The organism is Rhizobium sp. 32-5/1, assembly GCF_029537235.1.
Lineage (GTDB): Bacteria > Pseudomonadota > Alphaproteobacteria > Rhizobiales > Rhizobiaceae > Pararhizobium.
Window position 1 is genome coordinate 4223876 of record NZ_CP120638.1, and the last position, 45539, is coordinate 4269414.

Annotated in this window: 29 protein-coding genes and 10 pseudogenes (1 of these 39 cut by a window edge); 24 read left to right on the top strand and 15 right to left on the bottom strand. The window is 60.4% G+C overall.

The window, feature by feature from the left end; all coding sequences use genetic code 11:
* Both P6U16_RS21180 and P6U16_RS21185 read left to right on the top strand, forming a co-directional pair.
* Positions 1-235: the final stretch of a UDP-2,3-diacylglucosamine diphosphatase gene (locus P6U16_RS21180; RefSeq protein WP_277702096.1), read on the top strand. Its footprint begins 605 nt before the window's first position; only the last 235 of its 840 coding nucleotides appear in the window; its start codon lies beyond the left edge, outside the window; it ends in the stop codon at positions 233-235.
* An 82-nt stretch (positions 236-317) separates the two neighbouring features.
* A complete protein-coding gene (locus tag P6U16_RS21185; RefSeq protein ID WP_277702097.1) occupies positions 318-1538 on the top strand; it encodes an MFS transporter in 1221 nt (406 codons plus the stop codon).
* On the opposite strand, the gene dgcA is transcribed toward P6U16_RS21185, so the two are convergent.
* Positions 1490-2473: an N-acetyl-D-Glu racemase DgcA gene (gene dgcA, locus P6U16_RS21190; RefSeq protein ID WP_277702098.1), complete on the bottom strand. Its 984-nt coding sequence runs from the start codon at positions 2471-2473 to the stop codon at positions 1490-1492. The two genes, P6U16_RS21185 and dgcA, sit on opposite strands and share 49 nt — an antisense overlap.
* A 138-nt stretch (positions 2474-2611) precedes the next feature.
* Here dgcA and P6U16_RS21195 point away from each other — a divergent pair, with 138 nt between their 5' ends.
* The 4 genes and pseudogenes from P6U16_RS21195 to P6U16_RS21210 all read left to right on the top strand — a co-directional run bounded on the left by P6U16_RS21195 (position 2612) and on the right by P6U16_RS21210 (position 6828).
* On the top strand, positions 2612-3769 hold the full coding sequence (locus P6U16_RS21195) for an ABC transporter permease (RefSeq protein ID WP_277702099.1): 1158 nt from the start codon (positions 2612-2614) through the stop codon (positions 3767-3769).
* Positions 3770-3786: 17 nt separating this feature from the next.
* Positions 3787-4616, top strand: a pseudogene (locus P6U16_RS21200) (ATP-binding cassette domain-containing protein).
* Positions 4617-4703: 87 nt separating this feature from the next.
* Positions 4704-6074 (top strand): MlaD family protein, encoded by a 1371-nt coding sequence (locus tag P6U16_RS21205; RefSeq protein ID WP_277702100.1) that lies wholly within the window; start codon positions 4704-4706, stop codon positions 6072-6074.
* 139 nt (positions 6075-6213) lie between these two features.
* Entirely contained in the window at positions 6214-6828 is a 615-nt protein-coding gene (locus P6U16_RS21210; protein WP_277702101.1) for an ABC-type transport auxiliary lipoprotein family protein, read from the top strand.
* A 26-nt stretch (positions 6829-6854) separates the two neighbouring features.
* Here P6U16_RS21210 and P6U16_RS21215 read toward each other — a convergent pair whose 3' ends face one another.
* Positions 6855-7127: a BON domain-containing protein gene (locus P6U16_RS21215; RefSeq protein ID WP_277702102.1), complete on the bottom strand. Its 273-nt coding sequence runs from the start codon at positions 7125-7127 to the stop codon at positions 6855-6857.
* A gap of 62 nt (positions 7128-7189) precedes the next feature.
* A pseudogene (gene hemF, locus P6U16_RS21220) lies at positions 7190-8102 on the bottom strand (oxygen-dependent coproporphyrinogen oxidase).
* A gap of 221 nt (positions 8103-8323) precedes the next feature.
* Between hemF and P6U16_RS21225 the strand changes: the two are divergent.
* Positions 8324-8584, top strand: coding sequence for a hypothetical protein (locus P6U16_RS21225; RefSeq protein ID WP_277702103.1), 261 nt, complete (start codon positions 8324-8326; stop codon positions 8582-8584).
* An 18-nt stretch (positions 8585-8602) separates the two neighbouring features.
* Here the strand turns inward: P6U16_RS21225 and soxR are convergent, their stop codons facing one another.
* Positions 8603-9067, bottom strand: a complete 465-nt coding sequence (gene soxR / locus P6U16_RS21230; RefSeq protein WP_277702104.1) for a redox-sensitive transcriptional activator SoxR — start codon at positions 9065-9067, stop codon at positions 8603-8605.
* A 75-nt stretch (positions 9068-9142) separates the two neighbouring features.
* Here soxR and P6U16_RS21235 point away from each other — a divergent pair, with 75 nt between their 5' ends.
* Positions 9143-9697, top strand: coding sequence for an NAD(P)H-dependent oxidoreductase (locus P6U16_RS21235; protein WP_277702105.1), 555 nt, complete (start codon positions 9143-9145; stop codon positions 9695-9697).
* Positions 9698-9700: 3 nt separating this feature from the next.
* Here the strand turns inward: P6U16_RS21235 and P6U16_RS21240 are convergent, their stop codons facing one another.
* Positions 9701-10159 carry a tRNA (cytidine(34)-2'-O)-methyltransferase gene (locus P6U16_RS21240; protein WP_277703937.1) on the bottom strand — a complete coding sequence of 153 codons (459 nt, stop codon included), beginning with the start codon at positions 10157-10159 and terminating at the stop codon, positions 9701-9703.
* A gap of 394 nt (positions 10160-10553) precedes the next feature.
* On the opposite strand from P6U16_RS21240, the pseudogene P6U16_RS21245 reads away from it, so the two are divergent.
* From P6U16_RS21245 to P6U16_RS21270, 6 genes and pseudogenes are all read left to right on the top strand, one after another.
* Positions 10554-12406, top strand: a pseudogene (locus P6U16_RS21245) (ABC transporter ATP-binding protein).
* Positions 12407-12558: 152 nt separating this feature from the next.
* Positions 12559-14426 (top strand): annotated as a pseudogene (locus P6U16_RS21250) (ABC transporter ATP-binding protein).
* Between the two features lie 366 nt (positions 14427-14792).
* Entirely contained in the window at positions 14793-15371 is a 579-nt protein-coding gene (gene petA / locus P6U16_RS21255; protein WP_277702106.1) for a ubiquinol-cytochrome c reductase iron-sulfur subunit, read from the top strand.
* 14 nt (positions 15372-15385) lie between these two features.
* Positions 15386-16643 (top strand): annotated as a pseudogene (locus tag P6U16_RS21260) (cytochrome b N-terminal domain-containing protein).
* 24 nt (positions 16644-16667) lie between these two features.
* Positions 16668-17549, top strand: coding sequence for a cytochrome c1 (locus P6U16_RS21265; RefSeq protein WP_277702107.1), 882 nt, complete (start codon positions 16668-16670; stop codon positions 17547-17549).
* 133 nt (positions 17550-17682) lie between these two features.
* On the top strand, positions 17683-18039 hold the full coding sequence (locus P6U16_RS21270) for a VOC family protein (RefSeq protein ID WP_277702108.1): 357 nt from the start codon (positions 17683-17685) through the stop codon (positions 18037-18039).
* A 244-nt stretch (positions 18040-18283) separates the two neighbouring features.
* On the opposite strand, the gene P6U16_RS21275 is transcribed toward P6U16_RS21270, so the two are convergent.
* On the bottom strand, positions 18284-24736 hold the full coding sequence (locus tag P6U16_RS21275) for a kinesin (RefSeq protein ID WP_277703938.1): 6453 nt from the start codon (positions 24734-24736) through the stop codon (positions 18284-18286).
* Positions 24737-25407: 671 nt separating this feature from the next.
* On the opposite strand from P6U16_RS21275, the gene P6U16_RS21280 reads away from it, so the two are divergent.
* Both P6U16_RS21280 and P6U16_RS21285 read left to right on the top strand, forming a co-directional pair.
* On the top strand, positions 25408-25776 hold the full coding sequence (locus P6U16_RS21280; RefSeq protein ID WP_277702109.1) for an Hpt domain-containing protein: 369 nt from the start codon (positions 25408-25410) through the stop codon (positions 25774-25776).
* Between the two features lie 199 nt (positions 25777-25975).
* Positions 25976-26296: a 2Fe-2S iron-sulfur cluster-binding protein gene (locus tag P6U16_RS21285; RefSeq protein ID WP_277702110.1), complete on the top strand. Its 321-nt coding sequence runs from the start codon at positions 25976-25978 to the stop codon at positions 26294-26296.
* Positions 26297-26866: 570 nt separating this feature from the next.
* Here the strand turns inward: P6U16_RS21285 and P6U16_RS21290 are convergent.
* On the bottom strand, positions 26867-27490 hold the full coding sequence (locus P6U16_RS21290; RefSeq protein WP_277703939.1) for a DUF922 domain-containing protein: 624 nt from the start codon (positions 27488-27490) through the stop codon (positions 26867-26869).
* Between the two features lie 104 nt (positions 27491-27594).
* Here P6U16_RS21290 and folP point away from each other — a divergent pair, with 104 nt between their 5' ends.
* The 3 genes from folP to folK are packed head-to-tail and all read left to right on the top strand — an operon-like array spanning position 27595 to position 29342.
* On the top strand, positions 27595-28455 hold the full coding sequence (gene folP / locus P6U16_RS21295) for a dihydropteroate synthase (protein ID WP_277702111.1): 861 nt from the start codon (positions 27595-27597) through the stop codon (positions 28453-28455).
* Between the two features lie 4 nt (positions 28456-28459).
* Positions 28460-28828 (top strand): dihydroneopterin aldolase, encoded by a 369-nt coding sequence (folB, locus tag P6U16_RS21300; RefSeq protein ID WP_277702112.1) that lies wholly within the window; start codon positions 28460-28462, stop codon positions 28826-28828.
* Position 28829: 1 nt separating this feature from the next.
* On the top strand, positions 28830-29342 hold the full coding sequence (folK, locus tag P6U16_RS21305; protein WP_277702113.1) for a 2-amino-4-hydroxy-6-hydroxymethyldihydropteridine diphosphokinase: 513 nt from the start codon (positions 28830-28832) through the stop codon (positions 29340-29342).
* A 60-nt stretch (positions 29343-29402) separates the two neighbouring features.
* On the opposite strand, the gene P6U16_RS21310 is transcribed toward folK, so the two are convergent.
* Positions 29403-29954 (bottom strand): hypothetical protein, encoded by a 552-nt coding sequence (locus tag P6U16_RS21310; protein WP_277702114.1) that lies wholly within the window; start codon positions 29952-29954, stop codon positions 29403-29405.
* A gap of 264 nt (positions 29955-30218) precedes the next feature.
* Between P6U16_RS21310 and P6U16_RS21315 the strand changes: the two genes are divergently transcribed.
* Together P6U16_RS21315 and P6U16_RS21320 are read left to right on the top strand one after the other, a co-directional pair.
* Positions 30219-31085: a cytochrome b/b6 domain-containing protein gene (locus tag P6U16_RS21315; protein ID WP_277702115.1), complete on the top strand. Its 867-nt coding sequence runs from the start codon at positions 30219-30221 to the stop codon at positions 31083-31085.
* On the top strand, positions 31082-31873 hold the full coding sequence (locus P6U16_RS21320) for a molybdopterin-binding protein (RefSeq protein ID WP_277702116.1): 792 nt from the start codon (positions 31082-31084) through the stop codon (positions 31871-31873). The genes P6U16_RS21315 and P6U16_RS21320 overlap by 4 nt, the downstream gene beginning before the upstream one ends.
* A gap of 4 nt (positions 31874-31877) precedes the next feature.
* On the opposite strand, the pseudogene P6U16_RS21325 reads toward P6U16_RS21320, so the two are convergent.
* The 4 genes and pseudogenes from P6U16_RS21325 to P6U16_RS21340 all read right to left on the bottom strand — a co-directional run bounded on the left by P6U16_RS21325 (position 31878) and on the right by P6U16_RS21340 (position 37802).
* Positions 31878-32958, bottom strand: a pseudogene (locus P6U16_RS21325) (TIGR01620 family protein).
* Positions 32955-34428, bottom strand: a pseudogene (locus P6U16_RS21330) (YcjX family protein). Before P6U16_RS21330 ends, P6U16_RS21325 begins: the two co-directional pseudogenes overlap by 4 nt.
* 138 nt (positions 34429-34566) lie before the next feature.
* Positions 34567-35078: pseudogene (locus P6U16_RS21335) on the bottom strand (histidine phosphatase family protein).
* A gap of 117 nt (positions 35079-35195) precedes the next feature.
* Positions 35196-37802: a response regulator gene (locus P6U16_RS21340; RefSeq protein ID WP_277702117.1), complete on the bottom strand. Its 2607-nt coding sequence runs from the start codon at positions 37800-37802 to the stop codon at positions 35196-35198.
* Between the two features lie 351 nt (positions 37803-38153).
* On the opposite strand from P6U16_RS21340, the gene P6U16_RS21345 reads away from it, so the two are divergent.
* Complete coding sequence (locus P6U16_RS21345) at positions 38154-39116, top strand: flagellar biosynthetic protein FliO (protein ID WP_277702118.1); 963 nt, start codon at positions 38154-38156, stop codon at positions 39114-39116.
* Between the two features lie 94 nt (positions 39117-39210).
* On the opposite strand, the gene dksA is transcribed toward P6U16_RS21345, so the two are convergent.
* Positions 39211-39630, bottom strand: coding sequence for an RNA polymerase-binding protein DksA (gene dksA / locus P6U16_RS21350; RefSeq protein WP_277702119.1), 420 nt, complete (start codon positions 39628-39630; stop codon positions 39211-39213).
* Between the two features lie 424 nt (positions 39631-40054).
* Between dksA and P6U16_RS21355 the strand changes: the two genes are divergently transcribed.
* Entirely contained in the window at positions 40055-42004 is a 1950-nt protein-coding gene (locus P6U16_RS21355; protein WP_277702120.1) for an EAL domain-containing protein, read from the top strand.
* A 74-nt stretch (positions 42005-42078) separates the two neighbouring features.
* On the opposite strand, the gene P6U16_RS21360 is transcribed toward P6U16_RS21355, so the two are convergent.
* Both P6U16_RS21360 and P6U16_RS21365 read right to left on the bottom strand, forming a co-directional pair.
* A complete protein-coding gene (locus tag P6U16_RS21360) occupies positions 42079-43002 on the bottom strand; it encodes a pseudouridine-5'-phosphate glycosidase (RefSeq protein ID WP_277702121.1) in 924 nt (307 codons plus the stop codon).
* A gap of 31 nt (positions 43003-43033) precedes the next feature.
* A pseudogene (locus P6U16_RS21365) lies at positions 43034-43980 on the bottom strand (carbohydrate kinase family protein).
* Positions 43981-44218: 238 nt separating this feature from the next.
* On the opposite strand from P6U16_RS21365, the pseudogene recA reads away from it, so the two are divergent.
* Positions 44219-45306, top strand: a pseudogene (gene recA / locus P6U16_RS21370) (recombinase RecA).
* The last annotated feature ends 233 nt before the right edge of the window (positions 45307-45539 follow it).

Consider the following 45539-nt stretch of genomic DNA (forward strand, 5'->3'; position numbering starts at 1 on the left):
TGCCGATGGCGTGATCTGCGGCCATATCCACCACGCCGTCATCGAGGAGATCGATGGCATCCGCTACATCAATACCGGCGACTGGGTGGAAAGCTGCACAGCCATTGCCGAGCATGAAGACGGCACCATGGAACTGCTTACCTGGCAGCAGGTGAGAAGCGTGCCCGCCGAGCGCGAGGATACATCCGAAGTCGAAATGCTGATGACCCGTGCACTTGCGCAACACGCAGCCTGAAAAACCGCTGTAGCGAATTCTGGCATCTGGCTGCAGGACGGGCGCTCGTGATAGGCCTTTTAGGTATTCATCAGGTCTTTTCATGATTCCGTCTTCCTCGGCTCCGTTTCGTCAGGATGCGCCTGCACATTTCGCCTTGCGCACCGCTCTTCTTTTCTGTGCCCCGCTGATCGTCAACGGGTTCGCCATGCCGTATTTTCCGGTTTGGCTGAGTACGCTGTCGCTCAATGATTTCGAGATCGGCATCATCCTCGCCGTGCCGCTGTTAGTCCGCGTCATCACGGCGCCATTGGTGGGCCTGCTTGCGGATCGTATCGGCGAGCGGGCGCGGGTTCTCGTCTGGTCGGGCATGCTGTCGCTGCTTACCGCGCTCGCCTTGTTCGTGTCGCACAGTTTCTGGTTCGTGCTGATCATCTACGCTGTGCAGGGCGCCGTCTATTCTCCCTATGTGCCGATCGTCGAGGCCATCGCGCTGACGGGCGTGCGCCGGTGGCATTTCGACTATGGCCAGATGCGGCTTTGGGGCTCGGTGGCCTTCATCGGCGCGACCATGCTCGGTGGCGTGCTGATCGGGATATACGGCGGAGACATGGTGCTGCCGGCGATGGCGGGTGGTTTTGTCCTGACGATCATCACTGCGCTCGCTGCACCGCGAGTCGGTCGCCCGCGCCAGCCATCAGTGGTGGCAACGCTAACCTCGCCGCCGCCGCGCGCCTTGCGTGCCCGCGATCTCCAACTGCTCCTGATCGGCGTGACGCTGGTCAATGCCAGCCACGCCATGCTGTTTGCCTTCTCGGCGATCTATTGGCAGCACATCGGTTTCACCGGCACCGAGATCGGCCTCCTCTGGAGTGCAGGGGTGCTTGCGGAAATTGTCATGTTCTTCTTCACCAAGGCGATCACGCGACGCTTCAGCATCTGGACGATGATTTTCTCGGGCTGTCTGCTGGCGGTGGTGCGCTGGATCATCTTTCCGATGCCGCTCGGCTTCTGGGGCTATTTCGTGCTCCAGTGTTTCCACGCCTTCACCTATGCGATCATGCACACAGGCATGCAGAACCGCCTTGTTCAGCGCGTGCCAGAAGCGCAGGAATCCTCGGCGCAGGGGCTGTATTTCTTCTACACGGGATTGTTCACGGCGATCCTGACCTTGATCTCGGGCTATCTCTACAGCTGGTACGGCGTCGATGGCTTCTACGCGATGTCGGTGGTGGCGCTCGCTGGCTTCGGCTTTGCAACAGCGTCGTTCTTGTCTCAGCCCCAGAGATCGGCCGTCGGCGGGAAGACCAGCGAGGCTTCGTAGCGCAGACCGGGCTCGCGGTCCCTCGCCAAGAGAAGAGGACCGTCAAGATCGACGAAATCGGCGCCCTGGGCCAAAAGGACAGCCGGCGCCATTGCAAGCGAGGTGCCGACCATGCAGCCGATCATCGTTTTCAGTCTGAGCGCCTTGGCTGTATCGCGCATCAACAGCGCTTCGGTCAGGCCACCCGCCTTGTCGAGCTTGATGTTGATCGCGTCGTAGCGGTTGCAAAGCGCGGCAAGATCCACCGTCTGGTGGACGCTTTCATCGGCGCAGACCGGCACCGGTCGAGCGATGGCGGCAAGTGCCTCGTCCTTGCCGGCCGGCAGCGGTTGTTCGATCAGCGAGACGCCGGCCGCCAGACAGACCGCGAAATGATGGGCCAGATTGTCCGGCGTCCAGCCTTCATTAGCGTCAAGGATGAGCCCGGTGCCCGGCGCGGCTTCGCGGACCGCGCGAATGCGCGATTCGTCATCGCCGGTACCGACTTTGACCTTGAGCAGCGCCCGGTGGGCATATCGCGCAGCCTGGGCCGCCATCACCTCCGGCTCACCCAGAGAAATCGTATAGGCCGTCGTCAGGGGCCTGGGTTGGTCCATGCCGGCGATCACGTAGGCCGGTTTGCCTGCGGCCTTGGCTTCGAGGTCCCAGAGCGCGCAATCAATGGCATTGCGGGCGGCGCCGGCTTTCATCGTTTCGCGTAAGCCGTGCCGGTCCATTCCGCGTTCGATCGACACACGCGCCGCTTCGATGTGGGCCATCACGCCTTCGATGGTCTCGCCATAACGCGCATAGGGCACGCATTCGCCGATGCCCTTTTTCCCGTTTGCCTCGATCGTGCAGGTGACGACCGAGGCGACGGTCTTGGAGCCGCGCGAAATCGTGAACTGCCCGGCAATCGGGAAGTGCTCGACGGCGCAATGAAGGGAAATCGTCATGGAACATCTCCGGATGCAGGGCGTTATCAGTCGCGTATAATCCGTCCGATGCTTTCCATCGGTGACAGAGGCGCGCCGAGCGGCTATGAGTCGCTGGTGTTTTATCAAATGTAGCCTTTGCTGGAAGACCTCATCGACGTGACGCGTTCCCATGCCCCGACCGATGCCAACGTTGAGATCGAAGATGGCCGCGACGATAGTGCGCGCGTCTATCGTTTCAGTGGCGACTGGCGTAACCGCTCGGTTCACGCCATGGCGGACAGGCTGGGCGGCCTGAAGGGTGACGCGGCGACAGGCTCTGTCGCCTTCGATTTAACCGATGTCACGGCAATGGATACCGCGGGCGCCTGGCTGATCCGCCGTTTCATGGGCGGTCTCGTCGAAGGCGGCGCCGACGTTCAATTGTCCGGCGACAAGCCACGCTTCATCGAACTCGTCAGCGCCTTGCCCGAATCGCTGCGCGAACCTTCCGGTGACGAAGCGAAAAAGCAGTCCCGGTTCGAGCGCTTCTTCAAACCCATCGGCAAGGTCGTGGTGGCGACCTGGAGCGACACCGTTGCCGCTATGTTCATTCTGGGATCCGCCGTGCGTGGAGCACAGTTGAAGCTTGGACGGCATAGCGGGCTTTCGCCGGCGGCGATTGTCAACCAGATCGACCGCATGGGCGTTCAGGCCGTGCCGATCATCACGCTGATGTCGTTTCTCATCGGCGCGATCATCGCGCAGCAGGGCGCCTTTCAGCTGCGGTATTTCGGCGCCGAACTGTTCGTCGTCGATCTCGTTGGCATTCTCCAGCTTCGCGAAATCGGCGTTCTGTTGACGGCGATCATGATCGCCGGCCGTTCGGGCAGCGCGATCACGGCCGAGATCGGCTCGATGAAGATGCGCGAGGAGATCGATGCACTGAAGGTCATGGGCTTGAGCCCCGTCGGCATTCTGGTGTTTCCGCGCCTCGTGGCGCTGACGATCATCCTGCCGCTTCTGACGATCATCGCGAACTTCTCGGCTCTGACCGGTGCGGCCGTCGTCACCTGGAGCTATTCAGGCATTACGTTCTCGACATTCCTCGCCCGACTTCAGGAGGCGGTCGATTTTTCCTCGGTGCTGGCCGGCATGATCAAGGCGCCGTTCATGGCGCTGATCATCGGCGTCGTGGCAGCGGTCGAGGGGCTCAAAGTGGGTGGCAGCGCCGAATCGCTCGGCCGGCAGGTAACGTCCTCGGTGGTCAAATCGATCTTCGTGGTCATCCTGGTCGACGGGCTGTTTGCCATGTTCTACGCCTCGATCGATTTCTGATGGAGGAGGAGGAGCCCATGAGTGCGGATGATATCGCTGAAGGCCAGCAGAGGGGCGAAGGCCGGCGAACGGATGCCGAGGCCGTTCTTTCGGTGCGCGACCTGACCGTCGGGTTCGGCTCCAACATCGTTCTCGAGAAGCTCAATCTCGATATCTATCGCGGCGAAATTTTAGGCTTCGTTGGTGCGTCAGGCACCGGCAAGTCAGTGCTGATGCGCACGGTGCTTCGGCTTTTGCCGCGTCGCGCCGGTTCGATCAAGATTCTCGGGGCGGAATATGATGCGGTTAGCGAAGAGGAACGCGTCGAACTCGACATGCGACTGGGCGTGCTTTTCCAGCATGGAGCGCTTTTTCCTCGCTGACGGTGATGGAAAACATCCAGGTGCCGATGCGCGAATATCTCGATATCCCGCAGGACTTGATGGACGAACTGGCGCGACTGAAAATAGAGCTGGTCGGTCTGGCTCCTGAGGCTGCCAACAAATTTCCGTCCGAACTCTCCGGCGGCATGATCAAGCGTGCGGCTTTGGCGCGTGCGCTGGCGCTGGATCCGGATCTGGTTTTTCTCGACGAACCGACATCCGGCCTCGACCCGATCGGTGCTGCGGAGTTCGACGACCTCATCGCCAAACTGCGCGACACACTGGGATTGACCGTGTATATGGTGACTCACGACCTCGACAGCCTGTTTTCGGTCTGCGACCGGATTGCGGTGCTCGGTCAGAAGCGCGTGCTGGTCGAAGGAACGATCGAGGACATGCTCGCGTTCGACGATGAGTGGGTTCAGGCCTATTTCCAGGGAAAACGCGCCCGGTCGATTGTTTCGCAGGACAAAAGACCGTCCTGATATTTCTGTGTTTGCCGGCGATCACGCCTGCATTATTTTTGTCGAAAGCAGGGACTGCAATTTTGCATTCCGAAGGTACCGGTCTCCATGGAAACTAAAGCCAATTATGCCATTGTCGGGTTTTTCACGATCATGGTCATCGCTGCAGCCTTCGGCTTCGTCTACTGGATGTCGCAGTATGGCCGAAGCGGTGAAATGGTCGAGCTCGTCATCAGCATCCCGGGATCTGCGAATGGCCTGAGTGTCGGATCGCCGGTGCGCTTCAACGGCATTCCGGTCGGTTCCGTTCGCAATCTTGCGATTAACTCCAACGATCCACGCTATTCGGTCGCGGTCACCGAGGTCTCCGTCGATGCGCCGGTTCTGAAGTCGACGACAGCAACGCTGGAAATCCAGGGTTTGACGGGGGCTGCCTATATCGAGCTCAGCGGCGGCAACAAGGGCGACGAAAACATCCTGCGCGCTGCCCTCGACAAGGGAACACCGGCACAGCTGACAGCCGATCAGTCGAGCGTTACCAGCCTTCTGGCGACGGCCGACAAGATTCTTGATCGTGCCAATACGGCCATCACCGATCTCCAGGGCTTCGTCAAGGATGTGCGGAAACCGCTGACTGACACGATCGGCAATGCCGAACGATTCTCGAAGTCGCTGGCCGATAACGCGGAGGGCATCGACAAATTCCTAGAGAGCGTCAGCGGCATGTCCGATTCGATCAACTCGGCGTCTGCAAAGCTGGATTCGACACTCGGTTCGGCCGAGGCCCTGGTGAAATCCGTCGATCCGAAAAAGGTCGAGACGATCGTCGCCAATGTCGAGAAGATGAGCAAGGATCTGAGTGCTGCTTCCTCGAGCGTGTCCGACACGATCGCGACCTTCAAGCGGACGGCGGAAACCTATGAGCAGTTCGGCAAGGATGCGACGGCAACGCTGAAGCGCGTCGATACGCTTATTGCTGCCGTCGATCCGCAGAAGGTCGGCCTCGTCGTCAACGACGTTTCCGCAGCCAGCGCTGATGCCCGCAAGGCGATTGCCTCGATCAACGAGTTTGCCCAGAAGATCACCCAGCGACAGCCGGAAATCGACGAGACCATTACCGACGTGACCGAGATGGCCAATACGCTGAATGCAGCCTCCAAGCGTGTCGATGGCATTCTCGTCAAGGTCGATGGGTTCCTTGGCGACGCCGATGCGCCATCGCTGTCGGCCGATGCCCGCGCGACGCTTGAATCCTTCCGCAAGGTCGCGGAAAACATCAACGCGCAGATCGGACCGATTGCCGAAAACCTCAAGCGCTTCTCCGGTTCCGGGCTGCGCGACATCGAGGCGCTGGTGAGCGATACGCGTCGGACCGTGCAGACGCTCGACAACACGCTTACGACATTCGACAAGGATCCGCAGCGTCTGCTCTTCGGCGGCGAGACGGTAAAACAGTATGACGGGCGCACGCGACGTTAAGTCTTGTGTCGAAATGCGTGGCAAGACTGCATAGGCGCCAGTCTTTCTGTGATCCTGGCATAGATATACGCGACTTTTGGCTTGTCTTGAACGCACGGCGCTTTAACTTGCCGTTGAATCGGCAAAGGGTATGGGCTGCATGAATTTCCGGGGTGTTTGGTACGGTCGCACGGCAGGCGTTATCCGTTTTGCCGCTGTGTGTTTGTTTGCTGCGACTTTGTCCGCCTGCGCCGGCAAGGCCAACAACGACACCTATAGCCTGTCGGCATCGCCGCAGGTCGAGGGGCCGAATTCCACCAGCAAACAGATTCTCGTGCCGGAACCGACCGCGCTGAAGGCGCTGGACAGCGAGCAGGTCGTCATCCGGCTTTCGCCCTCGGAAATCCAGTATCTTGCAGCTTCCCAATGGAGCGACCGCCTGCCGAAAATGGTTCAGGCGAAACTTGTCCAGGCGTTCGAGAACACTGGCAAGGTCGGCGGCGTCGGCAAGCCGGGCGAGGGGCTCGCCATCGACTATCAAGTCATCTCGGAGATCCGCGCCTTCGAAATTGCAACCGAAGGCGCCGACACGGCGATCGTCGAAATTTTTGCCAAAATCCTCAACGACAGAAACGGCACCGTTCGGGCGCAGAAGTCGTTCCGCGCCACCGTCCCGGTGCGGGGCAGCGGCAATGCGGCTTTCGTCGCGGCGTTGGACGCGGCCTTTGCGGATGTATCCGCCGAGATTGTCGCCTGGACGCTCAAGGCTATCTGAGGTCTCACGCCAAGGGCGCCAAATTCTCAAGCTCTTGAGGATGCGACAATTCTGTTGTCCACGGCATTGACCCCGTCAACAGACCGTGCCGCATCCTCGGCACGCGAGACCTCTTCCAGGCTCATGACAGTTCCGGACAGGACAATGGTGCCATTTTCTGCAACGACGGAAACGTCCGACGCATCCAACCCCTCAACCGTTGCCAGGCAATCGGCGACCCGTGTTTCGAGGTCTGCCGGGGATTGCGGCAGGACCGTTTCCGGGGCCTCGCCATAAAATGTGCGTTCCTTGAAAACCATGAGAGAAGCTCCCTGTTGTTGACTGACAGGGAAACGCACCGGCACGCGTTTTGTTCGCAGGCTCAGGGCCAGCGCACCACGGGCGGCATGGACGAGAGGATCGATTCTGACATTGCCGCCGGTTTTCAGGCCGAACAGCGTGCCACGGTCATAGAGTAGGTTGAACTCGACATAGCGGCCGCGGCGAACCAACTGTTCGTCGCGATCCTCTTCCGTCCACGGCTTGTTGAAATTGGCACGGACGATTTTCGGATAGACGAGATTGAAGGCCTTGCCGACATCCTGCGTGAAGGTGAAATCCGCGTCCCATCCGCCTTTTTCGTCCGCAGAGTGCAGCCAGTCGTAAAATATGCCGCCCGTGCCGCGCGCCTCGTTGCGGTGTTTCAGGAAGAAATACTCGTCGCACCATGCCTTGAAACGGGCATGATCGGCGACGGCATGGCGGTTGCAGGTAATTTCCATGCCGCGATGAAACAGAAGCGTGTCCGGATCGGTCATCACCCGACGGCGGTCGAGCACCGGCGTCAGGTCCGCACCGCCGCCGAACCAGTGGCTGGTGGTCACGACCATGCGGGTGTTCATGTGCACGGCCGGGACATTCGGATTGACCGGATGGGCGATCAGCGAGATGCCGGAGGCCCAGAAGGTCGGGTCTTCGGAAGCTCCCGGAATCTGGGCGCGGAAATCCGGGGAGAATTCGCCGTGGACCGTGGAGGTGTGCACGCCAACCTTTTCAAAGACGCGGCCTTCCATCATCGACATGCGGCCACCGCCGCCGGCTCCGTTTTCGCGGCTCCAGTCCTTGGCCACGAAGCGGCCCGGCTCACGATCAGAGAGCGGTCCTGACAACTCGTTCTCTATCGTCTCGAAGCTCGCGCAGATGGTATCGCGCAGGCTTTCGAACCAGGCGCGGGCACGGGCCTTCTTGTCCTCGATATCGTCAGGCAGCCCCTGCGGCAGATCCGGTCGTTCCATCGTCTTTTCCTGATTGGCAGGGCATTTACGCCTGCGGTCTGCCGATCTCGCATATGTTGCGCACACTTCACTTTTTTGCCATCTTTGGCAACGCCAGGACATGACCCTTGAAAATTTGACGCAGTCGGCGGCGGTTCCAGAGTCAGCGAAAACGGACTCGCAAAGTCGCGCCAATCGCCCTATCTTCGGAGACAGTTGTCCGGCTGGCAAAGGTGAAGTCGATGGCAAGAATACCGGCGGCTCCGCCGCTTGATGGCCTGAAACGTCAGATCGACCGGCACCGCCGGGAAAAGCCTCATGGCAGCGACAGCCTGTTCGTGCGCGAGACTTTTCGGCTGGAACGTACAGAGGCGCGGGAAAAGGCACGGCAATGGTTCGATGCCTGGCCAAAGGCCGCCTATTGGACCGAAGTCGAAAGCTGGCGCCAGCTGGACGGAGACCAGATCGAATTCACTATGCGCCGGCTGCCGACTGCGGATTGAAACCGGCCGTGTCTTGGCTCATGTCGGCTCAATCAGTTGCGGTCCTGATCCTCGCGCATTGAGCGTGTCCTCGGGGTTGCGCAGCGGGCAGTCCTCCATCGACAGGCAGCCGCAGCCGATGCAGGAGGTCAGCTGGTCGCGAAGGGCGGTGAGCTTGTCGATGCGCTCATTCAGGCTTTCGCGCCACCGTTTGGACAGGGCCGCCCAGTCGTGGACGGTGAGGGGGCGGTCATGGGGCAGGGCCGACAGGGCTGCCTGGATATCGGCAAGCGGAATGCCGGTGCGCTGCGCGACCTTGATCACCGCCACTCGCCGCAGCACGCCGCGCGGATAACGCCGCTGGTTGCCGCGGTTGCGCAGGCTGTGAATCAAGCCCTTGGTTTCATAGAAATGCAACGTCGAGACAGCGACGCCGCTGCGGGCGGCGACTTCGCCGACGCTCAGCTCGCGGCGAAATTTCCAATGTCCTTCTTTTTCCGTCATCGCGTATTGACCTCAACTATAGTTGAGGTTTTATAGCATTGGCTCTCTGAACGTCAAACACGGAGCTTTTCAAATATGTCCGATTCCATGACCATTGGCCTGATCTACGGCAGCATCCGGCAAGGTCGGTTCTGCGACACTGTTGTCAACTGGGTTCTGTCCGAACTCTGGGCCGAGAGCGGCGTTCGGGTGGTGCTTGTCGATCCGCGCGTTTTAAGAGAGCAGCCGGAGACGGCGGATGCGATCAAGCAGACGATCGAAGAGGCCGATGCCTTCATCGTCGTCACGCCGGAATATAATCACGCCTATCCGGGTGCCCTGAAGGAGCTGATCGACAGCTGCTACGAGCCCTGGCATGCGAAGCCGGTCGGCTTTGTTTCCTATGGCGGCATTTCCGGCGGGCTACGCGCGGTCGAGCAATTGCGTCTGGTCTTTGCAGAACTGCATGCAGTGACGATGCGTGACAGCGTCGCCTTTGCCAATGCCTGGGCGCTGTTCGATGCGCAGGGCAATCCTTTCAAGCTGGAACCGGCGCGAGCAAGCCTGTTCCTTATGCTCCGACGGTTGAAATGGTGGGCCGCTACGTTGAAGAAGGCCCGTGATGTGCGGCCCTATGAGCAGGCGGCATGACGATCAGGGTGCGATCTGGCGTATGGCCTCGCCGGCGATCATCGCAACCGACATGGCGACGTTCAGCGAACGCTGGCCCTCGACCATGGGCACGAGGATACGGTTGGGCGTTGCCGCATGGACATGATCGGGCACGCCGGCGCTTTCGCGTCCGAACAGAAGGATGTCGCCAGGCTGAAATGCAAAGCGCGTATAGGGCAGGGCGGCCTTGGTGGAGGCCAGTACCAGACGCCGGCCTTCCGCCTGCCGGAAGGTCTCGAAACGCTCCCAGTTGACGTGGCGGGTCAGCGCGACGGAGGCGATATAGTCCATGCCGGCGCGTTTCAGGTTGCGATCGGAAATGTCGAAACCGGCGGGCTCGATGATATCGACGGACAGACCGAGGCAGGCCGCGAGCCGCAGGATCGTGCCGGTATTGCCCGGAATGTCGGGCTGGAAAAGGGCGATGTGGAGATCGTGTATGGACATATCACCAGGACTGATGGGGTTGATGACAGGCGATAATCAATCTGTGCCCGATTGGCAACAGCCCTGCGAGGAGCGACGACAATCTCGGAAATTCTGCCTGCGACAATCTGGCATCCGTCGAAGAAACGTTTTACGGATTGTCTATCTGCAACGCGAACGGATGGAGGCACGCATGGATTTCCCAATGACCACCGGCCTTCGACGCCTGTCACCCGTGACTCTGGGCTGACCGCCACCGCGTTTTTTCCCGTATAGCATGTCAGGACGCACGTCGTCGTTTTGGAGAGCCGCGATTTTCGCGTGAGTTATCTCCTCGTTCTTCGTCTTGAGTTCTGATTGCATCCGAAGCGGATCAGCCGCTTCCCACGCCTATTTTATGGAGCTTGCCATGTTCGGCTGGTTTGAATCCCGCCTCAATCCCTATCCCTCCGAGGAACCCAAGGTTCCGCCGCAGGGTCTTTTCGCCTTTTGCTGGCATTATACCAGGCCGGCCGCACCCTGGCTTTTGACCATGTCGATCTGCACCATGCTGATCGCTATTGGCGAAGTCGCGCTGTTCCAGTTTCTCGGCAATGTCGTCGACTGGCTGTCTTCCGCCCGGCAGGAGACGTTCCTTGAGTCGGAGGGCACCAAGCTTTTCTGGATGGGGGCCTTGATCCTGATCGGCCTGCCGAGCGTCGTGGCGCTCGATTCGATCATCATGCACCAGGTCCTGCTCGGCAATTACCCGATGATCGCCCGCTGGCAGATGCACCGTTATCTCCTGCGCCAGGGAATGACGTTCTTTGCCAATGAGTTTGCCGGTCGTGTCGCCACCAAGGTGATGCAGACCTCGCTTGCCGTGCGCGAAACGGTGATGAAGATTCTCGACGTCTTCGTCTACGTCGTCAGCTATTTCATCTCGATGCTGGTGGTCGTTGCCGCCGCCGACTGGCGGCTGCTGGCGCCGCTCATCCTTTGGATCGTGGTCTATATCGGCATTGTCAGCTATTTCGTGCCGCGCCTGCGCAAGATCTCCAAGGAGCAGGCCGATACGCGCTCGATGATGACGGGGCGGATCGTCGACAGCTATACGAATATTGCCACGGTGAAGCTGTTTTCGCATGCCGGAAGGGAAGAGGTCTATGCTAGGGAAAGCATGGATCAATTCCTGCAGACCGTGCACAAGCAGATGCGCAAGGTCACGCTGTTCCATGTTCTTGTCTACACTAACAACTGCATCGCACTGTTCTCGATCGCCAGCCTCGGCATCTATCTGTGGTTGAACGGCGGCATTTCCGTCGGCTCGATCGCGATCGCGGTATCGCTGGCCATGCGGATCAACGGCATGTCGCAATGGGTGATGTGGGAAGTCTCAGCCCTGTTCGAAAACATCGGCACGGTCTATGACGGCATGGGCATGATGACCAAGGCGCACGACATCGTCGACAATGACGACGCCAAGGCGCTGAAGGCTGAGCACGGCGCAATCGCCTTTGAAAACATCCGCTTCCACTACGGCAAGAACAAGGGCGTGATCGACAACCTGTCGCTTGCGATCCAGCCGGGCGAGAAGATCGGTCTCGTCGGGCGCTCCGGCGCCGGCAAGACGACGCTGATGAACGTGCTTTTGCGCTTTACGACCTGGAATCGGGCCGGATCCTGATCGACGGGCAGGACATTGCCGGGGTGACGCAGGCCAGCCTGCGGTCGCAGATCGGCGTGGTGACGCAGGACACCTCCCTGCTGCACCGCTCGATCCGCGACAATATCGCCTATGGTCATCCGGGGGCAAGCGATGATGAAATTATGGCGGCGGCCAAGCGCGCCAACGCCTGGGAGTTCATCGAACTGCTGGAGGACAACCAGGGGCGCAAGGGGCTGGATGCGCAGGTCGGCGAGCGGGGCGTCAAGCTGTCCGGCGGCCAGCGCCAGCGGATCGCGATTGCCCGCGTCTTCCTTAAGGACGCGCCGATCCTGATCCTTGATGAGGCGACGTCGGCGCTCGATTCGGAGGTGGAAGCAGCGATCCAGGAAAACCTGTTTGCGCTGATGGACGGCAAGACGGTGATCGCCATCGCCCACCGCCTGTCGACCCTGACGGAGATGGACCGCTTGGTTATCCTCGAGGGTGGCCGGGTGGTTGAAACCGGGACCCATGCCGCGCTGGTCGAAACGGGTGGGCTCTACGCCGACCTTTGGTCACGGCAATCCGGCGGCTTCATCGCCGACGATACGGAAAAGGAAGAAGCGGCGGAATAAAGCCGAGCAGACAATCCTCTCCCTGCGTTTCAGGGGAGGGTCGACGGGGCCATGGGCAACCGGTTTGCCTCATTGCCTATTTGTAATCCGGCACCGGCCTCTGCGCGGTCATTTCCTGTTGCCGCAACGCAAAAACCGCCTATATCGGTTTGATGCTCCTCAACGCTCTCTTTTCCTATTTCGAGAACTGGATCCGGCCTTTTGAGCCACGGGCGGACCTGCGTCCGCCGGAGCGGCTGGTGCCGTTCGTGTGGTTCTACATCCGGCAGGCGAAAGCGCCATTTGTCGCCATGCTTGTGCTTGGCGGCATCACGGCTGCCATCGAGGCGGCATTGTTCTGGTTCGTCGGGCGCATCGTCGATATTCTGGGAACCGTCAATCCGGCCGAGGGCTGGAGCGGCATTTTGGAGGCCCATGGCGCCGAGCTTTTTGGCATGCTGGTCCTGATCGGTGTCGTGCGCTTTGTCGTCTCGCTGATCATGTCGCTGGTCGATCAGCAGATCATCACGCCCGGTTTCTACAATCTCGTCCGCTGGCAATCCTACCTGCATGTGGCGCGGCAATCGGTGTCCTTTTTCCAGAACGACTTTTCAGGCCGGATCGTTACCAAGGTCTGGTCCGGCGGGCAGGCGACGGGCGACCTTGTGACATCGCTGATGGAAAGCGTCTGGTTCGTCGGCATCTATGCTGTCTCGACGCTGGTGCTGGTCGGACAGCTCGACCTTTGGCTGGCCGTTGTTGTTCTGGCCTGGCTCATCGCGTTTTCCTTTCTGGCGCGCTTTTTCGTACCGCGCATCCGCCACCATTCCCGCGCGACGGCGGAAGCCTCCTCGATGCTGAATGGCCGCATGGTTGATGCCTATAGCAACATGCAGACGCTCAAGCTGTTCGGTCGCGACGACCAGAACGACCGCTACATGCGGCAGGGTTTCGACATCTTCCAGAAGACCATCCTGAGCTTCACGCGCTTCATCACCGGGGTCAGGGCCTCGATGGCGCTTTTGTCTGGGATCATGATCGTCACCATGGCGGCGATCAGCGTCGATCTGTGGCTGCGCGGGATGATCAGCGCTGGCGCCGTCGCCTTTACGCTGGCACTGGTTCTGCGGCTGAACTTCCTGCTGAGCCGCATGATGGTGCAGTTCAACGGGATCATGCGCAATATCGGCCCCATCCAGAACGCTGCCGAAATGATCTCGCAGCCGATCGGGCTGACCGATCGCCCTGGCGCGCTGGATCTTGAAATCCGCTCCCCGAAATCCGCTTCAAGCATGTCCGCTTCCACTACGGCAAGACGGCGGGACTGATGGACGACCTGTCGCTCACCATCCGCCCCGGCGAAAAGGTCGGCATCGTCGGCCGTTCGGGCGCCGGCAAGTCGACGCTCGTCAACCTGCTGCTGCGCTTCTACGATCTCGAAGGCGGGCGTATCCTTATCGACGGTCAGGACATTGCCGGCGTGCGGCAGGAATCACTGCGATCGCAGATCGGCATGGTCAGCCAGGATACGTCGCTGCTGCACCGTTCGATCCGAGACAACATTTTATTCGGGCGGCCGGACGCGGACGAGGCCAAGCTGATCGAGGCGGCACGCCGCGCCGAGGCATTTGATTTCATCGACAGGCTGGAAGACCAGCGCGGCCGCAAGGGGTTCGACGCCCATGTCGGCGAGCGTGGTGTCAAGCTCTCGGGCGGCCAGCGCCAGCGCATCGCCATTGCGCGCGTGATGCTGAAGGATGCGCCGATCCTGGTGCTGGACGAGGCGACCTCGGCGCTCGATTCGGAGGTTGAAGCCGCCATCCAGTCGAATCTCGACCGGCTGATGCACGGCAAGACCGTATTGGCCATCGCCCACCGCCTCTCCACGATCGCAGCGCTTGACCGTCTCCTCGTCATGGATCGCGGACGGATTATCGAGGACGGGACGCATGCCGAATTGCTGACACGGGGAGGGCTCTATTCCGAGCTCTGGTCGCGCCAGTCGGGCGGATTTCTCGGCCAGGAAGAGGCGGCGGAATAGGAGGCATAAGTCCCTGTCACGATTGGCTTTGCAGCGCTTTGAGGCTTTCCCTGCGCGGCCTTTCGACACGGCTCCCAGCAGGGGCCGGGTTTTCCGCGACATTGTGCCCACCCACGGCCTTGAAGGCTGGACATAATTCCCGATCAAGCATAGAACGCGCCGAATTGCTGGGGAATCTGTGGCCGGACTGTGTCCTGCAAACACCGGATTTTGATCGTCGGCTCCGGAAGTTGAAAAACTTCTAAGGATTCGGCATCGGCTTATTGATTTGGCGCGGTTCTTTCGCTCAAGTGTGACACGGAGCGAAAACGTGCCGGGGACAGATGCGGTTTCCGCGAAACATTGCGTGAAGAGGATGGTTTAGCCGTGAGCGAACACGAAACATCAAGCGAAACCCAGGGCGAGCCGACACGCCGCGATTTCCTTTATCTGACGACGGGAATGGCAGGGGCCGTTGGGGTTGCCGCTGTCGCGTGGCCCTTCATCGACCAGATGCGGCCCGATGCATCGACGCTGGCGCTCGCATCGATCGAGGTTGATGTTGCGAGCCTCCAGCCGGGTATGTCGCTGACCGTCAAGTGGCGCGGCAAGCCGGTTTTCATCCGCAATCGGACGGACAAGGAAGTGCAAGAGGCAAATGCCGTCGCGCTTTCCGATCTCAAGGATCCGGTTGCCCGCAACAGCAACCTTCCGGCCGACGCGACGGCGAGCGATGTCGATCGCTCCGCCGGCAAGGATAAAGAAAACTGGATCGTGATGATCGGCTCCTGCACCCATCTGGGCTGCGTTCCACTCGGCCAGGCTGGCGATTTCGGCGGGTGGTTCTGTCCCTGCCACGGCTCGCACTACGATACGGCGGGCCGTATTCGCAAAGGTCCGGCGCCAACGAACCTTCCAGTGCCGACATTTGCATTCACGTCCGACACAGTTATCAAGATCGGTTGAGGGGAATACTGACTATGAGTGGGGATCATTCAACCTACACACCGACGACCGGTATCGAGAAATGGATCGATTCACGCCTGCCGCTGCCGCGGATGGTGCATGACAGCTTCATTTCCTACCCCGTTCCACGCAACCTGAACTATGCCTATACCTTTGGCGCCATGCTCTCGGTGATGCTGATCATCCAGATCCTGACCGGCGTGGTTCTGGCCATGCACTATGCGGCCGATATTTCGGTTGCCTTCGTTTCCGTCGAGAAGATCACGCGCGACGTCAATCACGGTTGGCTGCTGCGCTACATGCATGCCAACGGCGCATCGTTCTTCTTCATTGCTGTCTATCTGCACATCGCCCGCGGCCTCTACTACGGCTCGTACAAGGCGCCGCGCGAAATCCTCTGGATCCTCGGCGTTGTCATCTATCTCCTGATGATGGCGACCGGCTTCATGGGCTACGTTCTGCCCTGGGGGCAGATGTCGTTCTGGGGAGCAACGGTTATCACCGGCTTCTTCTCCGCTTTCCCGCTGGTCGGCGAGTGGCTGCAGCAGTTCCTGCTGGGTGGTTTTGCCGTCGATCAACCGACGCTCAACCGCTTCTTCTCGCTGCATTACCTGTTGCCCTTCATGATCGCCGGCGTCGTCGTGCTGCACGTCTGGGCCCTGCACGTGACCGGCCAGACCAATCCGACCGGCGTCGAAGTGAAGACGAAGACCGATACGGTTCCCTTCACACCCTATGCGACCCTCAAGGACGCGCTCGGTGTGTCGGTTTTCCTCATCGCTTATGCCTGGTTCGTCTTCTACATGCCGAACTATCTCGGCCATCCCGACAACTACATCATGGCCAACGCGCTGAAGACGCCGGCCCACATCGTTCCGGAATGGTACTACCTGCCGTTCTACGCGATGCTCCGTGCCATCACCTTCAACATCGGCCCGATCGATTCTGAAGCTCGGTGGTGTTCTGGTGATGTTCGGTTCGATCATCATCCTGTTCTTCCTGCCCTGGCTCGACACGTCGAAGGTTCGCTCGGCCGTCTACCGCCCCTGGTACAAGCTTTTCTACTGGATCTTCGTGGTCAACGCGATTCTGCTCGGATGGCTTGGCTCGCGCGCTGCGACCGATCTCTACACCCTGCTGGCCCAGATTGGCACGCTCTACTACTTCGCCTTCTTCCTCGTCATCATGCCGGTTCTCGGCCTGATCGAGACCCCGAAGCGCATTCCGAATTCGATCACGGAAGCGGTTCTGGCAAAGAAGAACAAGAACTGAGCGCGGCTGAGAGGAACTGAACCGATGAAAAAGCTTGTTACAAGCATCCTGTCGCTCGCACTTGCAGCCGGTCTCCTGGGCGGCGCTGCCTATGCAGCTGGCGAGGGGCACGATCTGAAGGAAGCGACGGAGCACGCCGCTGCGACCGCGCACTATCCGATCCTGAAGCCGGAAGAAATGGACTGGAGTTTCTCCGGCCCCTTCGGTCACTATGACAAGGGGCAGCTTCAGCGCGGTCTCAAGGTCTATACGGAAGTCTGTTCCGCCTGCCATTCGATGAAACTGGTATCCTTCCGCACGCTGGAAGATCTCGGCTATTCGGAAGCCCAGGTGAAGACCTTCGCTGCCAATTACGAGGTCCAGGACGGACCAAATGCGGACGGCGAGATGTACACCCGCAAGGCTGTTGCATCCGACCACTTCCCGTCGCCGTATCCGAACGACGAGGCTGCCGCCGCCGCCAACAATGGTGCAGCACCGCCGGACTTCTCGCTGATCGCCAAGGCGCGCGGCGTCGAACGCGGCTTCCCGCTGTTCATCTTCGATATCTTCACCCAGTATCAGGAAGGCGGGCCGGACTATATCCACTCGCTCCTGACAGGCTATCAGGAGCCGCCGGAAGGCGTCACAGTTCCGGAAGGCACGCACTTCAATCCGCATTTCAATGCAGCCATGTCTCTCGCCATGGCCAAGCCGATCTCCGACGACCAGGTCACCTATGATGATGGTTCGCCGCAGACGGTCGAGCAGTATTCGCAGGACATTTCGGCCTTCCTGATGTGGGCAGCAGAGCCGCACCTGGAAGAGCGCAAGCGGACGGGCTTCATGGTTCTGATCTTCCTTTTGATCTTCACCGGCCTGATCTACCTGACGAAGAAGTCGGTCTACGCCAACAAGGAACATTGAGTTCCAAGGTGCTTCGGTTTAAAAAAGGCGATCTTCGGATCGCCTTTTTTGTTGTGCGGGCATCGTTCACGTGAACTGTTCCGACAGACAAGGCTGCTTGTTGTGTTCATGCTTCAGACCGGGAGTGCGTTGTTTGCTGACCAGGATCGTGCTCTACACCCGCGACGTCGACGCGACCGCGCGCTTCTATGAACAGCATTTCAGCTTTATCCAAATGGATGATCCCGGCGACCGGATTACCGAGCTGCGACACCCGGAGGGTGGTGCGATCCTGATGCTACATAAGGCTGGCAAGGCGCAGAGGATGGGGCAGGTGCTCGTCAAGCTGGTCTTTGATGTCGAGGATGTGGCGGCATACATTGCGGCGCGTGCAAGCGATGGGTTGGCGTTCGGTCCGATCCATCATGCCGATGGCTACACCTATGCCAACGCCAAGGATCCTGATGGCAACAGCATATCGGTCTCCAGTCGCGCGTTCCGCAGGTCGTGAGCGCTTCGGCTATTTCGATCCTGGGGGATTTGCCCACAGGCGGCTTGCGTTTAGTGCTGATCTTCCCGGCGTCGTCGTAGCAAAACCGCAAATGCTGTTGGCCGGCGGATAGAGCTTCACCGGACCGTGCCTGTTGGATCCCATGGCGGAGCCGCCGTTTGAGCTTCTGAAATGATACCGCCTGAATCGAAAACGGCCCCGCTGCGAAGCGAGGCCGTGTGTTCTGTTCATTCCAGCGGCGGGTTTAGCTGAACCGTCCGGCGGCGTGGGCCAGCATGGTATAAACCTTGCCGGTATCCGAGGTCAGGTAGGTCTGGGTCATCATCTTGTCGCGGTCGTTGCGGGCAACGTCGGCGAGCAGTTTTTCGAAGTCGGCGATGTAGCGGTCGACTGCGGTGCGGAACTCCGGTTCGCGATCATACTTGCGCTTGATCTCGTCGAAGGTCTGCTGGCCCTTCAGCGTATAGAGGCGGCGTGTGAACACGTCGCGCTCGCCGCGCTGGTAGCGGCGCCACAGATCGACAGAAGCATCATGATCGATGGCGCGGGCGATATCGACCGAGAGCGAATTCAGCGACTCCATCACATGGCGCGGGTTGCGGCTGTCGCCGGTACGGGCGGCAGGCTGGGTCTCGGTCGCCCGCTGAATTGGGGTCTGCTGGACCGGCTGAGCTTCTTCGCGCGAAGCGCCGCGCAACAGGTCACGCATCCAGCCGCTGCCTTCCTCCACGCGTCCGCGCGTATCCTCGAGCGGCTGTTCCGGCTGACGCGCCGGCTGCTGGGCAATCGGCTGAGGCTGGAGGCCGAGGCTGCCACGAAGCGCCGGTTCCGGCGCCGGGCGGCGCTGCTCGGGTGTCGGCTGCTGCTGGATGACGCGGGCAGGGGCCGGGGTGACGATCGCCTGTGCGACCGGCTGCGACACTTGCTGAGCAACGGGCTGTTGCTGCTGGACCACCTGCTGTCGGACGACCGGCTGGGCGACTTCCATCTGCCCGGAGGACTTGCCGATGATCTCGGACAGTTCCTGCAGCGCCTTGATCTGCTCGGCGACGGCGCGGCGCATGACGGAGGCGTTTTCCTTGGCTTCTTCCGGAAGATCGAAGGCACCGCGCTTCAGTTCCTCGCGGGTCATGTCGAGTTCCTTGCGGATCTCGTTGGCCGAGCGGCGGATATCTTCGGTCGCGCCGCTGAACTTGCCGATGGCATCCTCGACGGCCTGGCGCAAGGCTTCGCGCATCTGCTGGGCCGCACCATCGGATTTCTTCCCGGTTTCGGCCAGCATGCGTTCGATATCGGAAAGCGAGGCGCCGACGCTGCCCCGCAGACGCGAGGCGACTTCCTTGGAGCGTTCCTCGGCACGGATGAAGGCATTTTCGACCGACATTCCGGCTTCCTCGCCGGCCTTGGTGACGGCCGCGCGCATCGTCTCGGAGGCGCTGGCCGCGCGCTGCTCGGCGTCATCAAGCGTCTTGCTGACCTGGTTGAAGGAAGCCTGGACGCCGGCGCGCAGATTGCCGGCGATCTGGCTGGATTTTTCCTCTGCCCGAACAAACACGGCTTCAACCGACATGCTGGCTTCGTCGCCGGCCTGAACCAGCGCGGTGCGCATGGCGTCGGCTGCGGCCGCTGCCCGCTTTTCGGCGTCGGTCAGCAAGCGGCCGACATCGGCAAAGGAAGACTGAATACCGCTGCGCAGATTGCCCGCAACCTGGGTCGAGCGTTCCTCGGCCCGCTCAAAGGCGCCATCGACGAAGCCTTCCAGCGCATGCATGGTTTTTTCGATCTCTTCCGAGCGGCGAACAAGACCCACGGACAGGGTGCGCAAGGCCTCCTGACGCTCCTCGAGCGTGCTGACGAGATTGGACTGGGCTGCACCGAGCAGATCCGAGGCCTGGCTGAGCACGCGTGAGTGGTCCTCGAAACGACCGACGATGCCGCCGATCTGGGACAGGGTCGAGCCGGAGATTTCCGAGAGTTTGTCAACCTTGCCTTCGAGAAGGCGGGTTGACGTCGAGAGCATGTCGGAGGCGCGGGTGGCCGATTCGGAGAAGCGCGCCGTGGTCGATTCCAGCTGCTCGTCCATGGCGCCAAGATTGGCGCCCGCCTGTTCGATGACCGAGGCGATCGCCGAATTGCTGGCGGCCAGCTGGTCGATCAATCCCGTTGCCGTCGATTGCAGGCGGTTCTCGACCATCTTCATGGCCTTGGCGGTTTCCTCGGCGCGGCCGGCGATGGCATTCAGCGTTTCGCCGGTGCGGGCGGTCAGGCTGTTGATCAGCGAGGCACTTTCGGCGCGCAGGCGATCGGCGCTTTCCTGAGTCACGGCGGTGATGCGCTCGGCGGTCTCCTTGCCGGTCGCGGCATACTGCTCGACCAGCGGACGGGCTTCCTCGTCGATCAGACGGGAGAGCTCCGCAGAACGGCCCGACAGCATCGAATTCAATTCGCGTGTCTTGTCGTCCAGCGTCGAGCGAATGGCGTTGCCGCGGGCTTCAAGCGCCTTTTCGACATCGGACAGATTCTGGTGCAGCGCCGACGCCTGCTCGGCGACACGACCCTGCGTTTCGGAGATGCGGGCGCTGGCGGTATCGGAGGCTTCGCCGACGGAGCGCGCGAGTTCGGCACTGCGCATGGCGACCTGGGCCGCCGTCTGTTCGATCGACGTCGCAAATTCGGACTGGCGGGCGGCCATGGCGCGGGAGAACTCGTCACCGGCCCGGGCAAGCAGATCGGCCGAACGGACCGCTTCCGCGTCGATGCCCTGGGCAGCGTCGCCAACGGCGCCGCGCAGACTTGTGACGAGGCCGGCGGCCTTGCCTTCGATCGTGCGGCTGACATTGTCGAGACCGATGGTGAGCGCCCGGTCCATGGTGCCGAGACGCTCTTCGATCCGGTTCGTGCCGCCTTCGATGCTGGCGGAAATCCGATTGGCGGCAGCTTCGCTGGCGCGGTCCAGCTCGGATGTATGGCTCGACAGCGTTTCGGAAATCCGTGTCGCAGCCACATCGCTGACGCGGCTCAGTTCGTCGGCGCGGCCGGCAAGCGTGTCGGATATGCGAGCTGCGGCAATGCTGCTCACCTGGTCGAGTTCGGACACCCGTGCCGAAAGCGTATCGCCGATTTTCTGACCGGCGCTATCGACGAAGTCGTGGACTGTATCGACGCTGTCACGGATACGGCCTTCAAGAATGCCGAGGCTGCTTTCTATCCGGTTGCTGGTATATTCGAGGCTTGTGTTGATGCCGGACGCGGCGACATCCATGCGGTTTGTTAGCGTGTCGGCGGCGCGGCTGATCTGGTCGGCCGTCTCGCTCAAGCGGCTGGCGACCAGGCCCGTGCTGTCGCGCATGCGCTGGTCGAGTATGTCGGCGCTGCGGTCGATGGCCGAGCCGAGTTCGCTCTGGCGCTCCTCCAGCGTCATTTCCAGCATGCTGGCGCTGGTTGCCAGCGTCGTGGCGATCGAGATCGTCTGCTCACCGAGCACGTCTGCAAGCTGGTTGCTGCCTTCGCTGACGGCGATGTTGATGGCATTGATCCGGTCGTCGAGCGTCGCGCGGATGCGGTCGTGGGTCGTGGCCAGCGATCCGGTCAGTTCCTCGGCGCGACCCGACAGGGTCTGCTCGATTTCGGACGCCTTGCTGGCCATGGTGGCAGCGAGTTCCGACGCATGGCCGGAGAGGGCACCGGCAATATCCGCCGAGGTGCGGGTCATCGTCCCGGCGATCTCGCTGACGCGGCCGCTCAGATTGTCGGCAATGTCCGAGACGCGGCCGGACAGTTGCTTCTCGATGTCGCTGACACGATCCGACATGGTTTCGGCAATCGCGGTGGCGCGGAAGGAAAGGTTGTCGGCAATTTCCTCGGTCCGGCTCGTCAGCGTGTCCGCCATATCTGCAGCACTCGCGGACATGGTGCCGGCGATGTCGGCATTGCGCTGCGCCAGCATGCCGTCAAGCGTTGCCGTGCGTGTGGAAAGGTCTTCCGTCAACGCCTGCGCTCGGTCGGTCAGGACGCTGCCGACCCGCTCGACGGTCCCGCTGATGGCCGTTTCGATTGCAGTCGTGCTTGAGGAAAGAACGCCGGAAAGGGCGGCCGTCCGCTCCGAAAGAATGCCTTCGATCCGCTCGGTGGTTCCACCAAGGGAAATATCGACAGCGGCTGCACCCATGGCCAGCGCCTCTGTCAGGCCTTCTCTTCCGGAGGCAAGCGTTGCGGACAGGCCGGCCGCGCGCTCGGACAGGATGGAATTGAGCTGCTCGGTTGAGCCGCCCAAGGCGCTTTCGATTGCCGACGTGTTGGACACCAGGACCTCGGTGAGGGCTGCTGTGCGCTGCGAAAGAATGCCGTCGATCCGCTCGGTAGTGCCTCCCAGGGCGCTCTGGATTGCGGACGTGTTGGACGCCAGGATGCCAGTGAGGGCAGCCGTCCGCTCGGAAAGAATACCGTCGATCTGCTCGGCGGTTCCACCGAGCGAGATTTCAACCGCCGCGGTTCCCATGGCCATGGTTTCCGCAATGCCTTCGGTTCCGGAGGCCAGTGTCGCAGACAGGCTTGCGGTCCGCTCCGACAGGATGGAGCCAAGCTGGTCGACCGTGCCGCCAAGCGCGGTCTCGATGGCCGCCGTGCTGGATGTCAGAATGCCGGTCAGGGCTGCGGTGCGCTCGGAGAGCGTATTGTCGAGCCGGAACTGGCTGGCCGCGATGGCGCTGGTGATTTCGTCCGCGCGGCTTGCAAGCGTCTCCTCGATGCGGCTGTGGGCGGATTGGAGACCATCAACGAGGTTGCCGGTGCGCGCATCGAGCGACGCGGCAAGGCGCATTTCGCTGCCTGCTAGATTGGTTTCAAGGGCGTCGGCACGCTGTCCGAAACCGGATTCGATCCGGTCCTGTGCCTGGGTCAGAGCGCTCATCAGCGCACCGGAGCGTTCCGACAGCACACTGTCGATGCGGGTGTGGGCGTTGCCGATCGCTTCGCCGAGTTCGGCCGTCTTGCCGCTGATCGTTTCCTCGATGAAATCCTGTGTCGTGCCAAGGGTCGTTGCCAGCGTCAGCGACTGGTCCGAAAGGGCGTTTTCGAATTTTTCGATGCTGCTGTCGAGCATGCCGCCGATCGCTTCGGATCCGCCCGAAACGGTCTGGTTGATGCGCGCAAGGCTTTCCATCAGCTTGGAATCGAGCATGCCGGCGCGTTTGTCGAAGGCATTGGCGAATTCATGGAAGCGCGAATCGAAGGCCGTTGCCAGCGTGCCGACCGTCGCCTGGAGTTTTTCCTCGAAGAAGCCGGAGCGCAGGTCCAGATCCATGATGGTATCGTCGGCCGTCGATTTCAGGCTCTGGCGGAAGCTTGCACCGCGCTCGTCGAGCGTTGCGTTCAGCGAGTTCAGAATGTCATCCAGTCCGCCGGTAATGGCCTGCTGACCGACGTTCAGGCTCTCGTTCAGATCGCGGGTGCGGGCAATCAGCGTCTCGTTCAACTGGCGTGCCCGCTCGTTGAGAGCGGCATTCAGCTTTTCGGTGTTGGCGTCGAGCGAGGACGCGCGGGTCTCGAACTGGCCCAAGAGCTGCTGGCCGCGCTTTGCAAGCGTCTGGCTGAGGTTTTCCAGCCGGTTGTCGAATTCGTTGCTCAGCGAAACACCGGCCGTCGTCAGGCCGGAAAGCAGGGCATCCGTGCGCGTCGAGAGCATGGTGCTGATCGTCTGCGTCGCATTGTTGGATTTCTCCATCAGCGCGGCGGCGCGCGTCTCGATCATCGAGGCGAAGGCTTCGCCTGATGTGCCGATGCGTGTCGTGATATCTTCGCCGGCGACAGCCAGTTCGTCCTTCAGCTGCGCATGGGCGCCCGAGATCGAGGAGCGGATTCGCTCGGCATGACCGACGATCGCCTCGCGCTCGAGCCCAAGCTCCTGCACCAGCGTGCGGACGCGCAATTCGTTGTCGCTGTAGCTACGTTCCAGCGCATTCACTTCAGAGTGTACGAGGGTTTCGAGTTCCGTCGCGCGGGCGATTGTCCGCTCGATGCCTTCGTTCATGGCGGAAACTTCGCGGCGAACGGCTTGACCGACGGTCATGATGCGCTCGGAGGCGGCGGTTTCCGGCTCGGCAAGCCGCAGGGCGACTTCCGCCATCGAGCGGGCGGCGCTGCGCAGTTCGTGGGCGCGGGAAATCATGATGGCGAAGGCGAAGAACAGCATCACCGGCAGGATGATGAAGATGGCAACGCCGACGGCACCTGGCATGGCTGCCAGATCGGCCATCGAGCGGATTTGCCAGATTTCCGGGCCATAGAGGAGATTGGCGACGCCGAGGCCACCGACGACCCAAAGCAGAGAGCCGACCGCGGCGATGCGCATCGTCGTGCGGCTGGAGCGGATTTCGAGAGACCGGAGAATTGCTGCGGGTGTCTTGCGACCGTCGTCGTTGGCGGGGGCAAAAGAAGGGGCTCGCGGCGCCTGTTCCGGCGTCAAGTTTCTGGCCGTATCCTGGGGCCTTGCGGACTTTACCGCTGGCTCGCCGGTCGGCTTTGCACTTCTCTGCTGGTCAGCCGCCGAAGCCTTGTTGCTGGGTTCTGACACTTTTTCCTCCGGCTCATCCAAGGAAGTCTTGTCGTTCAGGGCCGACTTAAGCTCGTCAAAGTCGATCTTCAGCGCATTTTCCAATGCCTGGAAAGCCTTGTCGTCGATCGATTCTGTTGCTTTTATTTGTCGCCATTACGGATACGCCTCGTTACCAAACTGCCCGCTTACGACCATTCTCCTCAAGGACCACCTGTCCATTGTGGAACATCTCCGCATAAGGGCGGTGACGGCAAGATACACGCATCACATTCACGCAATACCCTGACAGATCACCCAATTCATTCACACCGGTGGATAGTGGCATCGGGGCCATGATGATAGCCACGCATGCTCTTATCCACCGGGACCGTGGCGGCAAGCCGGCACAAACTGTCCCTAACCGTACCGTAGTGACACATTCACCTGTTTCTGACAATTAACGCCCTTCTCCAATAGTTAAAATGCTAACAATTTCTTAATCCCCAAAGGGCTTTAGAATCTGAAAAGCCAAGGAATTCAGGTAGTTTAACTGTCGTTAACCATGCTGCGCGATTCTTGCCTTCATTGCGCCGGGATTTAATCTGATAGCAGCGCCGCTTCGGCTTAATGAGGGGCAGGACAGACGGGAAACGACAGGCCGGTTTCTGCTTTGGGGCAGTGCCTGCACAGTCTACAGTCGCTGGAGTGCTTCGACAGGTCGTCGATTTGAATAATCGGCACGGCCCGCTCGTTGAGGATTTGGATGCGTGTTGACGATGCGGGCGGCTGGCCGGACCCCATCGTTGTTTAAAAAAGAAAACAAGGAAATTGGTACAATGGCGGCACTCAAGATCGCTTTCGAAGCTCCCGATAATTTCGGCGGTGCATGTCCCTCCAAATCGCGCCCCATCGATCTGGTTCATCTTGCTACACAGACCATGGGTGACAAGCTGCTCGAGATCGAAGTCCTTCAGATGTTCGCGCGACAGACGCGCCAGCTGATGAAGGAATTGTCGTCGGACAACATCGATCACCGGCTAGCAACAGCCCATCGCCTGAAAGGTGCAGCCCTTGCCGTTGGCGCCTTCACCGTTGCCCAGATCGCGCAAAGCGTCGAGGATCAGCCGAACGATGCGGCCCATCTCGCAGCGCTTGGGGCGTCTGTTCTCGAAGCGGAACTGTTCATCCTCAAGCTCTGCCGCTGACGGTCAATCCGCTACGCCGCCAATGTGGCTTCAGCGCCGTTTGCGACAGGCCTTTCGCCGCAGTCCTGGCGAGTTGACTGCCAGGCTGAATTGTTGGAAGAAATCAGGTGAATTTGCCGTGTAGCGCGCCGCCTTCTCAAAAGGGCGGCGCAACTGTTGATACGGCACGCCGAAACAACGCCAGCATCCGGAACAGACCATGACAAAATTGACCATTGTCGCCTTTGACGGCACGCGCCACGATCTCGATGTCCAGAACGGATCGACCGTCATGGAAAATGCGGTGCGCAATTCCGTCCCCGGCATCGAAGCCGAATGCGGCGGCGCCTGTGCCTGTGCCACCTGTCATGTCTATGTCGACGATGCCTGGTCGGCCGCCGTCGGCGCGCCGGAGGCCATGGAAGAGGACATGCTCGATTTTGCCTATGAGGTGAAACCGACCTCGCGCCTGTCCTGCCAGATCAAGATGTCCGACGCCTTCGACGGGCTGGTCGTACATGTGCCCGAACGCCAGGCCTGATTATTCGTTCTCTCCCTGCTGAAAGACAAAAAAGCCCCGCTTGCCGAATAGGCAAGCGGGGCTAGGAGGGCGCATCGCTTACAGATGAGGGAGGGAACATCTGCAGCAATAGGATACGCCAGGAGAACGACGGTGCACGGCTGTCCGGCGATCAAACGAAATGATCAAGCCAGGCAAAACTACATACGAAACCGTTACTCTGGAAACACTCAGCTCATCATGAGCTTACTCGGGCACGCCCTGAATTTCTGTGAAGAGGCCTGTCTGCCTGTCTTTCACTCTATGATTTAAATATAGCGGAACTTTACGCTTTGTTCTATCGCTAGAAATCACCAATGAAATACTATTGACGCATAAGGTTCACGCAAGGTGAGCGGGGCGTGCCGGTGGAAACCTTTGCTGGGGTTGTTCGGGAGCATGGCGTTTGCCATGACGATCTTGTAGCGCACAGGCCGCATCAAAGGCTTATATGCCGGTCGCCATCTGTTTGATCGGATTCGAATTTTCGGAAAAATTCAGACTGCGAAACATCGGTCCGCAGGCAGCAAATCCTGATGACCGGCGGTGCTGCTATTTCTTGCGGATGGCATCAAGTCGGTATTGCAGGAGGCGAATCATGCGGCGATCGAAATTGACGGCCTCCGTTCTGTCGAAGCGGGCCTGATCGCGATCATGGTCTGATATCGCCGTTTCGCTGACGCGGGCGACGCTGGCCTGCATGCGTTCGCAGTCGGCTTCGGGCCGCAAGGTGAGAAAACTGCTCTCCAGTTTGCGCGCATGTGTGCGGGCGATTTCGGCGTGGCGTTCCTCGTGGCGCTTGATGTCACTCGACAGCGTGTCCCAGACGAGGGCCAGATCCCGGCCGGCACGCTTGCGGTTGGTCCAGCGCGGCAGGATGATTTTCGTGTTGAGGGTGACCTTGGCGCTGCCTACCGCGCATTTTCCGCCGCGGCTGACATAGGTCACCGTGCCGCCGAATTTGATTTTCGTGGCGCCCGGATGCCGCGCACCTGTGGATTTCATCAGCGGGCCTTGCGCTGACAGGCCCTTGTCCAGATCTTCGGCGGTGCGTCCGCCGATGGGAAAGTATGAAAAGCTCTTGCTGAAGACTGTTTCGGCGGTGGCATTGCCGGCTTGACCAAGCGCGAGCGCGAAAAACAGCAGCGCTGTGGAGGAAATACGGCCTGAAGGCATCGGCATGGCAGTCTCTGTAGTTGAAGTTCCCCAAAGCTTGGGGCATAGCCAGCGCCAGCGCAACACAAATTCGCAGGCAGCCGCTCACAACAGCGGCGAAAGTCATGATGCACGATCCTTTCCAATCCTTCGACTGGCATCTGGGCCACGGGCGCCGGCTGGCGCTTGGACCGGCCGGCGTGCTGATGGCGATCATCAACGTTACGCCGGATTCCTTTTCCGACGGTGGACTGGACAGGGATTCAGCCGGCGCGATCGAGCGCGCGCTGCGGGCTGTGGAGGCGGGTGCCGGCATTCTCGACATCGGCGGCGAATCGACGCGACCCGGCGCCGATCCGGTTTCCGCGGCGCAGGAGCAGGACCGAATTCTGCCGGTGATCGCCGCATTGTCTGCGCGCACGGATGCAATTATCTCGGTTGACACATACCGGGCCGAGACCGCCCGGCTTGCGGTTGCCGCCGGCGCCCACATCATCAACGACGTGCACGGCCTGCAGCGCGAACCGGATCTGGCAAAGGTGGCGGCAGACACGGGGGCAGGGCTGTGCATCATGCACACGGGCCGCGACCGCGAGAAACTGGCCGACGTGATTGCCGACCAGTTCCACTTTCTAAAACGATCTCTGGAGATCGCAACGGCGGCCGGCGTCGCCACGGACCAGATCGTGCTCGATCCCGGCTTCGGATTTGCCAAGGATACGGAAGAGAACCTTGCCCTGATGGCGCGGTTTGGCGAGCTTCACGGGTTGAAGGCGCCGCTTCTTGCCGGCACCTCGCGCAAACGGTTCATCGGTGCGGTGACGGGACGCGAGGCTGCGGAGCGCGATGTCGCGACGGCTGCGACGACCGTGCTGCTTCGAATGGCGGGCGCCGCTGTTTTCCGGGTACATGATGTCGCAATCAACAGGGATGCGTTGCTGATGGCAGATGCTATGCTAGTGGCGAGGAACAAAGGGCAGGATTGAGATCATGACGGCGACCTACACGATCACGCTCAAGAACTGCGCCTTCTTCGCACGCCACGGCGTTCACGACGAGGAAGAGTTTCTCGGCCAGCGATTCTTCGTCGACGCAATCCTCGACGTCGAGCAAGGGACGGCCCTCGTGGATGATTCCATTGAGGATACGGTGCATTACGGCATCGCCTTTACCGAGATCGAAAAGATCATCACCGGTCGCCGCCGCTATCTGATCGAGGCTTTGGCTCTCGAGGTGGCGCAGACGCTGTGCAAGCGCTTCCCGCAGATCCGCCGGGCCGAGGTTTCTATCCGCAAGCCGAATGCGCCGGTTCCCGGTGTTCTCGACTATGTCGAGGTTACCGTCGAGTATTTCGCCTGAGATGATTTTTACGACGGCAACACTTGGCCTGGGCGGCAATATCGGCGATCCGGCAGCGTCCATGGCGCGGGCGCTGGCGACCCTGGATGCCCGAACCGACTGTTCGGTCACCGCCGTTTCGCGGCTTTACCGGACGCCGCCTTGGGGCAAGACCGACCAGGCCTGGTTCTTCAATGCCTGCGCGCAGGTCGAGACTTCGCTTTTGCCGGATGACCTGCTCGACACCTGTCTTTCCATCGAGCGCGAGATGAAGCGCGAGCGTCTGGAGCGCTGGGGGCCGAGAACCATCGATATCGATGTCCTGACCTATGGTGGCAGGGTGCTGAAAACCGAAAAGCTGGAGATCCCGCATCCGCGCATGACCGTTCGCGGCTTCGTGCTGATGCCGCTTGCCGATTTTGCACCGCAGATGACGGTTGGCGGCAAGACGGTGGCAGAATGGCTGGAAGACGCTGATATCTCCGGTATCGAGGCCGCATCTCTCGATACCAACTGGTGGAAAAACAGCGGCTGAAACGGAAAAGGAGCCCGCCGGTCAGCGTGCTCCTTCTTTGAAACAAAGCAGGTGGAAGATCTATTCGATCGAACCGACGGCCATGGTATCGACCTGGCGCGAGAGGCTGACGCCGATCACCGGAACCATGGTGTCCTCGACCTTGACCGAGATGGTGATGTTCATCGTCGATGAATCCTGCAGGCGGGCGATCATCGCGCCGTTCAGCTTCTTGCGGTTGATGCCGACGACGACCTTGTCCTTCGATACATTGCCGGAGATGATATCGAGGCCCTTGCCGTTGGCGCCATCCAGGAACTTGCCCTTGTAGCTGTTGCCGGCCTGAGTGATGACAGCCGACATAGGCTGCTTGAAGACGCCGACGCGGCAGAAGCCGTCGAGCTTGATACCCGCGGTCTTGCCGCCGGCGACATCACCGGTCAGGTCGCAGGTGAATTTCGTGCCTTTGTATTTGCCGGCAACGATTTCGCCCGGGCCTTTCCACTGGCCCGAAACCTGCTCGAAGAACGCCTTGTCGCGGCTGCCGGAAAGGGCCGGGGTTGCCGTTGCGAAGAGGGCGGAAAATGTGGCTGCGGCGAAGCTGCAGGCGATCAAAGAAGGGCGCGAAAACATAAACGATCCTTGAAGGGTCAACGTCCGGAATGTGAGGCTACATTTGCGCTTAAATGGTTAATGGACTGTTTCTTCGGGCTTTGGCGCGATAAGAATTGGCCTCACGATATGTTTCAATCCCGGCTATCGGATCACCCGCCAAGTGTCCGTCTCGTGACTGCTTTCCGGCGCCTTCACTCTTCTGTGTGCGTCGGTGAGGCGACGTGCTTTTGAAACCCTCTCAAGGTTTGGTACGTAGATTTTGTGTAACAGGAGGCCGGAGAAATGACGGTAGTGGATGAGATCGGAGAGGCTCCCTTAGAGCCGCCGGAATCGGGACGAGTGATTCGCCGGCATGGGCTTGCCACACGCCTGACGCACTGGACCTGGGCGATCGCGCTGTTCTTTCTGTTGCTGAGCGGCCTGCAGATTTTCAACGCGCACCCCTCGCTCTACATCGGGCAGCAGTCGGGCTTCGAATTCGACAATGCGATCCTCAAGATCGGTGCTATCAGGGGCGATGACGGAGTGCCGAAGGGCGTCACCACCATCCTTGGCAGGAGCTTCACGACGACCGGTGTGCTCGGCATGAGCGGTGCGACTGAAAATCCTTCGTTTCGCGGATTCCCTACCTGGGCGACGCTGCCGTCCTACCAGGATCTGTCGACCGGCCGGGTCATCCACTTCTTCTTCGCCTGGTTTTTCGTGGCGGCCTTTCTCGTCTGGCTGGCTTCCAGCTTGATCAACGGTCATCTCCGTCGCGACATCCTGCCGTCGCTAGCGGATGTAAAGGCCTTGCCGAAAAGCATCGCCGATCATCTGCGCTTCCGTTTCCACCATGACGGCAAATATAACGGCTTGCAGAAATTCGCCTATGCCGGCGTGCTGCTGGTCATCTTTCCGGGGATCATTCTCACGGGGTTGACCATGTCGCCGGGCATGAATGCCGCCTGGCCCTGGCTGCTTGATGTTTTCGGTGGGCGGCAGACGGCGCGGACTTTGCATTTCGTCTGCATGACGCTGCTGGTCGGGTTCTTTGTCATCCACATCGTCATGGTGCTGGCCGCCGGACCGCTGAACGAGATGCGCTCGATCATCACGGGCCGATATCGCATCAATCCGCAGACGTCGGAAAAGGAGGAACACCGATGAGCCGTTTTCTCGTCAATCGCCGCCGGTTCCTCACTGTTGCCGGTGTCGCCGCCGCCGCTGTGCCTCTTTCCGGATGCGATGGCCTCGACGGTTATCTATCGGGGCAGAGTCCGGTTCGCGGTTTCATGGCATCGGCCAATACGCTCACATACCGCGTCCAGCGCGTGCTGATCGGTGCTGACCAGCTTGCGCCCGAATTTGCGGCAAGCGAGGTGCGGCAAGGGCAACGTCCGAACGGGTCGACCGACCCGACCGATGCGGACTATCTAACGCTGCAGGGCCGGGCGTTTTCGGACTATCGTCTGCAGGTGACGGGCCTTGTCGAAAAGCCTGTCAGTTTCAGCCTCAACGAATTGCGCAACATGCCGGCCCGCACCCAGATCACCCGGCATGACTGCGTCGAAGGCTGGAGCTGCATTGCCAAATGGTCCGGTGTGCCGCTTGCTCGCGTGCTGGACGAGGCCAAGGTCAAGCCTGAAGCGCGTTTCGTCGTCTTCCACTGTTTCGACAGCATGAATCTCGGTCTGTCGGGTGCGGTTCCCTATTACGAATCGATCGACCTGATCGATGCCCGGCATCCGCAGACCATTGTCGCCTATGGCTGCAACGACCAGCCGCTGCCGGTCGCCAATGGCGCTCCGCTGCGCGTCCGCATCGAGCGGCAACTCGGCTACAAGATGGCGAAATACATCAAGTCGATCGAGGTCGTCTCGACGCTTGAGCCGTTCGGTCGCGGCAAGGGCGGCTTCTGGGAAGACCTCGGCTATGAATGGTACGCTGGAATTTAGCCAACTAAGCCACGTCGTCGCCGGGGCCGCTTTTCCCCGACATGCCGGGTGTCAGATCGCCTATGAAATCGCCGATACCCGGGCGTTTCAGTGCGCGGAACGGCATGGGCCGGCAGAGGTCCATGGCCGCAATGCCGATGCGAGCGGTCATCAGGCCGTTGATCACGCCCTCTCCAAGCCGAGCAGACAGCTTGGACGCCAAACCGTGCCCCAAGACCTGCTGGATCAGGCTGTCGCCTACGGCGATCGAGCCGGTGACGGCGAGATGGGCGATGACGTCGCGCATCAGCCGCATCATGCCGAAAGTGCCAGGCCGGCCGCCGTAAAGTTCGGCCATGGCACGGATCATCCGGGCCGATTCTGTAGATAACATAGCCGAGATCGACCAGAGCCCGCGGGCTGACGGCGGTGACGATCGAGACGCGTTTGGAAGCATTGAGGATGATGGCCCGGGCCTCGCGATCGAGCGGCATCAGAAGCTCGCGCTCCGTGAGTTCCAGGAGGTACGGGCCATCGATGATCTCGCCCTCGGTCTCCTTCAGTCGCGTCCGCCCGCGTGCCGTCTGGGGCTTGTCGGCCAGAAGGCCGACGAGATGGTCCGTGACCTTGCGGGCCGGCTTGGCCGAGGATGAAAGGCCAGCCGCGACCGCTTCCTCCTTCAACGCCTGAACGGCGTTCAGCTGCATGATGCCGGCAAGCTCTCGTGCGACGACGACGAGAAAGGCGAGAATGCCGATCGCCGCAAGCGCGATGGCGAGATATCCAAGCCAGTCGGCCCGGGTGAAGAGATCACGGATCAGGCTGTCGACCCAAAGTCCGACAGCGAGCGAGACGAGAAGCCCGAAGGCACCGGCGGCGACCCGCGCGAAGGAAAACCGGCGTCTGCGCGGCACGGCTTCAGGCACCGGAACCGACGACAAGGCTGCCGTGGTTTCGATGAACGGATCCTGCGCATCTGATGTCATGACGATGTTGTCGTCGAAACTGCCGGGCGCCCGGCGGTTCTTCTCGGGCTGTGCGGCCGGGGTGCTGTCGAGGGTAAAGGAGGCGGGCTTCCGCCGCGGGATGTTGGGTGTGTCGGTCATGCCAGCCGGTCTCCAAACAGGAATTGCATCGCCCGGTCGAGCCGGATGTGCGGCACCGACAGTTTCAATCCACCGCCGGTCTCCTCGATATGGGGTGGCCGGAACCGAACAAAGCTGAGTTCGGGGACGAGGCTCTCCTCTGGTTTTGAATCAAGGTCTTCAAAAAGTGAGTCCGGATTCTCCGGCAAGTCACCGGGAAATATGGCTGTTTTCCTGTTGCCGTCGAAGGTCTCGCCGTTGATTTTCTCGCCTCCGATGGGCGTGCCGACGATGACCGGAAGCGCGTGACCATCGTGATTGACGGTCGCCTCGCGCGTCGCCCGGACGGAAGCAAGAGCCATGACCTCGATGCCGGCGCCGCTCATGCCGATCCGCTCGATCGCACGGGAGACAAGGCGGTGGGTGATCCTTTCCAGGCGGTCGTGGCTTTCGTGGTGCAGGTGGTCGGCTTTGGTGGCGGCAATCAGCACCTTGTCGATTCGCCGCGTCAGGAAGGAGGACAGGAAGGAATTGGTTCCCGACTGGAAACAGGCGAGCACGTCGGCCAGCGCCCCCTCCAGATCGAGCAGCGATTCCGGCCCGCGATTGATCGCCTGCAGGGCATCGACCAGCACGATCTGCCGGTCCAGCCGGGCAAAATGCTCGCGGAAGAACGGTTTGACCACATGGGTTTTGTAGGCCTCGTAGCGCCGCTCCATCATTGCCCAAAGCGAGCCTTTTGCGCCCGGCCTTGCGGAAGGTCAACGAGCGGCGAGAAGGTGAGGGCTGGCGATCCCTCGAGATCGCCGGGCATCAGGAAGCGCCCGGGGGCAGGGTGGAGAGCGAGCGCTCGTCGGACTTGCAGGCCTTCAGATAGGCCGTGAAGGCCTCCGCCAGGCGGCGCGCATCGCCTTCGTCAGCAGGCCCTTCGATCTTCACCGCTTGGGCCAGCACCATCCATTCGGATGCGAGTTCCGCGCGTACGCCGCGCCGCGCCCGCTCGGCGGTGTTATTGCTGAAGGTGCGGAAATCTTGGGCGAGCAAAGGCAGGTCGAGCAGCCATTCGCCGGGATAATCGACGATATCGATCGACAGCCGTCCCGGCGAAAACAGCCTGTTCCAGCCGCTGGCGCTTTCATAATCGAGCGTGATGCGCAGCTGCGAAATGGCCCGCGTGGAATCCGGCCAGATGCGGTCTCGGACCAGTGCGGTCACATGATCCTCATACTGGAAGCGCGGCACGGCATCGTCCGGCTGCGGCTCCAGCCGGATTTTCGAGACGCGGCCCGACCGGACCGATTCAAAGACCGGCAGGCGACCGCCATTAAGCAGATTGTGCACCAGCGAGGAGATGAAGACCGTCTTGCCGGCGCGCGAAAGACCAGTGACGCCCAGCCTCAGCGTCGGATTGACGAAGCCGGAGGCCCGGTCTGACAGGTTGTCGAAGGCGATGCGGGCGTCGTCTGTAAGGCTGGTGAGGATTGGCGGCAACGGGCACTGTTCCCAGATGAGAGGTCTTCTTAGGGCGGATGTCGGCGTCCGATTGTCCTACGGCGCGCTCACCTGCGATATAGGACGGCAAGGCGACCGAAAAAGAAGTCGGCAGAGGATTGGCGAGCCTCGCTGCCGTTATGGGGTAAGGAAGGTGACCAGCCGTCCGGGCACTGACGCCCGCGCCGAAGGGCTGCGGTCGATGTCGATCACGGCGAGACCGGCGCAAGGGTAGCCCGTCGGAATTGCGGCAGCGGTACCGCTTTCGCCGAGCAAAGCCCGCACCAGTTCCTCGATCATCGGATTGTGCCCCACAAGCATCAGGGCCTGCGGTTCCTGCCAGGCTTCGACGACATCCGTGTAGACCGACGACGGACCGGCATAAAGCGCGTCGCTGAACTCGATATCGAGTTCTTCCCCATGGCGCGGCGGAGCGCTTCTGTCGTTTCCCGGCATCGTTCTGCCGTCGAGCAGAGAACCTTGTCCGGCCTGTAGCCGCAATCGGCGGCCATATCGGCGATGATTTCCGCCTGCGCATAGCCAGTATCATCCAGCGTGCGATCGAAATCCTTCTGGCCCGGCAGCGCCCAGCCGGCCTGTGCGTGCCGCATGAGATAGAGGCGGAATGTCGGGGAGGCAGCAAGTGGCATGGCGTCATTTCCGAAACAGCGGGGTAGTGGCGCCGAGCGCGGCGATCACCAATCGTTTGTCATCCGCGGACTGCGAAAGATCAAGCCGCTTACCGATGCAAAGTCCTTGATATGCGCTCAGGAATCCAGCATTTCGCGAACGGCGACGGCCAGTTGCTTGAGAGAGAACGGTTTTGGCAGAAAACCGAACTTCGCATCGGCCGGAAGATTCTTTGCAAAGGCATCCTCGGCATAGCCCGAAACGAAGATGAACTTCATGTCGGGATGAATCTTGCGCAGTTCGCGCAGCAGCGTCGGTCCGTCCATCTCCGGCATGACGACATCGGAGACGACGATGTCGATCGTGTCGCCAAATTCCTCGATGATCTCCAGCGCCTCGACGCCAGATCCGGCTTCGTGCACGGTATAACCACGCGTTTCCAGCATGCGCTTGCCGCCGCGGCGGACGGCCTCCTCGTCCTCGACAAGCAGAACGACGGCGGAATCGCCGGTGAGATCGGTTGGTTCTTCTAGTTTTGCGGGCTTTGCCGTTCCCAGCACAGGCGCTGCCTCCGTGATGACGTTACCGGAGGCATCCATCACGACTTCTTCGACATAGCGCGGCAGAAGGATGCGGAATGTCGTTCCCTTGCCCATCTCGGATTCGGGATAGATGTAACCGCCCGACTGCTTGATGATGCCGTAGACCATGGACAGGCCGAGACCGGTGCCCTTGCCGACTTCCTTGGTCGTGAAGAAAGGCTCGAAAATCTTGTCTATGATCTCAGCCGGAATTCCTGTGCCCTGGTCGGACACCTCGATCATCACATAATCATCTTCCGGCAGGTCGCGACGGTTAAGAGCGGCAGCTTCGATCGCCGGAAGATTGCGTGTGCGCAAGGTAATGACACCGCCATCCGGCATGGCGTCGCGGGCATTGACGGCGAGGTTGAGGACAACCTGCTCAAACTGTCCGAGATCGGTGCGCACCGGCCAGAGGTCGCGGCCATAATCCACTTCGAGCTTGACGTTGGTGCCGGTCATCCGGTCGACGAGCATGCGCAGGTCGCCGACGACGTCGGTCATGTTGAGCACGGTCGGGCGCATCGTCTGCTTGCGCGAGAAGGCGAGCAATTGCCGCACCAGCACGGCGGCACGGTTGGCATTGCGTTTGATCTCCATCAGATCCGCAAAGCTGGCGTCCGAAGGGCGCGCTGAAAGCAGAAGATGGTCTGACGACAGGAGGATGGCGGTCAGAACGTTGTTGAAGTCGTGGGCGATGCCACCGGCAAGCGTCCCGACCGCGTTCATCTTCTGCGTCTGCGCCATCTGCGTTTCGAGCGCCTTCTGCTCGGTGATTTCCACCGCATAGACGATGGCTGCCTCTTCCGGCGCCTGGTCACTCTGGTCGATGACCGCATTCACATAGAAGCGGAAATGCCGCGTCTCGTCCTTCGGATGCAGAGAATCAATCGGTGCGATGTCGCTCTGCCGGTCTTTCGCCGCGTCGAGCGCGTCCCGCAGGCGGGCCCGGTCGGGTTCATGCACGACGGTCTCGAGAAAAGCCCCATGCTCCATGTCGTCGCGCGAGACGACGGCGGAGAACAGTTTGAGGAAGGGCGCGTTGGTTCGCAGGATCCGGCCGGCTCCATCGACGGATGCGATGGCCATCGGCGTGTTGTTGAAGAAGCGGGTAAAGCGCATGGCGGCGATCGAGGCGGACTGGTCGCTTTCGTCGTCGCCTGCGCGCGACAGGACAATGGTACGGCTTTCACCAGGCGCACCGTCGCGATTGGACGAGACGCGATGCACCAGCCGGACCGCGAGGCTCTGGCCGTTCGCCTTGCGCAGGTCGAGATCGAGAACCTTGGTCTTCTTCAGCCCCGGTTCGGCCTGCACGGACTGCACCAGTGCCAAGCCTTCACCGGCCACCAGATCGGCAATGCTCATCGAGCCCGGCTGGAATTTGGTGAGGTCAAGCCCGAGCCAGTCGGCCAGCGTGGCGTTGATATAAAAGATCTCGCCCTTCTTTCCGGCCGAGAAGAAGCCGGCCGGCGCGTGATCAAGATAGTCGATGGCGTTCTGCAGTTCCTTGAAGAACCGCTCCTGATCGTCGCGCTCGGACGTGATGTCGGAGATTTGCCAGATATAGAGCGGGTTGCGCTGGCCATCTTCCAGCGGCAGCACGCGGGCCTTGAGGCGAAACCAGTGTGCGCCGGAACCGGCAGAGCCACCGACCGGGCTGAGCGGCTTTAGGAGGCGGAACTCCTCATGTCCGGCTTTGCCTTCGTGCAGGCCGTTGGTCAAGCGGTAGATCGCTTCCGTCGCTTCGCGATTGCGTGACAGCATGGTTTCAAGCGATTGGATTTCGGTGGCTTTGGTCGCACCTGTCAGCGCCCCGTATGCAGCATTGGCATAGATGATCCGGCCTTTGCGGTCGGTGACCAGCGTGCCGTCCTCGTGGGCATCAAGGAATGCGCGGGCCAGTTCATCGGGGCGCGACTGCGGCATGACCTCGATGAAGCCGATGATCGACGAGACAAGAAAGAAAATGCCGACCATGGCAAGAACGCCAAGAATGCCGAGCACGATCTCGTTTTCCAGCTCATTCTTGAATACGACGAAGGCCGCGGCCGAAACGATCAGGACGATGGCGAGAAGAATAATTCGCAGCACCGTGCCGGGACGTGTGCCCCGGTCCACGATCGGCATATGATAGTCCCCGGACTGCCGCAATTTCGTCATACACGCCTCGTTGATCGCCGGTAGGGCCGTTCCGGAATGGCCGGGCGCCTAGTCGACAAACCTGATCCGCTGACGGGTGTTTCCACCTGTCCCGGCTTCGTAAGGGTAGGCCCCGCCGAACATCAGGCAAGAATCATCTTTAACAGCGCATGGCAAAAGCAAAAAGCACTTGCTTGGACGCAGACAGGATCAATTCACAAGGAATGTTCGTTTCCCGCGATATCGTCTTAATCAGCTGATTAAAAACCGCATCAATGATTCTGTCTTGGACAATGCCCAGGGTCAGGGTTGAACAGGCCCGAAAAAGCCGTCAAATAGCGGTATGCTTGGAATTGAAACGGAGTACGCACGATGATCGAAGAGATGCTAGGAACGAACGGCGCGAAGTTTATCGTCGCATCGCTCGTCGTGGCGTTGGCGCTTTTGTGCCTCGTCGGCGTCTTCTGGTTTATCCGAAACCGGCCGTCGTCTCCCTTCATCCGTGGTGGCAAGAACCGCCAGCCCCGTCTTGCTGTTCTCGATGCCGCGGCCGTCGATACCCGCCGCCGGCTGGTTCTGGTGCGACGCGACGATGTCGAGCATCTGATCATGATCGGTGGTCCAACGGATATCGTTATAGAGAGCCGCATCCCGCCGCAGCGAGCGTCCGCTCCTGTGACGCCGGATCCGGTTTTGCCGCAGCAGGCGGTCGAGCGCAGGGTCGTGCAGCCTGCGCAAAACCAGCCTGTCCCTGAGACAAAAGCAGCGCCGGTTTCGGCGATGGCCAATGTCCTCTACGGGGAAGATTCGGCTAAGCCGGCAGATCAGCCCCGGCAGACGGTCACGCCAGCGCAGGGGAGAATTCGTGACGAAGCGGCGTCATCGCGTCCGGCGACAGTCGAGCGGTTGCCGTCGCAGCCGGTCCTCTTGCGGGAACCGTCGGGCGGTGTCAGTGCAGCGGAAACGCCTTTTCCCGCAAGCAAGGCACCTGAGGATATTCTGGAGGCGGCGAGAAACCGCGTGCTTGTCACGGGCGGATCAGTGCCAGTTCCGGTTCAGGACCGTCCCGTGCAAGCAACCGCGGCAACGATCCCACAGCAGACTGTGCAGAAACCGCTCTCAGATTTCGAAAGCTTTCTCGATGCCGAAATCAGCGGAAATCTGCAGCAATTGACACCTGAATCCGCTGCCCGTCCCGAACAGGGCGTGCGGCCAGCCGTCTCGAGACGCCAGGAGCCGAAGCTGGATATGGCGTCGCCCGGACGGCAAGAGCCATCGCTGGAAGAGGAAATGAACCGCATGCTGGGGGAAATCGCCGACAACCGCAAGCCTTGACGCGGCATGTGTAGGGGAGCGGTGAAGTACTCTCATCGTAAACGAGAAACGGCGCAGACAAGCCGCGCCGTTTAATTTGACAAATGACTGTCGATTATTCGTCGCGATAGACCTTTTCGCGGCGTTCATGCCGCTCCTGTGCCTCGATGGACAAGGTGGCGATCGGCCGCGCATCCAGCCGCTTCAGGCCAATTGGTTCGCCGGTCTCTTCGCAATAGCCATATGTGCCTTCATCAAGCCTTTGAAGCGCCGCATCAATTTTTGAAATTAGCTTGCGCTGGCGGTCACGTGCCCGCAACTCGATGGCACGATCGGTTTCCGATGAGGCTCTGTCTGCAAGATCCGGATGATTGGCGCTTTCTTCAGCCAGATGGCCGAGCGTTTCGCGCGCTTCCCGAAGGATATCGTTTTTCCAGGCATTCAATTTTGCGCGGAAATACGCACGCTGGCTTGCATTCATGAATTCTTCGTCCTCTGAAAGGACGAAGGCACCAAGATCGATCTTCTCACTCAACGCGATTCTCCTGAAGAACATCTCATGTCGGCGGTGTATAGACCCATGAAGGCGGGGTTTCAAGCCTCAAGGAATCGCCGCACAGCTTTTTAATATTGATCACAACTCAAGCTAACCGGCTAATATTTCATCAAGATTACAGTTCCGTCGCAAAGCAACATAGACACCTTCTGCAACGGGGCGGTCGTGGCGGTCGATTCTGTCACCAAGACGATGCGACAAGCCAACCAGCCCGTGTGGTTGCCGTGTAATGTGCACAAAAATTTGGCGTTCTCTTTTCAATATTGCGGTTTTGGTAACCGAATTTGGGGGCGCCGAAGTATATTTCGGCGTTCCAAAATGCGTACCAAGCTTTTAATCAAGGATATTTTAGCAAAACTTCATCTTTTTCGCCGAGGATTGCACGGGTTGCGTGGAGGCGAGAATGTTGCAGAAGATGCGTGCTTTTTTGGCTGTTGATGCCAAAAATCCAGAGTTGATCCAAGCGCAGCTTGCGGCATTCTCGAAGCAGGTACCCCTCCTTTACTTCACGCTCCTGACCAATACGATCGCGCTTTCGCTGACCCACTACAACAGCGCGCCACTTCTTCTGAGTTTCTATCTGCCCTGCATTCTTTACGTGGGCTGCCTCGTCCGTATCTGGTTCTGGTGGCGGACCCGCCGACGGGTGGTGCCGCATGAAAAGGCCGTGCGGCAATTGCAGGGAACAATCTATCTGGCGGGCGTCCTCGGGTTTTGCTTCACGGCCTGGGCGCTGGCGCTGTTTCCCTATGGTGGCGCCTATGCAAAGGGACACGTGGCCTTCTATATGGCCAATACCGTCATCGGCTGCATCTTTTGCCTGATGCATGTGCGCGCCGCTGCATTGGTTCTTACCGCCGTCGTGCTTGTGCCGTTCACTCTGTTTTTTGCGACGACCGGAAATGCCGTGTTTGTCGCAATCGCCCTCAACATGATGCTCGTTGTGGGAGCCATGGTCTATATTCTCTTTAGCCAGTACCGTGATTTCAACGATTTGATCGGTTCGCAAAAAGCGTTGATTGCCAAACAGAAGGAAACACAGTCGCTCAGCGACGAAAACCGTCGGCTTGCCAATCTCGACAGTCTGACGGACTTACCCAATCGCCGCAGCTTTCAGTTCGAACTGGACACCCGGCTTGCAGCTGCAACGCGCCAAAAGCGCCCGCTTGCCGTCGGCATTATCGACCTCGATGGTTTCAAGCCCGTGAACGATGCTTTCGGCCACGCCGTGGGCGACAGGCTGCTTATGGCGGCGGCGCGGCGGCTTGGTCAATTTACCAGCGAGCATATCTTTGCCGCGCGACTGGGCGGTGATGAATTTGGATTGATTGTCGAGGGTGACCTGGACGAGAAGGCACTCGCACAACTGGGCGACGCCGTCTGCACCGAACTTCAAAGGCCGTACCATCTGAACGGCATAACGGCGAAGGTTTCTGGTTCTCTGGGTTTTGCTCAGTTTCCAACGGCGGGCGACAATGCCGCGCATCTGTTCGAGCAGGCGGACTTTGCCCTGTACCACGCCAAGCAGCATGCCCGGGGCGGCACCGTTGTCTTTTCGCAGGAGCATGAGCGTGAAATCATGCATCAGAGCCGCGTCGATCAGGAATTGAAGAGTGCCGATCTCGCGCGCGAACTGCATATTCTGTTTCAGCCGTTTATCGATACGGACACGCAGCAGGTGCTTGGCTTCGAAGCCTTGGCGCGCTGGGACAATGCTATGCTGGGCAGGGTGTCACCCGATGTCTTCATCCGCTCGGCTGAACGAAGCGGCATGATGGGTCGGATGACGGCCATTCTCTTCACCAAGGCACTGCAGACCGCGGTTCAGTGGCCGCGGGGGACGCGCTTGTCCTTCAACCTTTCGGCCCGCGATATCGTCGCCCGGCCGACGCTGGAGACGCTGCTTGCCGTTCTGGAGGAGAGCGGCTTTGATCCTCATTTTCTTGATGTCGAGGTGACGGAAACCTCTGTTATGACCAATTTCGAAGTGGCACGCTGTAATCTCAATCTTTTGATCGAGCGCGGCATCGGCATTGCACTCGACGATTTTGGAACGGGGCATTCGAGCCTCGGCTACGTGCATCGTCTGCCGCTGCGCAAGATCAAGATCGACCGCAGCTTCATTACCGACATCGGAACGGACGGGCTTAGCCAGAACATCGTCAAGACCATCGTCGACCTCTGTCGAAACATCGGCTGCGTCTGCGTGGTCGAAGGCATGGAAACGCTGGAGCAGGTGACCATTCTACGCCGGCTCGGGTGCTCGATCATGCAGGGCTTTTACTTCGGCCGTCCGATGCACGCCGCCCAGACGCTCGATCTTCTCGACACAAAGACGGCGATCGCCGGCTGACCGGAACGAAAGCGCCAATCTTTCGTGGCGCTCCATTCCGATCATTCGAGGCTGCCCGGCGAGAGGCTGCGTTTTCAGGTCAGCGCGACGGCAATTTCCGCGGCGAGCCGCGCATTGTTCTCGACCAGCGCAATGTTGGTTTCCAGGCTGCGGCCGTCCGTCATGCGGAAGATGCTGTCGAGAAGGTAGGGTGTGACCGCCTTGCCGGAAATCTCATCGCGGATCGCATTGTCGAGCGCGCGGGTGATGTAGATTTCCATCTCTTCCCGGGCGATCTCGCTTTCCTGCGGCACGGGGTTCGCCACCAGCATGCCGCCATCGACGCCGAGTTGGTTGCGCATCGTCTGGAAATTGGCAATGGCCGCCGGACTGTTCAGCATCAGCGGGCTTTTCAGGCCCGAATCGCGCGACCAGAAGGCCGGGAAAATCTCACTGTCATAGGTAACGACGGGCACGCCGCGGGTTTCCAGCACCTCCAGCGTCTTTGGAATATCGAGGATCGCCTTGGCGCCCGCGCAGACGACAATAACGCCGGTGCGCGACAGCTCTTCGAGATCGGCGGAGATATCGAAGGTTTCTTCCGCCTTGCGATGCACGCCGCCGATGCCGCCGGTCGCAAAGACCCGGATACCGGCGCGCGAAGCGGCGATCATCGTTGCCGCAACTGTCGTTGCGCCTGTGCGCCGCTCGGCAATCGCGAAGGCAAGATCGGCGCGCGACAGCTTCATGGCGCCGCTGGTTTTAGCCAACGCCTCGAGCTTTGCATCATCGAGCCCGATATGCAGGATACCGTCGATCACGGCGATGGTGGCGGGAACAGCGCCTTCCTCGCGAATGATCGCCTCGACGCTGCGCGCCATCTCCAGATTGCCGGGGTAAGGCATGCCGTGGGTGATAATCGTTGATTCCAGCGCGACGATCGGCGCGTTGCGTGCTTTGGCGGCAGCGACTTCCTCAGAATATTCCATCGGCAGGAACGGGGAAAACGGCTTGGTCATTGCATATCCTCTGCGGCTTTTGGCGGCGCGTTCATGACAGTGTTTTTGCCGGCGGCACAAGCTTTATTGCCGCGGAAACGGCTTCCGTTGACATTTTTCGGAAACGGCCAGCGGTGAGCCGACGGTGATGCCGGCAGCAGCAATGCCGTGGCGCAGGCATGATCCTAGATTCTCGCCCTTGATGAAGGCCGATAGAAAGCCGGCTGCCAGGGCATCGCCGGCGCCGGTGACATCGCCGAGCGAATCGAGAGTGGGTGGCGCGACGCTGACCGCATGGCTGCCTTTAAAGGCGATCGCCGGCTCGCCACCACGGGTGACGACGCCGCCTTTGAGGCCGGCCGCCTGAAGCCGGGCGGGCCATTCCTCCGGTGCCTCAACGTCGCCACCGGCGAGCGCGCGCGCTTCCGCCTGGTTCATGAAGAGGAACGTCATGCCGCCGAGGCATCCGGCGTAGCGGATCACCTTGGCCGGCGAGATCGCGATACCGGCGACAATCTTGCCCTGTTCGGATGCGACAGCAACGAGGCTTGCGATCGTTTCCGCCGGCAGGTTCGCATCGGCAACCACGACATCGCTGCCGGCCAGCAAATCCCTGGTGGCCCGCTGGCGCAGGCGTCGCGGCGAAAACAGCCGGTAGAGATCCATGTCGGCAAGCGCGATAACGAGGTTGCCGTCATTCTCCAGGATGGCGGTGTAACTTGGCGTCTTGCGATCAAGGAAAGTGAAAGGGCAATCGATGACGCCCGCCGCTTCGGCCGCCTGCGCGACCATATCGCCCTGCGCATCGCCACCCCGGGCGCTGACCATGTGGACGTCGTGACCGAGACGGGCAAGCGTTCTGGCTGCATTGAAGCCGCCGCCGCCAGCCTCTTCAAACCATGTTCCCGGATTGCTTGCGCCCGGCGCCGTAGCCCCGCTGATGCGAGCCCTCCGGTCGATATGAGCCCCGCCGAAAACACAGATTTTTCCGTCCGCCATTGCCTCTCCATCACGCATTTCATGCCGAATCAAAGAACCGATTCAGATGCCTGCACTGCACGTTCCCGTTCTTGTCGCTAGCTCGAAAAATGCCTTGAACAAAAAAAGAACAAGTCTTATTTATTGCAGATAATTCATAGACTTGAATGCCTATTGCAAAACAGGAACAAAAAGTGTACAAACTCTTCTACGTCGTCTTCATTGCCTCGACAGCTTCAATAACCTAAAGGTGGATCACATGGCACAAAACTCTTTGCGGCTCGTAGAGGAAAAATCGGTGGACAAAAGCAAGGCACTGGACGCGGCACTTTCCCAGATCGAAAGGGCGTTCGGCAAGGGCTCGATCATGAAGCTCGGCGGAAAGGACGCCCTCGTTGAAGTCGAAACCGTTTCGACGGGTTCGCTCGGGCTCGATATTGCGCTCGGCATCGGCGGCCTGCCACGCGGGCGCATCGTTGAAATCTATGGTCCGGAAAGCTCCGGCAAGACGACGCTTGCCCTGCAGACGATCGCCGAAGCCCAGAAGAAGGGCGGCATTTGCGGGTTCGTCGATGCCGAACATGCGCTTGATCCGGTCTATGCCCGCAAGCTCGGCGTCGATCTCGAAAATCTCTTGATCTCGCAGCCGGATACTGGCGAGCAGGCGCTTGAAATCACCGATACGCTGGTGCGTTCGGGTGCGCTCGATGTTCTCGTCATCGATTCGGTCGCAGCGCTTGTGCCGCGTGCTGAAATCGAAGGTGAGATGGGTGACAGCCTTCCTGGTCTCCAGGCGCGTTTGATGAGCCAGGCGTTGCGCAAGCTGACAGCATCGATCTCCAAGTCGAACTGCATGGTGATCTTCATCAACCAGATTCGCATGAAGATCGGCGTCATGTTCGGTTCGCCGGAAACAACGACCGGCGGCAATGCGCTGAAATTCTATGCCTCGGTGCGTCTCGACATCCGCCGGATCGGCGCCGTCAAGGAGCGCGACGAGGTCGTCGGCAACCAGACCCGCGTCAAGGTCGTCAAGAACAAGATGGCGCCTCCTTCAAGCAGGTGGAATTCGACATCATGTATGGCGAAGGCGTTTCGAAGACCGGCGAATTGGTGGATCTCGGCGTCAAGGCCGGGATTGTCGAGAAGTCGGGTGCCTGGTTCTCCTATAACAGTCAGCGTCTCGGACAGGGCCGGGAAAACTCCAAGAACTTCCTGCGTGACAACCCCGATACGGCAAACGAGATCGAGCTGGCGCTCCGCCAGAATGCCGGCCTGATTGCCGAGAAGTTCCTCGAAAACGGCGGGCCGGATGCTGGCGACGACGGGGAAGACGGTTCCTTGTAAGGGCTTTTTAGTTCGCTTTGAGGTTTCAATCGACCGGCTGCCTTGCAAGGGGCGGCCGGTTTTCTTTTGCCGGCTGGACAGGGGTTTGCCCGGGCGATAAAAGCCTGTGGTTCAAATGGATAGGAAACGGCCTGCGGCTTTGGCGGTTGCGCAGTTTTTGGAATGTGTTGTCGCGCTACACCGCTGAAAATCGGGTGGCGCGGCGGGGTGGATGCTTAAGGTAAGGGCGCAAC

What these genes read in the sequence shown, in the direction of transcription:
- P6U16_RS21290 (WP_277703939.1), bottom strand. Translation starts at nt 27,490, where the DNA reads ATGCCTTCAGGCCGTATTTCCTCCACAGCGCTGCTGTTTTTCGCGCTC.
- P6U16_RS21320 (WP_277702116.1), top strand. Translation starts at nt 31,082, where the DNA reads ATGAGCCGTTTTCTCGTCAATCGCCGCCGGTTCCTCACTGTTGCCGGT.
- folK (WP_277702113.1), top strand. Translation starts at nt 28,830, where the DNA reads ATGATTTTTACGACGGCAACACTTGGCCTGGGCGGCAATATCGGCGAT.
- P6U16_RS21360 (WP_277702121.1), bottom strand. Translation starts at nt 43,002, where the DNA reads ATGACCAAGCCGTTTTCCCCGTTCCTGCCGATGGAATATTCTGAGGAA.
- P6U16_RS21225 (WP_277702103.1), top strand. Translation starts at nt 8,324, where the DNA reads ATGGCAAGAATACCGGCGGCTCCGCCGCTTGATGGCCTGAAACGTCAG.
- P6U16_RS21185 (WP_277702097.1), top strand. Translation starts at nt 318, where the DNA reads ATGATTCCGTCTTCCTCGGCTCCGTTTCGTCAGGATGCGCCTGCACAT.
- P6U16_RS21340 (WP_277702117.1), bottom strand. Translation starts at nt 37,802, where the DNA reads ATGACGAAATTGCGGCAGTCCGGGGACTATCATATGCCGATCGTGGAC.
- P6U16_RS21315 (WP_277702115.1), top strand. Translation starts at nt 30,219, where the DNA reads ATGACGGTAGTGGATGAGATCGGAGAGGCTCCCTTAGAGCCGCCGGAA.
- dgcA (WP_277702098.1), bottom strand. Translation starts at nt 2,473, where the DNA reads ATGACGATTTCCCTTCATTGCGCCGTCGAGCACTTCCCGATTGCCGGG.
- folB (WP_277702112.1), top strand. Translation starts at nt 28,460, where the DNA reads ATGACGGCGACCTACACGATCACGCTCAAGAACTGCGCCTTCTTCGCA.
- P6U16_RS21205 (WP_277702100.1), top strand. Translation starts at nt 4,704, where the DNA reads ATGGAAACTAAAGCCAATTATGCCATTGTCGGGTTTTTCACGATCATG.
- soxR (WP_277702104.1), bottom strand. Translation starts at nt 9,067, where the DNA reads ATGACGGAAAAAGAAGGACATTGGAAATTTCGCCGCGAGCTGAGCGTC.
- P6U16_RS21265 (WP_277702107.1), top strand. Translation starts at nt 16,668, where the DNA reads ATGAAAAAGCTTGTTACAAGCATCCTGTCGCTCGCACTTGCAGCCGGT.
- P6U16_RS21345 (WP_277702118.1), top strand. Translation starts at nt 38,154, where the DNA reads ATGATCGAAGAGATGCTAGGAACGAACGGCGCGAAGTTTATCGTCGCA.
- P6U16_RS21210 (WP_277702101.1), top strand. Translation starts at nt 6,214, where the DNA reads ATGAATTTCCGGGGTGTTTGGTACGGTCGCACGGCAGGCGTTATCCGT.
- P6U16_RS21280 (WP_277702109.1), top strand. Translation starts at nt 25,408, where the DNA reads ATGGCGGCACTCAAGATCGCTTTCGAAGCTCCCGATAATTTCGGCGGT.
- P6U16_RS21235 (WP_277702105.1), top strand. Translation starts at nt 9,143, where the DNA reads ATGTCCGATTCCATGACCATTGGCCTGATCTACGGCAGCATCCGGCAA.
- P6U16_RS21285 (WP_277702110.1), top strand. Translation starts at nt 25,976, where the DNA reads ATGACAAAATTGACCATTGTCGCCTTTGACGGCACGCGCCACGATCTC.
- P6U16_RS21215 (WP_277702102.1), bottom strand. Translation starts at nt 7,127, where the DNA reads ATGGTTTTCAAGGAACGCACATTTTATGGCGAGGCCCCGGAAACGGTC.
- folP (WP_277702111.1), top strand. Translation starts at nt 27,595, where the DNA reads ATGATGCACGATCCTTTCCAATCCTTCGACTGGCATCTGGGCCACGGG.
- P6U16_RS21355 (WP_277702120.1), top strand. Translation starts at nt 40,055, where the DNA reads ATGTTGCAGAAGATGCGTGCTTTTTTGGCTGTTGATGCCAAAAATCCA.
- P6U16_RS21310 (WP_277702114.1), bottom strand. Translation starts at nt 29,954, where the DNA reads ATGTTTTCGCGCCCTTCTTTGATCGCCTGCAGCTTCGCCGCAGCCACA.